This is a genomic window from Acidiphilium sp. 34-64-41, from assembly GCF_002282635.1.
Classification (GTDB): Bacteria; Pseudomonadota; Alphaproteobacteria; order Acetobacterales; family Acetobacteraceae; genus Acidiphilium; species Acidiphilium rubrum.
Map to the genome: position 1 here is coordinate 1 of NZ_NCJX01000032.1, position 55,683 is coordinate 55,683.

61 protein-coding genes are annotated in these 55,683 nt (G+C 61.2%); 21 read left to right on the forward strand and 40 right to left on the reverse strand.

Annotation, left to right across the window (positions count from 1 at the left end):
* Positions 1-320: 320 nt before the first annotated feature.
* Together B7X49_RS08590 and B7X49_RS08595 are read left to right on the forward strand one after the other, a co-directional pair.
* On the forward strand, positions 321-893 hold the full coding sequence (locus tag B7X49_RS08590; protein WP_286839001.1) for a hypothetical protein: 573 nt from the start codon (positions 321-323) through the stop codon (positions 891-893).
* Positions 894-1,012: 119 nt separating this feature from the next.
* On the forward strand, positions 1,013-1,672 hold the full coding sequence (locus B7X49_RS08595; RefSeq protein ID WP_286702285.1) for a hypothetical protein: 660 nt from the start codon (positions 1,013-1,015) through the stop codon (positions 1,670-1,672).
* Positions 1,673-1,713: 41 nt separating this feature from the next.
* On the opposite strand, the gene B7X49_RS08600 is transcribed toward B7X49_RS08595, so the two are convergent.
* The 4 genes from B7X49_RS08600 to B7X49_RS08615 all read right to left on the reverse strand — a co-directional run bounded on the left by B7X49_RS08600 (position 1,714) and on the right by B7X49_RS08615 (position 4,577).
* Entirely contained in the window at positions 1,714-2,196 is a 483-nt protein-coding gene (locus B7X49_RS08600; protein WP_286702284.1) for a 23S rRNA (pseudouridine(1915)-N(3))-methyltransferase RlmH, read from the reverse strand.
* Complete coding sequence (gene rsfS, locus B7X49_RS08605; RefSeq protein ID WP_286702283.1) at positions 2,183-2,623, reverse strand: ribosome silencing factor; 441 nt, start codon at positions 2,621-2,623, stop codon at positions 2,183-2,185. The genes B7X49_RS08600 and rsfS overlap by 14 nt, the downstream gene beginning before the upstream one ends.
* An 86-nt stretch (positions 2,624-2,709) precedes the next feature.
* Positions 2,710-3,327, reverse strand: coding sequence for a nicotinate-nucleotide adenylyltransferase (locus B7X49_RS08610; protein WP_286702423.1), 618 nt, complete (start codon positions 3,325-3,327; stop codon positions 2,710-2,712).
* Positions 3,327-4,577 carry a glutamate-5-semialdehyde dehydrogenase gene (locus B7X49_RS08615; protein WP_286839002.1) on the reverse strand — a complete coding sequence of 417 codons (1,251 nt, stop codon included), beginning with the start codon at positions 4,575-4,577 and terminating at the stop codon, positions 3,327-3,329. The genes B7X49_RS08610 and B7X49_RS08615 overlap by 1 nt, the downstream gene beginning before the upstream one ends.
* A gap of 125 nt (positions 4,578-4,702) precedes the next feature.
* Here B7X49_RS08615 and mutT point away from each other — a divergent pair, with 125 nt between their 5' ends.
* Positions 4,703-5,704: an 8-oxo-dGTP diphosphatase MutT gene (gene mutT / locus B7X49_RS08620; RefSeq protein WP_286702281.1), complete on the forward strand. Its 1,002-nt coding sequence runs from the start codon at positions 4,703-4,705 to the stop codon at positions 5,702-5,704.
* Positions 5,705-5,711: 7 nt separating this feature from the next.
* A complete protein-coding gene (locus B7X49_RS08625) occupies positions 5,712-6,470 on the forward strand; it encodes a molybdopterin-binding protein (RefSeq protein WP_286702280.1) in 759 nt (252 codons plus the stop codon).
* Positions 6,471-6,500: 30 nt separating this feature from the next.
* On the opposite strand, the gene B7X49_RS08630 is transcribed toward B7X49_RS08625, so the two are convergent.
* The 6 genes from B7X49_RS08630 to B7X49_RS08655 all read right to left on the reverse strand — a co-directional run bounded on the left by B7X49_RS08630 (position 6,501) and on the right by B7X49_RS08655 (position 11,990).
* A complete protein-coding gene (locus B7X49_RS08630) occupies positions 6,501-6,983 on the reverse strand; it encodes a DUF3429 domain-containing protein (RefSeq protein ID WP_286702279.1) in 483 nt (160 codons plus the stop codon).
* Positions 6,984-6,989: 6 nt separating this feature from the next.
* On the reverse strand, positions 6,990-7,835 hold the full coding sequence (gene nadC / locus B7X49_RS08635) for a carboxylating nicotinate-nucleotide diphosphorylase (protein WP_286702278.1): 846 nt from the start codon (positions 7,833-7,835) through the stop codon (positions 6,990-6,992).
* Positions 7,832-9,235, reverse strand: coding sequence for an FAD-binding protein (locus tag B7X49_RS08640; RefSeq protein ID WP_286839006.1), 1,404 nt, complete (start codon positions 9,233-9,235; stop codon positions 7,832-7,834). The genes nadC and B7X49_RS08640 overlap by 4 nt, the downstream gene beginning before the upstream one ends.
* The gene (gene nadA, locus B7X49_RS08645) at positions 9,232-10,215 is read right to left on the reverse strand and encodes a quinolinate synthase NadA (RefSeq protein WP_324502945.1); all 984 of its coding nucleotides are present in this window, start codon (positions 10,213-10,215) and stop codon (positions 9,232-9,234) included. Before nadA ends, B7X49_RS08640 begins: the two co-directional genes overlap by 4 nt.
* A gap of 108 nt (positions 10,216-10,323) precedes the next feature.
* Positions 10,324-11,220, reverse strand: a complete 897-nt coding sequence (locus B7X49_RS08650) for an NrtR DNA-binding winged helix domain-containing protein (RefSeq protein WP_286702276.1) — start codon at positions 11,218-11,220, stop codon at positions 10,324-10,326.
* Positions 11,217-11,990: an SDR family oxidoreductase gene (locus B7X49_RS08655; protein ID WP_286702275.1), complete on the reverse strand. Its 774-nt coding sequence runs from the start codon at positions 11,988-11,990 to the stop codon at positions 11,217-11,219. The genes B7X49_RS08650 and B7X49_RS08655 overlap by 4 nt, the downstream gene beginning before the upstream one ends.
* 120 nt (positions 11,991-12,110) lie before the next feature.
* On the opposite strand from B7X49_RS08655, the gene B7X49_RS08660 reads away from it, so the two are divergent.
* Positions 12,111-12,503 (forward strand): hypothetical protein, encoded by a 393-nt coding sequence (locus tag B7X49_RS08660; protein ID WP_286702274.1) that lies wholly within the window; start codon positions 12,111-12,113, stop codon positions 12,501-12,503.
* 20 nt (positions 12,504-12,523) lie between these two features.
* Here the strand turns inward: B7X49_RS08660 and B7X49_RS08665 are convergent, their stop codons facing one another.
* From B7X49_RS08665 to B7X49_RS08680, 4 genes are all read right to left on the reverse strand, one after another.
* Positions 12,524-13,081, reverse strand: coding sequence for a cob(I)yrinic acid a,c-diamide adenosyltransferase (locus B7X49_RS08665; protein ID WP_286702273.1), 558 nt, complete (start codon positions 13,079-13,081; stop codon positions 12,524-12,526).
* Positions 13,082-13,110: 29 nt separating this feature from the next.
* Positions 13,111-13,998 (reverse strand): cation diffusion facilitator family transporter, encoded by an 888-nt coding sequence (locus tag B7X49_RS08670; RefSeq protein WP_286702272.1) that lies wholly within the window; start codon positions 13,996-13,998, stop codon positions 13,111-13,113.
* Between the two features lie 79 nt (positions 13,999-14,077).
* Positions 14,078-15,478, reverse strand: coding sequence for a cell wall metabolism sensor histidine kinase WalK (locus B7X49_RS08675; protein WP_286702271.1), 1,401 nt, complete (start codon positions 15,476-15,478; stop codon positions 14,078-14,080).
* A 16-nt stretch (positions 15,479-15,494) separates the two neighbouring features.
* On the reverse strand, positions 15,495-16,802 hold the full coding sequence (locus tag B7X49_RS08680; RefSeq protein WP_286702270.1) for a penicillin-binding protein activator: 1,308 nt from the start codon (positions 16,800-16,802) through the stop codon (positions 15,495-15,497).
* 53 nt (positions 16,803-16,855) lie between these two features.
* On the opposite strand from B7X49_RS08680, the gene rsmI reads away from it, so the two are divergent.
* Positions 16,856-17,695: a 16S rRNA (cytidine(1402)-2'-O)-methyltransferase gene (rsmI, locus tag B7X49_RS08685; RefSeq protein WP_324502831.1), complete on the forward strand. Its 840-nt coding sequence runs from the start codon at positions 16,856-16,858 to the stop codon at positions 17,693-17,695.
* Here rsmI and B7X49_RS08690 read toward each other — a convergent pair.
* Genes B7X49_RS08690 through dapD form a run of 3 tightly spaced genes read right to left on the reverse strand, consistent with a single transcriptional unit; the run spans position 17,661 to position 20,220 of the window.
* The gene (locus tag B7X49_RS08690) at positions 17,661-18,269 is read right to left on the reverse strand and encodes a hypothetical protein (protein ID WP_029311858.1); all 609 of its coding nucleotides are present in this window, start codon (positions 18,267-18,269) and stop codon (positions 17,661-17,663) included. The genes rsmI and B7X49_RS08690 overlap by 35 nt on opposite strands.
* Positions 18,266-19,378 (reverse strand): succinyl-diaminopimelate desuccinylase, encoded by a 1,113-nt coding sequence (dapE, locus tag B7X49_RS08695; RefSeq protein WP_408735554.1) that lies wholly within the window; start codon positions 19,376-19,378, stop codon positions 18,266-18,268. Before dapE ends, B7X49_RS08690 begins: the two co-directional genes overlap by 4 nt.
* Before the next feature lie 2 nt (positions 19,379-19,380).
* On the reverse strand, positions 19,381-20,220 hold the full coding sequence (gene dapD / locus B7X49_RS08700) for a 2,3,4,5-tetrahydropyridine-2,6-dicarboxylate N-succinyltransferase (protein ID WP_286702267.1): 840 nt from the start codon (positions 20,218-20,220) through the stop codon (positions 19,381-19,383).
* A gap of 232 nt (positions 20,221-20,452) precedes the next feature.
* Here dapD and B7X49_RS08705 point away from each other — a divergent pair, with 232 nt between their 5' ends.
* Positions 20,453-21,325, forward strand: coding sequence for a hypothetical protein (locus B7X49_RS08705; RefSeq protein ID WP_286702266.1), 873 nt, complete (start codon positions 20,453-20,455; stop codon positions 21,323-21,325).
* Positions 21,326-21,454: 129 nt separating this feature from the next.
* Here B7X49_RS08705 and B7X49_RS08710 read toward each other — a convergent pair whose 3' ends face one another.
* The 10 genes from B7X49_RS08710 to B7X49_RS08755 all read right to left on the reverse strand — a co-directional run bounded on the left by B7X49_RS08710 (position 21,455) and on the right by B7X49_RS08755 (position 30,525).
* Positions 21,455-22,543: an ion channel gene (locus tag B7X49_RS08710; RefSeq protein ID WP_286839015.1), complete on the reverse strand. Its 1,089-nt coding sequence runs from the start codon at positions 22,541-22,543 to the stop codon at positions 21,455-21,457.
* Between the two features lie 68 nt (positions 22,544-22,611).
* Positions 22,612-22,851 (reverse strand): phosphoribosylformylglycinamidine synthase subunit PurS, encoded by a 240-nt coding sequence (gene purS / locus B7X49_RS08715; RefSeq protein WP_029311853.1) that lies wholly within the window; start codon positions 22,849-22,851, stop codon positions 22,612-22,614.
* Positions 22,848-23,612 carry a phosphoribosylaminoimidazolesuccinocarboxamide synthase gene (gene purC, locus B7X49_RS08720; protein ID WP_029311852.1) on the reverse strand — a complete coding sequence of 255 codons (765 nt, stop codon included), beginning with the start codon at positions 23,610-23,612 and terminating at the stop codon, positions 22,848-22,850. The genes purS and purC overlap by 4 nt, the downstream gene beginning before the upstream one ends.
* A gap of 106 nt (positions 23,613-23,718) precedes the next feature.
* On the reverse strand, positions 23,719-24,240 hold the full coding sequence (locus tag B7X49_RS08725; protein ID WP_286702265.1) for a F0F1 ATP synthase subunit B: 522 nt from the start codon (positions 24,238-24,240) through the stop codon (positions 23,719-23,721).
* 13 nt (positions 24,241-24,253) lie between these two features.
* Positions 24,254-24,817 (reverse strand): F0F1 ATP synthase subunit B, encoded by a 564-nt coding sequence (locus B7X49_RS08730; protein WP_286702264.1) that lies wholly within the window; start codon positions 24,815-24,817, stop codon positions 24,254-24,256.
* 26 nt (positions 24,818-24,843) lie between these two features.
* Positions 24,844-25,080, reverse strand: coding sequence for an ATP synthase subunit C family protein (locus B7X49_RS08735; protein WP_029311849.1), 237 nt, complete (start codon positions 25,078-25,080; stop codon positions 24,844-24,846).
* A 90-nt stretch (positions 25,081-25,170) separates the two neighbouring features.
* The gene (locus B7X49_RS08740; RefSeq protein WP_029311848.1) at positions 25,171-25,926 is read right to left on the reverse strand and encodes a F0F1 ATP synthase subunit A; all 756 of its coding nucleotides are present in this window, start codon (positions 25,924-25,926) and stop codon (positions 25,171-25,173) included.
* A 12-nt stretch (positions 25,927-25,938) separates the two neighbouring features.
* Complete coding sequence (locus B7X49_RS08745; RefSeq protein WP_029311847.1) at positions 25,939-26,256, reverse strand: AtpZ/AtpI family protein; 318 nt, start codon at positions 26,254-26,256, stop codon at positions 25,939-25,941.
* A 122-nt stretch (positions 26,257-26,378) separates the two neighbouring features.
* Positions 26,379-29,876 (reverse strand): chromosome segregation protein SMC, encoded by a 3,498-nt coding sequence (gene smc, locus B7X49_RS08750; RefSeq protein WP_286702263.1) that lies wholly within the window; start codon positions 29,874-29,876, stop codon positions 26,379-26,381.
* Between the two features lie 7 nt (positions 29,877-29,883).
* Complete coding sequence (locus tag B7X49_RS08755) at positions 29,884-30,525, reverse strand: DsbA family protein (protein WP_286702262.1); 642 nt, start codon at positions 30,523-30,525, stop codon at positions 29,884-29,886.
* Between the two features lie 237 nt (positions 30,526-30,762).
* Between B7X49_RS08755 and B7X49_RS08760 the strand changes: the two genes are divergently transcribed.
* The 6 genes from B7X49_RS08760 (at position 30,763) to msrA (ending at position 36,629) form a co-directional block, all read left to right on the forward strand.
* Complete coding sequence (locus B7X49_RS08760) at positions 30,763-31,278, forward strand: adenine phosphoribosyltransferase (RefSeq protein ID WP_029311844.1); 516 nt, start codon at positions 30,763-30,765, stop codon at positions 31,276-31,278.
* Between the two features lie 66 nt (positions 31,279-31,344).
* Positions 31,345-32,361, forward strand: a complete 1,017-nt coding sequence (locus B7X49_RS08765; protein WP_286702261.1) for a hypothetical protein — start codon at positions 31,345-31,347, stop codon at positions 32,359-32,361.
* Between the two features lie 49 nt (positions 32,362-32,410).
* Entirely contained in the window at positions 32,411-33,814 is a 1,404-nt protein-coding gene (gene radA, locus B7X49_RS08770; protein ID WP_286702260.1) for a DNA repair protein RadA, read from the forward strand.
* Positions 33,811-34,368 carry a CvpA family protein gene (locus B7X49_RS08775; protein ID WP_286702259.1) on the forward strand — a complete coding sequence of 186 codons (558 nt, stop codon included), beginning with the start codon at positions 33,811-33,813 and terminating at the stop codon, positions 34,366-34,368. The genes radA and B7X49_RS08775 overlap by 4 nt, the downstream gene beginning before the upstream one ends.
* A gap of 93 nt (positions 34,369-34,461) precedes the next feature.
* Positions 34,462-35,931: an amidophosphoribosyltransferase gene (gene purF / locus B7X49_RS08780; RefSeq protein WP_286702421.1), complete on the forward strand. Its 1,470-nt coding sequence runs from the start codon at positions 34,462-34,464 to the stop codon at positions 35,929-35,931.
* A 26-nt stretch (positions 35,932-35,957) separates the two neighbouring features.
* Positions 35,958-36,629, forward strand: coding sequence for a peptide-methionine (S)-S-oxide reductase MsrA (gene msrA / locus B7X49_RS08785; protein ID WP_286839024.1), 672 nt, complete (start codon positions 35,958-35,960; stop codon positions 36,627-36,629).
* A 19-nt stretch (positions 36,630-36,648) separates the two neighbouring features.
* On the opposite strand, the gene B7X49_RS08790 is transcribed toward msrA, so the two are convergent.
* Complete coding sequence (locus B7X49_RS08790) at positions 36,649-36,906, reverse strand: DUF1150 family protein (protein WP_265637527.1); 258 nt, start codon at positions 36,904-36,906, stop codon at positions 36,649-36,651.
* A gap of 5 nt (positions 36,907-36,911) precedes the next feature.
* On the reverse strand, positions 36,912-37,412 hold the full coding sequence (locus B7X49_RS08795; RefSeq protein ID WP_029311837.1) for an Hsp20 family protein: 501 nt from the start codon (positions 37,410-37,412) through the stop codon (positions 36,912-36,914).
* 126 nt (positions 37,413-37,538) lie between these two features.
* Here B7X49_RS08795 and def point away from each other — a divergent pair, with 126 nt between their 5' ends.
* From def to B7X49_RS08820, 5 genes are all read left to right on the forward strand, one after another.
* Complete coding sequence (def, locus tag B7X49_RS08800; protein WP_286702257.1) at positions 37,539-38,099, forward strand: peptide deformylase; 561 nt, start codon at positions 37,539-37,541, stop codon at positions 38,097-38,099.
* Positions 38,099-39,001, forward strand: a complete 903-nt coding sequence (fmt, locus tag B7X49_RS08805; protein WP_286702256.1) for a methionyl-tRNA formyltransferase — start codon at positions 38,099-38,101, stop codon at positions 38,999-39,001. Before def ends, fmt begins: the two co-directional genes overlap by 1 nt.
* Positions 38,998-39,768, forward strand: a complete 771-nt coding sequence (gene truA, locus B7X49_RS08810; RefSeq protein WP_286702255.1) for a tRNA pseudouridine(38-40) synthase TruA — start codon at positions 38,998-39,000, stop codon at positions 39,766-39,768. Before fmt ends, truA begins: the two co-directional genes overlap by 4 nt.
* 93 nt (positions 39,769-39,861) lie before the next feature.
* The gene (infC, locus tag B7X49_RS08815) at positions 39,862-40,401 is read left to right on the forward strand and encodes a translation initiation factor IF-3 (RefSeq protein ID WP_029311833.1); all 540 of its coding nucleotides are present in this window, start codon (positions 39,862-39,864) and stop codon (positions 40,399-40,401) included.
* A 19-nt stretch (positions 40,402-40,420) separates the two neighbouring features.
* Positions 40,421-41,074, forward strand: coding sequence for a hypothetical protein (locus B7X49_RS08820; RefSeq protein WP_286702254.1), 654 nt, complete (start codon positions 40,421-40,423; stop codon positions 41,072-41,074).
* Here B7X49_RS08820 and B7X49_RS08825 read toward each other — a convergent pair.
* The 6 genes from B7X49_RS08825 to B7X49_RS08850 form a co-directional block, all read right to left on the reverse strand.
* Entirely contained in the window at positions 41,036-41,842 is an 807-nt protein-coding gene (locus B7X49_RS08825; protein ID WP_286702253.1) for an exodeoxyribonuclease III, read from the reverse strand. The genes B7X49_RS08820 and B7X49_RS08825 overlap by 39 nt on opposite strands.
* On the reverse strand, positions 41,839-42,522 hold the full coding sequence (locus tag B7X49_RS08830) for a fumarylacetoacetate hydrolase family protein (RefSeq protein WP_286702252.1): 684 nt from the start codon (positions 42,520-42,522) through the stop codon (positions 41,839-41,841). Before B7X49_RS08830 ends, B7X49_RS08825 begins: the two co-directional genes overlap by 4 nt.
* A gap of 35 nt (positions 42,523-42,557) precedes the next feature.
* Entirely contained in the window at positions 42,558-43,310 is a 753-nt protein-coding gene (locus tag B7X49_RS08835) for a gamma-glutamyl-gamma-aminobutyrate hydrolase family protein (protein ID WP_286702251.1), read from the reverse strand.
* Positions 43,311-43,379: 69 nt separating this feature from the next.
* Positions 43,380-44,006 carry an outer membrane lipoprotein carrier protein LolA gene (locus tag B7X49_RS08840; RefSeq protein WP_286702250.1) on the reverse strand — a complete coding sequence of 209 codons (627 nt, stop codon included), beginning with the start codon at positions 44,004-44,006 and terminating at the stop codon, positions 43,380-43,382.
* A gap of 31 nt (positions 44,007-44,037) precedes the next feature.
* Positions 44,038-44,427, reverse strand: a complete 390-nt coding sequence (locus B7X49_RS08845; RefSeq protein ID WP_286702249.1) for a MarR family transcriptional regulator — start codon at positions 44,425-44,427, stop codon at positions 44,038-44,040.
* A gap of 235 nt (positions 44,428-44,662) precedes the next feature.
* Positions 44,663-46,051 (reverse strand): M17 family metallopeptidase, encoded by a 1,389-nt coding sequence (locus tag B7X49_RS08850; protein WP_286702248.1) that lies wholly within the window; start codon positions 46,049-46,051, stop codon positions 44,663-44,665.
* Between the two features lie 441 nt (positions 46,052-46,492).
* Between B7X49_RS08850 and uvrC the strand changes: the two genes are divergently transcribed.
* On the forward strand, positions 46,493-48,358 hold the full coding sequence (gene uvrC / locus B7X49_RS08855) for an excinuclease ABC subunit UvrC (RefSeq protein WP_286702247.1): 1,866 nt from the start codon (positions 46,493-46,495) through the stop codon (positions 48,356-48,358).
* A gap of 123 nt (positions 48,359-48,481) precedes the next feature.
* A complete protein-coding gene (locus tag B7X49_RS08860; RefSeq protein ID WP_286702246.1) occupies positions 48,482-50,827 on the forward strand; it encodes a Hint domain-containing protein in 2,346 nt (781 codons plus the stop codon).
* Here B7X49_RS08860 and B7X49_RS08865 read toward each other — a convergent pair.
* The 5 genes from B7X49_RS08865 to rfaD are packed head-to-tail and all read right to left on the reverse strand — an operon-like array spanning position 50,733 to position 55,192.
* On the reverse strand, positions 50,733-51,674 hold the full coding sequence (locus B7X49_RS08865) for a hypothetical protein (RefSeq protein ID WP_286702245.1): 942 nt from the start codon (positions 51,672-51,674) through the stop codon (positions 50,733-50,735). The two genes, B7X49_RS08860 and B7X49_RS08865, sit on opposite strands and share 95 nt — an antisense overlap.
* Positions 51,671-52,420 (reverse strand): peptidoglycan editing factor PgeF, encoded by a 750-nt coding sequence (gene pgeF / locus B7X49_RS08870; protein ID WP_286702244.1) that lies wholly within the window; start codon positions 52,418-52,420, stop codon positions 51,671-51,673. The genes B7X49_RS08865 and pgeF overlap by 4 nt, the downstream gene beginning before the upstream one ends.
* Positions 52,417-53,391, reverse strand: a complete 975-nt coding sequence (locus tag B7X49_RS08875; RefSeq protein ID WP_286839036.1) for a class I SAM-dependent methyltransferase — start codon at positions 53,389-53,391, stop codon at positions 52,417-52,419. The genes pgeF and B7X49_RS08875 overlap by 4 nt, the downstream gene beginning before the upstream one ends.
* The gene (gene lgt, locus B7X49_RS08880) at positions 53,388-54,215 is read right to left on the reverse strand and encodes a prolipoprotein diacylglyceryl transferase (protein WP_286702242.1); all 828 of its coding nucleotides are present in this window, start codon (positions 54,213-54,215) and stop codon (positions 53,388-53,390) included. The genes B7X49_RS08875 and lgt overlap by 4 nt, the downstream gene beginning before the upstream one ends.
* Positions 54,212-55,192, reverse strand: coding sequence for an ADP-glyceromanno-heptose 6-epimerase (gene rfaD, locus B7X49_RS08885; RefSeq protein WP_286702241.1), 981 nt, complete (start codon positions 55,190-55,192; stop codon positions 54,212-54,214). Before rfaD ends, lgt begins: the two co-directional genes overlap by 4 nt.
* A 61-nt stretch (positions 55,193-55,253) precedes the next feature.
* Here rfaD and B7X49_RS08890 point away from each other — a divergent pair, with 61 nt between their 5' ends.
* Positions 55,254-55,565 (forward strand): accessory factor UbiK family protein, encoded by a 312-nt coding sequence (locus B7X49_RS08890; RefSeq protein WP_286702240.1) that lies wholly within the window; start codon positions 55,254-55,256, stop codon positions 55,563-55,565.
* Positions 55,566-55,683: the final 118 nt, after the last annotated feature.

The following is a 55,683-nucleotide window of genomic DNA, read 5'->3' on the forward strand; positions in this document are numbered from 1 at the left end:
GGGCGGCGCCGAGGCGCCAACCTATGCCCAGCTTTATTCGGGAGCATGGGTCCACCCCACATGTAGTGGGTGTCTGACTTAACCGGATAGGCACGGATATTACATTCAAGAGAATTCGAAATAACCAGTTTTTCGAAAAATCTGTCGCAAAAGGGATTATAAACCATTATGTTTTTAAATCAAAACAAGATTTTATTTTACGTTCGCAGAGGAGTACAAGCGGTGTATTCGCTCAGCAGGCCGATTACGAGAAGGCATATTATGACGGTAGGATTGACAAGATATTAGAAGAGCGCAACAAAACGGAAGACACAGTTCTGTTGCAGTATTGGAAAAATGTTGTTACCGAGGGGTTTAAGTTTGACGTCTTAAAGAAAAAGTTCGATGGAAGTTTTATTGAGCTGATTAGTCGAAACAAAGACTGTATTCAAAGTTCACTCAGTTTGTGGTCCAGAGATACAGAAATGGCCTGCGAATCTCGCGGCGCAGTCAATGGCAAAATTGATGGGACATTCAAGTTTCACACCGATCTCGACGATCCCGCATGGTGGCGGGTGGATTTAAATGATATAAATGGTATTTCCGAAGTGCGACTGTTTAACAGGCTTGACGATTCATCAACAATTGGACGTTCAGCCCGCCTCGCGATCGATATTGGCTTCACGCCGGATCACCTAATTGAAGTCTACCGCCGCGAAACCGATGAACCCTTCGGCGGCATCGATGGCAACCCCCTCATCTTCAAACCCACCATCCCCATCCCCGGCCGGTTCGTCCGCATCCGCCTGCTCACCCGCAACTACCTCCACCTCGATCAGGTCGAAGTCTACGGCGAACCTTTGCCCAATTTCCCCCAACCCGCACCAACCCTCGCCACCGCCGAGCAGCCATAACCCTCGTCCGAGTCGGAGCGCGGCCCCACCGTGCCGCGCGCCCACCATCCATCGTGCAGACGAACAAACCATAAACAAACCGCTTGCCCACCCCCCGCCCGTCGTGGTCTTCTCACCCCGTGACCGAGGATCAACCCCTACCCGAGCCCACGCCCATCCAACGCCTCGCGGCGATTCTCGATCTGCTGCTCGAATCCACCGCCCACGAATCCGTCCGCGCCCGCGTCGCCATCCCCCTCATGATCATGATGTGGGCGCGCGTCGACAGCCTGGCCCGCCGCTTCGTCAGCCTGTTCACCCGCAAGCAACCCCGCATCCCAACCCAGTACCCCAGCCTGCAAACCCCCAGGCCGCAAACCCGCCCCCGGCCACCCAAACCAACCCCGGTCCCGAAATTTTCCCGCCCGCTCGAACATTGTCCCCCCGGCGGCTACGGCTGGCTGATCGAAAACCTCCCCGGCCGGCGCACCGGCATCGCCATGGCGCGCGCCGAACTCGAACATCTCCTCACCGACCCCGCCATGCACGAACTCATCGCCGCAACACCCGCACTCGGCCGCATCCTCCGCCCGCTATGCTACGCCCTCGGCATCGAACGCCCCGAACAACTCGCCCGCCCCAAACCCGAAATCCCCCACAAACGCACCAAACCCAGGCGCCGGCCAGAACCCTACCCGCGCGGCCCCTACGCCGAAGGCGCGCTCCCACGCCCCACCCCCTTCGGCCCCGAAAACCGCTTCTGGCCGCCCTGGCTCAAACCAACAAAAATTACCGCCTGACCCCAACCCCGAATCACGCCCAAAACGTTACGATATCGTAACTAATCCGATGGCCGACCGGCCCGATGATACGGATGCCCCGCCAGAATGCACTGCGCCCGGTAAAGCTGCTCCGCCAGCAAAACCCGCGCCAGCATATGCGGCAAGGTCAGCCGCCCCAGCGACAACCGCGCCTCCGCCCGCGCCAAAACCGCCCCATCCAACCCCTCAGCCCCGCCGATCACAAAAGCAACCGCCCGCCCGGAATCCCGCCACCCCGCAAACATCGTGGCCAACCCAACACTATCCGGCATCGCGCCACCCTGATCGAGGGCCACGACAAAATCCCCAGCCCCGATTTTCGCCAATATCAACGCCGATTCGCGCCGCTTGATCTCAGCAGCGCTCCCCACGCCATCCGCCAGCGCCACCAACCCGAGCACCGGGTTCATCCGCTTCGCATAGCGCGCAAATAATTCGGCTTCCGGCCCGGAACTCTCCCGCCCGACCGCAATCACCCGCAGCCGGGACTCAGCCGCCCTCATCGATCACGGGTTCATCCAGGTCAGGGCCCCACATTTTTTCAAGCGCATACAGCGCCCGCGCTTCCGCCTTGAACAGATGCACCACAATATCCCCGGCATCCACCAGCACCCAGTCCGAGCCCGAAGCCCCCTCGGTCTGCACCCGCTTCACCCCAAGCTCGGCAAGTTTTTCGATCAGATGCGTCGCCATCGCCGCAATCTGGCGGTCCGCCAAACCCGTCGCAATCACCATCCGGTCGGCAAAACTCGCCCGCCCCGCCAGGTCAAGCGCCACGATCTCCTCAGCCTTGTCGTCTTCCAGACTGGTCACGATCGCAACCTGCATCCGCTCCAGCAGATCGGGCGATTTCTCGGCCGATTTCCGCACGCGCGGCTTCGGCCCGGCAATCACCGCCTTCTTGCGCGGCGATCCAGGCGCCTTCGGCACAATTTCAACCGGTGTAGGCGGCTTGCGCTTCGCCGCCGGCTTGCGCGGGGCGGCGGGGGACGTGGTCGTACGGGTCGGCGGGCGGGTTATGATCGGTCTCCTGATGAACGATTGCGCCGTAACGCACGCAATGCAGTGGCTGATAGCGGATTCTCACGCACTGGCAACCATGTCCACGCCGGCGGCCGCCGCAGCGCGAGCAACCGCGCACTCCCCCGAGCATGCCGCAGCCCATGCGCGGCCTTCCCCGCCAGCGCCGCCCGCGTCTCCCCGGGTCGCGGCAACACCGCAATCGGCACCGCCCGCACGATCGATCGCCACCGATCCCACCGCGGCAATTGCGCCAGATTATCCGCCCCCATCAACCAGACAAACCGCGCACAAGGAAACCGCCGCTTCAGTTCCGCCAGCGTATCAGCAGTATAGCGCGTCCCCAGCATCCCCTCGATCGACGTCGCCAAAACCCGTCGCCCATCCGCAATCGCCCGCGCCGAGCCCAGCCGCACCGCCATCGGCGCCATCCCGGCCTGCGGCTTCAACGGATTCCCCGGCGATACCAGCAACCACACCTGATCCAGCCCCAGCGCCCGCATCGCCGCCCGCGCCACATGCAAATGTCCCGCATGCGCCGGGTTGAAACTCCCCCCCAGCAACCCGATCCGCAACCGCCGCCGATCGCCAAATCGTGGCAGAGGCTCAGCAATCAGGGCCGCACCTGGCCGGTCCCGATCACCTGATACCGAAAACTCGTCAATTGCGCCGGCCCCACCGGCCCGCGCGCATGAATCCGCCCGGTCGCAATGCCAATCTCCGCCCCGAACCCGAATTCCCCACCATCGCAAAACTGCGTCGAGGCATTCCACAGCCCCACCGCACTATCGATCCCCGCCAGAAACGCCTGCGCGACATCAGCATTGTCTGTAATGATCGCATCGGTATGCGACGATCCATGACGCGCGATATGCGCGAGCGCCGCCTCCAACCCATCCACCACCGCAACCGACAGCACCGCATCGAGCCACTCGGTATCGAAATCCGCCGCCGCCATCGCCACAATCGCCCGCGCCCGCGCATCCCCCCGGCATTCGCAGCCCAGCGCCGCCAGATCCGCCACGATCACCGGCAGCAGCGCATCCGCAACCGCCGTATCAATCAGCAGCGTCTCGGTCGCACCGCACACCCCGGTCCGCCGCATCTTGGCATTGGCCAGCACCGCCCGCGCCATCGCGAAATCGGCCTCGGCATGAACATACGTATGATTAAGCCCCTCGGCATGCGCCAGAACCGGCACCAGCGCCTCGCGCTGCACACGCTCGACCAGCGATTTTCCACCGCGCGGGATGATCAGATCAATCACCCCCGTCGCCCTCAGCATCGCCGCAACAAACGCGCGATCCACCGTCGGCGCAATCTGCACACACGCCCCCGGCAGCCCGGCCGCCTCCAACCCCGCGCTGATCGCCTGATTGATCGCCCGTGCCGAATGCTGGCTGTCCGATCCGCCGCGCAAAATCACCGCATTGCCCGATTTCAGACAGATCGCGGCGGCATCGGCGCCCACGTTGGGCCGGCTCTCGTAAATCATCCCGATCACCCCGATCGGCTGCGCCACCCGCCGGATCACCAGCCCGTTCGGCCGCGTCCATTCCGCCAGAACCCCGGCCAGCGGATCGGGCAGATCCGCCACAATCTCCAACCCCGCCGCCATCGCCTCGATTCGCTCCGGCGTCAGGAGCAACCGGTCACGGAACGCCGCTGTGCCGGTATGCGCCGCCACATCCCGCGCATTCGCCGCCAGAATAATCTCGCCAAGTTCCCGCAACGCCGCCGCGCCCGCCCGCAACGCCGCATCGCGCTGCGCCGCCGGCGCCATCGCCAGCACCCGCCCCGCCGCACGCGCGGCAACGCCCTCGGTCTGCAACCATTGGTCGATGGGATTGATCGGCATGTCCATCACCAAGATTTGCGCCGACCATCGCCGCAAATCAACCGCCACCACACTGTGTCCCGCCAGCACCTTCCGGCGCGGCGGCGGACCGGCTATCCCAGTTCCATCGTGAACCGAGCGTCAGGAGTCCCGTGTCCTCAACCACCATCTCTGCCAAGCCGGTGACCACCACGCTACGCCTGATCGAGGCGGGCGATGCCGCGCGGTTTCACCTTTTGATCAACGATTGGGAAATCTGCCGCCTTCTGCCCGAAGCACCGTTTCCCTACCCGGCGCCCCTCGCGCGCGACTGGATTGACGCCGCCATGGCCGACCGCGCCGCCGGCCGCGCCTACCAGTTCGCCATCACCGATGAGCCAGGCACCGATGGCACCCAGGCCATGATCGGCTGCGCCGGCCTGCGGCTCGACAAATCGGGCGAGAACGCCGCCCTCGGCTACTGGGTCGCCCGGCGCGCCTGGGGCAGGGGGCATGGCCGGCAGGCGGTGCTGCATCTGCTCCGCTGGGGCTTCGCCGAGCTTGGCATGCACCGCGTGATCGCGACCGTGGCCGATGACAACGCCGCCTCGCTCGCCGTGCTCCGCCGCGCCGGCTTCACCGAAACCGGCACCGGTCATGAAAAATTCATCAGCCGCCCCGGCATCCGCCAGGCGGTGCGCCATTTCGCGATCACCCGCGAAGATATCGCCTTCCGCGACGCCGCACCCAAGCCCGCCGCGCCGGCCAACGATACGAAGCCCCTCCTGCTGGTCGCCGCGTGTGCTCTGATCGACAAGAGCGGCAAAATCCTGCTCGCCCGCCGCCCCGCCGGCAAAAAACTCGCCGGCCTCTGGGAGTTTCCCGGCGGCAAACTCGCGCCGGGCGAAACGCCCGAAGCCGCCCTGGTCCGCGAACTCGATGAAGAACTCGGCATCACCGTCCGCACGGCGGATGTCGCCCCCTTCGCCTTCGCCTCGCACGGCTACGAAACGTTCCATCTGATGATGCCGCTCTATCTCTGCCGCCGCTGGCAGGGCACACCGCAATCGCGCGAGGGCCAGGCCCTCGCCTGGGTCGATCCGACCCAACTCGAAGAATACCCGATGCCGCCGGCCGACCGGCCGCTGATCCCGCTCCTGCGCGATTTTCTCTGAGGACATCATGACCGCCAATAAAACCGCCGCCATCCTGATTATCGGCAACGAAATCCTCTCCGGCCGGACCCAGGACATCAACGTCAAATTCATCGCCACCCGCCTCGCCGCGATCGGCCACAAGCTCGAGGAGGTGCGCGTCGTGCCGGATATCCCCGAACGCATCATCCGCGCCGTCAACGAACTGCGCGCCGCCTACGACAATCTGTTCACCACCGGCGGCATCGGGCCGACGCATGACGATATCACCTCCGAATGCATCGCCGCCGCCTTCGGCGTGCCCTGGGAAAAACACCAGCCGACCTGGGATGCGATGGAGAAGCACCTCGGCGCCGAGAACTTCAACGAGGCCCGTCAGCGCATGGCCACTCTGCCGCGCGGCGCCGTTCCCATCCCGACCGCGATGACCATCGCGCCCGGATTCTCGATCGGCAATGTCCATGTCATGGCCGGCGTGCCGCGCATCATGCAATCGATGTTCACCGGCCTCGAACCCAGCCTCGGCCAGGGTACGCCGATCGCGATGCGCGCGGTCCATGGCATCGGCGTCAAGGAAGGCAGCATCGCCGCCGGGCTCAGCGCCATCCAGAACCGCTACCCCATGCTCGATCTCGGCAGCTACCCGTTCTACCGCGAAACCGGCGGCGGCGTGGCAATCGTCGCGAAGGGCACCGATGAGACAGCGTTGGATGCCGCGATCACCGAAGCCGAAAGCCTGATCGCATCGCAGGATATCACGGCGATCAAAGGCGAGCCGCCGGTTTAGCCAAGCCGGCGTCCCGCCCGAACCGGCCGATCAGCCGTGCCGCATGCCGATCACTTCGATGAAGAACGTAATGATCAGCACCGCCAGCACCACGATCGAAACGGTCCAGCGCATCGCCAGATAATTCGAAGCCACAAGGTCGCGGCCGCGCCCGATCGTCTCGCCGATGATGGTGGCAAAAAATCCGGCGATCAGCATCGCGATCGCCGCGCGCGGGGCGGCCGCCAGTGTCAGGATCAGCAGCGCGGCCCAGGCGATCAGGGCAGGCGCGATGCCGAAGCTCAGGCGCTGGTGATTGAGCCGCGGGTCGATCACCACCCCGCCCGGCTCGAGCGCGAACCCCCAATGCACCGCGCCCAGAAAACTGAGGATGCAGGCGCCATAATCGATCATCACCACCGTCGCCGCTGGTGCGTTGGTCGGCTGGGTAATGATCACGGCAAGACAGGCCAGAAACGGTACGGCGCCGGCAGCGGTGAGCAGGACGGCGGTGGTAAAGGGCGATCGGTTCATGCCCGCTTATGTCATGAAATCGAGGCCAATATCCAGCACCCGCGCACTATGGGTCAGCCAGCCCGCGGAAATCAGATCGACACCGGTTTCGGCGATGGCCGGCGCAGTGTCGGGCGTGATGCGGCCCGAAGCCTCGGTGATCGCACGGGCTTTGGCGAGCCCGACGGCGATGCGCAGATCATCGAGGCTCATATTGTCGAGCAACACGGCGTCGGCCCCGGCATCGAGCGCCTCGCGCAGTTGCTCGAGCGTATCGACCTCACATTCGATCTTGACCAGATGCCCGGCGGCGCCCCGCGCGCGGCCGATGGCGATGCCGACGCCGCCGGCAATCGCGATGTGATTATCCTTGATCAGAATCGCATCATCGAGCCCGAACCGATGATTGGCGCCGCCGCCGCAGCGCACCGCGTATTTCTGCAGCGCCCGCATCGTCGGGATGGTCTTGCGCGTGCAGGTGATTTTCGCATGCGTATGCGCGATCGATCGGGCAATACCATGGGTCGCGGTGGCGACGCCCGACAATTGACCCAGAAAATTCAGCGCCACCCGCTCACCGGCCAGGATGGCCCGCGCCTTGCCTTCGAGCGTCGCAATCGTCTCGCCGGGTTGTACCTGACTGCCATCCGGCACCAAAATATCGAGCACCAGGGCAGGGTCGAGCAAGGCAAAGGCGATCGCCGCGCAATCAAGCCCCGCTATGGTGCCGGGTTCGCGTGCCACGAACGCGACGCTTGTGACGGCATCCGCGGGAATCACCGCATCGGCGGTGATATCCCCGGCACGGCCCAGATCTTCGAGCAGGGCAGCGCGGACCAGCGGTTCAATCAGCAGTCGCGGCAACGGGCTCATGCGGCGCGTCCGACATGGATGCCGGTATCGATCAGCGTGGCAGCCCGCGAAAGAGCCTGCCGCATGGTGATGCTGGAGTGAAGTGCCTGGGCGGATGGCGCGGCATGATCGGTCCGGCAATGCGCGCCGCGGCTCTCGGTACGATCGATCGCGCAAACCGCGGTCATCAGCGCGATCAGCGCGGCATCGCTGCCGCCGGCGAGCGGCAGGAGCCGTGCAATCATCGTGGCCAGCCCCGCATGATCACGCAGAACGCCGAGATGACGGCTGACCAGATCACTGATCAGCTCAGAATCATTCGAACGTGGTTCAGGGGCGCGGGGCCAGATATGATCGGGCGCGGCCGTCACCATCGTCATGGCACGCCCGGCATCCTGACCGGTGACGAAGGCTTCCAGCAGCGAATTGCTCGCCAGGCGGTTGGCACCATGTAGCCCGGTGCAGGCGGCCTCACCGGCGGCGAACAACCGGCCGATGCTGGTCCGCCCGGCCGCATCCACCGCGATGCCGCCCATATGATAATGCGCAACCGGGCAAACTGGAATCGGCTGCACCGCGGGATCGATGCCGGAGGCTTTGCAGGCTGCATCGATCGTCGGGAAGCGCGCGGCAAAATCCGAAATTCCGGTAGCATCGAGCAACACGCTATGATTCAGGCCGAGATGGCGGAACACCGCGCGCGAAACCGCATCGCGCGGTGCGAGTTCGTCGGTGAATCGCGCACCGGTCTCATCGATCAGCCGTGCGCCTTCACCCCGCACGGCCTCGGAGATCAGCGGCATCGGGGTCAATCCGGTATTCAGACCGGTAGGGTGAAATTGGATGAATTCCAGATCGCGCAACACGGCACCGGCGCGCGCTGCTACTGCAAGTCCGCTGCCGGTAGCGCCGGCCGGGTTGCTACTGTGGCGATAGAGCGCGCCGATGCCACCGGTGGCGATCAGAACGGCATCGCTCGGCAAATAGCTCGGCGTATCGTCGCGGTCGATCCACAGCCCGGCAACCACGCCGTTCGGAGCATGCAAATCGCGCACGATGGTGCGCTCGATAACCCTAACATGCGATGCCGCACGCACCGCAGTGGCCAACGCCTGCGTGATCGCCAGCCCGGTACGGTCGCGCACATGCACGATGCGGCGTCGCGTGTGTGCGGCCTCCAATCCGAGCCCCTCACGGCTTACGGCGACCGGATCGCACAGACCATCGCCGGCCGCGATCGTATCGGCACTGTGCAGGGCAGGGGAGTCGTCAGCCCCGATCGCGGCGGCGATGCCGCCCTGCGACCACAGGCTGGCGGCGCCGTGATCAAGCGTGCCGGATGTGATCAGCGTGACCGGTTCAGGCGCCATCGCAAGCGCGGCGGCCAGCCCGGCAATGCCTGCGCCAATGATGTGTTTCATGGGATGTCCAGCATCCGCTCGACCGAGACCCGCGCGCGGGCTGCCAATGCCGGGTCGATCACCACCTGCTCGGTCATGGTTTCAAGCGCATGGCGGATATTGCCGAGCGTGATCCGCTTCATATGCGGGCAGAGGTTACAGGGTTTGACGAATTGCGTGGCCGGATTGGCGGCGGCGATATTGTCGGCCATCGAGCATTCGGTAATCAGTACCACCCGCGCGGGCCGATACCGCGCGACGTAATCGGCCAGCGCCGCGGTCGAGCCGGCGAAATCCGAAGCGTTGACGACCTCTTCGGGACATTCCGGATGGGCCAGTACCGTCACGTCCGGAAACTGGGCGCGGACTTGGGCGATATCGTGCGCCGTGAATCGCTCATGCACTTCGCAGGCGCCATCCCATGCGATGATCTTCACCTTGGTTTCGCGCGCCGTGTTCCCTGCCAGAAAGCGGTCCGGCAGCATGATCACGGTATCGGTGCCCGCCCGCGCCGCAGCGTGCTCCACGACCTTCCGCGCGTTGGCCGAGGTACAGCAGTAATCGACCTCGGCTTTGACCGCGGCCGAGGTATTCACATAGGCGATCAGCGGTATCCCAGGATGCTGCTCGCGCAGCTTGCGGACATCTGCTGCTGTGATGCTCTCGGCCAGAGAACAACCGGCGCGGCTGTCCGGAATGAGCACGGTTTTGGTGGGGTTCAGGATTTTTGCGGTCTCGGCCATGAAATGCACGCCGGCCACGACGATCACCGAAGCACTGGTCATCATCGCTTCACGCGCGAGCGCCAGGCTGTCACCCACGATATCGGCGACGCCGTGGTAAATCTCGGGGGTCTGGTAGTTATGAGCAAGAATGATCGCGTCGCGCTCGCGCTTGAGCGCGCGGATCGCGGAGATGTCTTCATGCATCAACACCCATTCGCCAGGCGGCACATGCTGCGCCAGCTTGGCATAAACGGGGTCGGCGAGGGCGTCCATCATGATGGTCACTGGATGATCCTTATACTCGAATTGAGTATATTTATGGCCGAAATTGCACGATCTGGATCGTGCTATACCCCAATAATATTAAAGCTGAGTATATTCAGGTCAAGGCCGCGCGAGCGGCAGCCTGGTTCCGGCCTGGGCGCGCTCGGCGCGGATCGCAGCGCTGAACCGATATAATTTGGCGGGGCGGCCCGGGCCGGTTGCCAATGTTCCGGTCTCTTCCAGGAGAGTCTGGCCTTCGATCAGGCGGCGGAAATTGCCCTTATGCAGCGTATGCCCTGCCAAAGCCTCGATGCAGCGTTGCAGATCGAGCAGGGTGAACTGATCGGGCAGCAGTTCGAACACGACCGGCCGATATTTGATCGTAGCGCGCAACCGGCTGATCGCGGTCGCCAGAATCCGGCGATGATCGGCGGTCATCGCGATCCCTGGTGCGAAATCGCCATGCACCGGCCGGCCGTCCCGCGCCGCTTCACGCACCAGCCCGGCCTCGTAGAGCAATTCATAGCGCGATAGGGCCAGATCCTCGTTCCACGGTGCGCCGTCGAGCGCGAAGCAGCGCGCGGCGCGGGACTGCCGGTCGGCCGCATCGTCTACCCAGCGTGTCAGGCCGGGCTTGATGGTGGACTCAACCAAAATGGCCGGCGCGCGGCGATCCTCCCACGGGAAATACCGATACCAATCCTGCCAGGATACCTGCCCGCCGAGTTTCGTGCGGGTTTCGCGGGTCAGGCCCAGATACGAGATGGAAATACTCCGCCCGGCCCGGCTGCGATCGGGGTCGGCGAACGTGTAGAGTTGCTCGATATGGCCCAGCGTATGGCCGGTCTGGCGTTCGACCCAGTTGCGCAACCCCGCCTGGAGCGAGCGGTGGCCGGATTCCAGCGGGCCGGCGGGCAGGGCGGTGCCATCGCTCAGCGTCAGAACCCTTGGTGCGCCGTCGGAGACGGCAACGATAACGGCGATCAGTTCGGCATGGATCGGCTGCGCGCCACTCAAGGCTTCATGATCCGGTAGGCGAGTTGGGCGGTCAGGCTGCGGGGGGCGAAGCGCGTGCCGAATGCCATGGCGTTGTTCACAGCACCGCTGATCACCGTCGCGCGGCCTTTGGCCAGAGCATCGAGCCCGATGCGGGCGACATCTGCGCTGCCCATGGCGTTCCGCTCGATCAGGGGCGATTTGGTCTGGGCGGCGACCTCGAAAAACTCCGTCCTGGTGGTGCCGGGGCAGAGCACCGTGGTCGTCACGCCGCTGGGGGCGAGTTCCACATTGAGCGCGCCGCCGAACGACAGGACATACGCTTTGGTCGCGGCATAGACGGCATAGAGCGGCACCGGCTGGAACCCGGCGGTCGAGGCGACTAGCATGATCCGCCCCCAGCCACGCGCGGCCATGGCAGGTGCGAACAAGCGGGTCAGATGGGTCAGCGATGTGATGTTGACCGCGATCATCCGCTCGATCTTGTCGTACTCGGTTTCGGTGAAACGGCCGAACGCGCCGAGCCCGGCGTTGTTGATCAGGATATCGGTTTCAGGAAACCGTGCGGCAAGCGCGCTGCTCGCTTGCGGATCGGCCAGATCAGCCGGCGCGGTCTCCACATCGACGCCGAACAGCCGGCATTCTGTCGCAAGCGTCTCCAGCCGGTCGGCGCGGCGGGCGACCAGCACCAGATCGGCGCCGCGCTGGGCGAGTTGACGGGCGATATCGGCGCCGATCCCGCTGGAAGCGCCGGTCACCAGGGCACGGCGGCCGCGAAACTGCTCGGTCATTGATCGTTCTCCGTGAAGCCGTCATGATGGCAGGCCGGCACGATCCGTGCAATTTTACAGCACGATCCGCGCAATGCGACGACGCGGGCCGGGCCGATCGACGATGAAAAAGGAAATGCGATGAAAAAATTGATGTGTGCGGGTTTGACGATGGCGGCCCTCACGGTGGTCGGCCTGCCGGCCGCACGAGCCGCAACCTCGGAAACCGCACTGGCGACGACCGACATGAAACAAATGCTCGGCGCCATCGCCCATCCCGACTACAGCGCCTTCGTGGCACCGGCGTCCGATGGATTCAAAGCCAGCGTGGATTCCAAGAAGTTCGGAGCCCAGGCGCAGATCATCGACTCCAAGATCCCGCTGGCGCAACCCTACAGCGTCAAATTCATCACGACCCAGAAAGTCGGCCAGTTCATCAACTATATTTTCGAAGTGACCCTGCACAACGGCGATCAGGTGCTGACCAGCCTCAATCTCGACGCTGGCAAGGTCGCCGGTTTTCACCTGCTCTGACCGTTCGAAGCAGCGGCGGCTTATCGGCCGCCCGGCACCCACAGAATATCACCCTTGCCGCCGTCATTGAGCAGGCGGGCGAGGATGAACATAACGTCCGATACCCGGTTCATGTACGGGATCAGAACCGGCGAGATCGCCTCGGCGGCGGCGAGTGCGACGAGGTCGCGTTCGGCGCGCCGGGCAATCGTGCGGGCCAGATGCGCGCGGGCGGCCGCTTCGGTGCCGCCGGGTAGCACGAAGCTGCGCAGCGGCTCGATCGTCTCATTGAGGGTTTTCGCGGCATCCTCTAGCTTGATCAGATAATCTTCGCTGAGTGGCGGACCGCGGCGCGTGGGGCCGGGCGTCGCAAGATCGGCGCCGAGATCGAACAGATCGTTCTGGATTTGCGCCAGCAGATGATCGATGGCGGGATGATCGGCGCAGACCACGCGCAATGATCCGATGGCCGTGTTGGTTTCGTCCAGTGCGCCGAGCACCTGGATGCGTGGATGGTGTTTCGGCAGGCGTGAACCATCGGCGAGCGAGGTTTCGCCGCCATCGCCGCCACGGGTCACGATACGATCGAGTCGAAGCATGGTCCTTCAGTTCCTTCTGCGGCCCCTGGTCAAACGACCAGGATGCCCTGATGTTTTGCCTTGTGATCGGGTTCGACATGAATAGTGATGATGACGCCGGGCATCTCATCCTTCAGTGCCGCTTCGATCCGATCGCATATGGTGTGGGATTCCGCGACGGACATGTCTCCCGGCACGACAAGATGAAATTCAAGAAAGCTGGAGCGACCGGCCTGGCGCATCCGCATGTCGTGCGCCTCGATCGCGCCGACCGCATGGGTGCCGACCAGGCTGCGGATGCGCGCCACGATATCCGGCGGCGGCGCGCGGTCGAGCAGCAGGCTGAGCGAGCGCATGATGGTGCGCCCGCCAATCACCGCGATCTGGATGGCAATCGCAATCGCGATCAGCGGATCGAGAATCGGCAGGCGCGCCAGCACGGCGAGCGTCAGGCCGGCGATAATGCCGACCGTGGTGATCGCATCGGCCACCAGATGCGCCTGATCCGCAGCGAGGGCCGGGAAGCGTTTTGTCGCGCCAGAACGGCTGAGTACCAGCGCCCACAGCGCGTTGATCACCCCGCCGCTGGCATTCAGCGCGAGCCCAAGCCACGGGCTCGCCGGCAGATGCGGTGCCAGGATGGTCTTGACCGCGGTCTCGAGGATTAGCACCGCGGCAAACACGATCAGCCCACCCTCGGCCACGGCGCTGAGCAGCTCGGCCTTGGCGTGGCCATAAGGATGCTCGAAATCGGCCGGTTTGGCGGCGGTTTGCAGCGCAAAAATCACCATCAGCGCGGCGAACACGTTCACCAGGGATTCCAGCGCATCGGAATACAGCGCCGCCGATCCGCTGACCTGCCAGGCAGCGGCTTTGACGGCCAGGGCCAGGATGCCGATCATCAGGCTGCCGGCGGCGAAACGTAACGGTGCGGTCATCCTCTGTCGCGTGTCCTCGTGTTGCGCGCCACTGCATACCCCAGAGCGGCGGGTGAATGCACGCCAGATTGCAGGGGAATCAGCCCTCGCCCCCTTTAGGACGTGGCCGGTCCGGCGCGGCGCGGTTGGTCTCTCCGATCAGCGGCAGCCAGACATGGCAGGTGGTCCCTTCGCCCTCGACACTTTCGATGGTCAGGCGGCCGCGGTGGCGTGACACCACATGCTTGACGATCGCAAGGCCAAGCCCGGTTCCGCCGATCGCGCGCGAGCGCCCTTTGTCCGCCCGGTAGAAACGCTCGGTCAGGCGCGGCAGGTGCTCGCGCGCGATGCCTGGACCGTCATCGGCGACGCTGATCAGAATGCCGGGTGCCGCGTATTGCGGCGTCGGCGTCACAACCGTGGTCAAGGTCACCGCGCCGCCACCCTTGCCGTGCTTGAGGGCGCTGTATTTCACGGCATTGTCGATCAGGTTGCCGAACACCTGGGTCAACTGCCCGGCGTCGCCGCGAATGCTGGGCATTTCATCCATCAGATCGAGTTTTATGCTGGTGCGGCCATCCCGCAGGATCGGCTCCATGAACGCCGCGACCTGGCGCAGCAGCGGCACGATATCGACCATCTCGGCCGGGGGCTGATGTTCGGTCATCTCGATGCGCGACAGGCTGAGCAGATCCGCGATGATCCGCTGCATCCGTGCCGCCTGCTCGCCCATGATCGTGAGAAAGCGCGGCAGCGCCTCGGCATCGCCCAGCGCGGGTCCCTGCAATGTTTCGATAAATCCGATCAGGCTGGTCAGCGGCGTGCGCAACTCGTGGCTCGCGTTAGCTACGAAATCGGCCCGCATCCGCTCCAGGCCGCGCTCACGGGTACGGTCGGTCAAAAGCAAATACAGCGGTGCCGATCGATCGCTCGAATCGGTGCGGATCACGGTTGCATCGAGATCGCGCGGAATCGGTGCTGCAAGGCTGACCGTGGTGCGAATCGGCTCGTTGGTTCCCTCGGCGGCCTGTAATGCGGTGCGCAGGGCAGGGTGGCGCAGCAGCGCCGATTCCTCGGTGCCATAGGCATTGGCCGCTGCGGGATTGCGCCACACCACGCGGCGCATGCCGGGCGGCCCCTCGAACTGGAACAGCGCATCCGGCAGGCGTTCGAGCAGCGACTGGCTGGTGCTGGCGTCAGTTGCGATCGTTTGGCGCGAGCGGCGTTCGGCATCGATCGTCTGGCGTGCCCGCTCGGCGAGCTGGGCAAGTCCGGGCGTGACGAGGTGGAAATCGCCCCCCGATTCGCCGGCCAGGCTGGCACCGAATCGGCGCAGGTCGCGCGCCAAAATCGCGCCGGCACCGATCGACCAGACCATGCAGCCGAACAGGCAGAGCAACCCCTCCCAGGGTCGCAGCGTCCCGGTCGCGATCACGATGATCAAAGCGATAAACGGCGGAAAGCCGAGCCAGGCGGCAATCGTCGCGATCGGGCGGTTCACTGATATTGCCGGGGGATCAGCTGGTTGGTGGCGCGGCGGCGGCGGGCGGCGGCGGCAGGTCGGATGGTGCCGGTGAGACGATTTGCGGACCGCCCGGCTCCACCTTGAACACCGCGAGCCCACGCTGGACATGACCGTCCGCATCGAGGCGGAAGACGCCGTCGGTCCCTGAAAAGCCGGTCGGGTTGGTCAGAGTCTCGGCCGTGAAGCCGCCTTCGCGCGCGGCCAGAACCGCGATGGCGCCGGCATCGAATGCGACATTATCAACGCTCGACGGCGGCGGATTGCCATAAACCGACTGGAATTTCTGTTGGAATCCGACGCCCAGCGAAGGGTCGGGCGCCGCGTACAGCGCGCCGCGGAGCGAATCATGGCTGGCCATCGCCGTTGCATCGCGCGCCCAGAGTGCCGGGCCGAGCAATTGGATCTGCGGCGGGGCAGCCTCGTAATAGGGCAGCAGCGTGCCGATTTCCGCCAACTGCTCACCCGTCGCGCCGACCAGCAGCGCATCGAACGGCGGCGGCGGAATCGGCTGGCGCTCCAGCTTGGCGGCGGCGATGCGCCCGGCTTCGTTGTCCTGGGCGCGCGCGGCGCGGATACGCGCCTCGATTCCCGCGCCGCGGCTGTCGAAGTCGGAAACGCTGCGCACCGTCTGGGTCAGGCTGGAAAACGATGACCCGAAATAGCTGATCTGCGGCGATGGTTCCCCAAGCTGTTGCGCCTGCGCCTGCAAGGCGCTGCCCATCAGCCGACCATAAGCGTTTTCCGGCAGGATCGCGGCCGTGCGGGTACGTCCGTGATCGGCGGCGTAGGATACAACCCGGCGAACCTGCTGCCCCGGTGAAACACCGAGCGGCCAGACGCCGGGGGCCGCGACCGTTTCGTCATTGGTGAACGCCAGCACATTGACGTTGGCTGCATGGGCGATCGGTGCAACGGCCTGGGTATCGTTTTTGGTCAGCGGCCCGAGAATCAATCCATCGCCGGCCGCGATTGCAGCCTGTGCGGCGGCGGCGGCACCCTGCGGCGTGCCGCCGGTGTCGCGCACATCGAGCGCCGGCGCACCCGGTGCCGTGAAAGCAAGCTTGACCGATTGTTCGATCGACTGGCCGATGGCGGCCAGCGGCCCCGACAAAGGCACCAGCAACGCGACAGGGCCGGACGTCCGCCCGCTGTCAGGCGCGGCCGGCGGCGGCGCAATGCCCGTTGCAGGGGTGACGCCGGGCAGGGTGGGGGCGGGTTCGGTACAGGATGACAGAAGCAGAGATGTCGCGGCTACTGTTGCCAGGGTGAGCCTCAGAGGCGTTAATGCGCGGTGTGACATCTGAAGCTCCTATTCATTCGACCGAGTCCGTTGGGGATCATCGGCCTGCACTTGTGCTGGTTTCCACCCCGATCGGCAACCTGGGTGATCTCTCGCCGCGGGCGGTAGCGGCGCTACGTGAGTCCGATATCATATTGTGCGAGGATACGCGCGTTACAGCACCATTACTGGCGCTCAATGGCATCGGAACGCGGCTGCAAGCCCTGCACGACCATAACGAGGCCGGGCTCACCGAACCGCTGATTGCGGCAATGCGCGGCGGACGCCGGTTTGCCCTGGTCAGCGATGCTGGCGCACCGCTGATTGCCGATCCGGGATTTCGGTTGGTGCGCGCAGCGATCGCTGCGGGCCTCACGATCAGCGCGGTACCGGGGCCGAATGCGGCGATGATGGCGCTGGCGCTATCGGGGCTGCCGCCGCATCCGTTCCTGTTCATGGGGTTTCTGCCGCCGCGTTCCGCCGCGCGGCGTGCGGTGCTCGAACGGGTGGCCAACGCCGAGCGGGCGGGTTTGAACGCGACATTGATCTTTTATGAAGCACCGCACCGCCTGATCGCATCGCTCGATGATTGCGCGGCAGTGCTGGGCAACCGCGCGGCAGCGGTCGGTCGTGAGCTCACCAAGCGCTTTGAGGAAATCCGGCGCGATGGGCTGGAGGGGCTGGCCGTCCATTTTCGGACCACCGCCCCGCGCGGCGAGATCACGCTGGTGATCGGCCCCGCACCTGATTATGTCGCGACCGATGCCGAACTCGACGATGCCTTGCACGACGCCCTCGAAACCATGAGCATCAAGGACGCGGCCACTTCCGTTGCGCGGGCGCTCGATCTGCCGCGCAAGCAGGTTTACGCGCGCGCGCTTACTTTACGCCAGGATGAACAATCAGAGCCATAAGGCTCGGATGCACCAGGAACGGTTCAAGGCAGACCGCCAGGATCAGAATATTCATCCCGATCACGATCGGCACCGCAAACAGCCAGGTCAGCCGCAGGCCCGTACGCATGATCAGGCATTGGATCCAGAGCAGATAGACAAAACTGCCAACAAGTGAGCCGATGACGGCGTAGCGCCCATCGATCCCGAGGCTGACCAACCCGCTCGAGACCAGCCCGCCGATCAGCGTGAGCGGAATCAGCAGCCAGATCGACCAGTTGAGCGCTGTGCTGGTGATCAGCCAGGTCGCTCGGCTGGCAAGGTAGCGGGCAGCCAGTTCGGTAATGACCGGCTGCAACAACACGCCGCAGACTCGCGACAACAGCATCACAACGGCGAGGAGCCAGTGCCCGGTCAATCCGAACAGAACGGCACTGACCAGCGGAAACGCTAGCAGCGGCGCAATGGAGGCGGAAAACGCTTCCGTCGTGTTGCCGAATTCACGCATGCCCCCGACATCGCCGCGGGCGAGCCGGAACAGGCCACGCACGATGTTGCCCTCGGGCAATTTGACGCGTTTGCGATTGCCGCTCATGCGAAAATCGAATCGAGAACAGCGCCGTAAACGCTAGCAAGACCGCGAAGCTCCGTCACCGGTACCGCTTCGTCGATGCGGTGCATGCTGCGCCCCACCAGACCAAACTCCGCGACCGGACAGTAGTGGGTGATAAACCGCGCGTCCGAAGTGCCACCCCCGGTGTCGAGCCTGGGACTGATCCCTGTCGTCGCGCCGATCGCCGCGGCCAATTTTGCTGTAAAATCGCCCGGCTGTGTCAGGAACGCCTCACCGCTGAGCCTGATATCGCACTGCGCGTCGGGCGCGATGGCTTGCACCGTCGCGGTGATCCAGCGGCCCAGCGCCGCGCCGTCGTGCTCGGTGTTGAAGCGGATGTTCAGCGCGGCGTTCGCCTCCGGCGGGATGACGTTGCCAGTGGGATTGTCGACATCGACGCTGGTGACCTGCAGGCTTGATGGTTCGAACCAGTCGTTCCCGGTATCGAGCACGCGGGCGCGCAAGCTTTCGAGCGCCGTGAGAAGCCGGTGCACGGGGTTATCCGCCAGGTGCGGATACGCCACGTGCCCCTGGACGCCCCGCACCGTGATCCGCGCCGAGATCGACCCGCGACGCCCGATTTTTATGGTATCGCCGAGCGCCACACGGCAGGTCGGCTCTCCGACGAGGCAGAGATCGGGGAGGGCATCGGTCTGGCGCAGATGGTCGAGGATGCGCATCGTACCATCGACCGCCTCGCCCTCCTCATCGCCCGTGATCAGCATGGACACTGTGCCGGTCCTCGCCCCCGCGGCGCGGCCGGCGAAGCCCGCGATAAAGGCGGCAATCGCCCCCTTCATGTCGACCGCGCCGCGGCCGAACAGCACTCCGTCTTCGACGATGCCGGAAAACGGATCATGCCGCCAACCGCCGCCGGGAGGCACGACATCGGTATGGCCTGCGAAGGCGAAATGGGGTGAGCCCCGGCCAAATCGCGCGATCAGATTGGCAACCTTGCCAAAGCGCAGCGTCTCGACGGTAAAGCCGAGCCGCGTGAGCGCATCGGCCACGACCGTCTGCGCGCCGCCATCCTGCGGCGTCACGGACGGACAAGCGATCAAAGCCTGCGCCAGCGGCAGCGGATCGGTCAGGATCACGCGCGCAACAACTCGTTGATCGCGGTTTTCGAACGTGTCTGCGCATCGACTCGCTTGACGATGACCGCGCAGGCCAGCGAAGGCCCCTGCGAGCCGTCCGGCAGGGGCTTGCCGGACATGCTGCCGGGCACCACCACCGAATAGGCCGGCACCCGCCCGTAGCTGACGTCGCCGGTCGCCCGATCGACGATTCGGGTCGATGCGCCAAGAAACACACCCATCGAGAGGACCGCGCCACGTTCGACGATCACGCCTTCGGCTACTTCCGAGCGGGCGCCAATGAAACAATCGTCCTCGATGATCACGGGGTTGGCCTGCAACGGTTCCAGCACGCCGCCGATGCCGACACCGCCGCTGATATGGCAGTTGCGGCCGACCTGCGCGCAGGACCCGACGGTCGACCACGTATCGATCATCGTATCCTCACCGACCCGTGCACCCACATTGATGAAACAGGGCATCAGAACCGCCCCGCGCGAAATATGCGCGGAGTGGCGAACCACAGCCCCGGGCACCGCGCGGATGCCGGCGTCGGCGAAGCGGTTTGTATCCCAATCGGTGAATTTCATCGCGACCTTATCGAACACCGGCGCGCCACCCGCACCTGGCATCGGCGCGTTGGGCATGATGCGGAACGACAATAAAATCGCCTGCTTGACCCATTGATGAACGGTCCAGTTGCCGTTTTCAAATTCGGCGACCCGCAGAACGCCACGGTCGAGCAGGTCGAGCGTCTCCACGATGGCCGCCTGCTCGCCCCCCCGCTGGCCGCTGACCAGCTTGTCGCGGTTCTGCCAAAGCATCTCGATTGCAGACTGAAGGGAGGCCTGGTCCATGCGTGTGCGTTCCGTTTTTGATGACGGCGGACCATGAGCAGGAGCGATGGGGCTGTCAACGCTGTCCAGGCTCCTTTGGACGCCGGGAGCCGGCCGATCGATTAACCATCCGTTCATTTTGTCATCGCATAGTGCCGACATGACGGATCAGCACATCGTACATTATCCGAACGCAACGGCCGGCAGAGCGCTTTCCGATGCCGTTGTGGCCAGAGGGTCGGCACTTGCACGCTTGCTGGACAGTCTGCTCACTTTGCCTGACGCAGCAACCGCCATCTCCGCGGCCTGTGCCCTGATCGCGACCGAACTGGCCGATGCTGGCATCGTGCTTGCCTGCCGCCGCACCGTCGGGGCAGGGCAGGGCGATACAGTCCTTGCGGATTACCCCGCCGGCATTGGCCTTGCAGATGTTGCCGGTGCCGAGACGGTCTCGGTCGTCGTGCCGCGTTCAACACCGGGGCAGAGTAAGCCGGCTGAAGTCTACCTTGTGGCATGGCGGAGTTGCGGTGATCGGCGGTTGAATGCGGATGATGAGCGGCTTCTGCGCGAGATCGCGCCACTGCTGGCACCGTTCGCGGAGCGGTTGATGCTTGGGTCTGACGGCGTGGTTCCCCCCGCGCTGGACCCCGAGACCGGGCTTTGGTGCTTGCCAAGTTTCATCGAACAGATCGATCGACGATTCGATCGCCTTGATATCGAGGGTAGAATCGGCACGATGTTCGCGTTCGGCTGGGTCCGCAGCGATGGTTCGAGCGCGCCGGAGGCCTCATCAATCGTCGTCAAAGGCTCAGTGGCTTGCTTGCAGGAAATGCTAAGACCGGTCGATTTGCTCGGGCGTATCGGCCCGACCAGGCTTGCTGCGTGGTGCGACGGTGTCGATCATCTGATTGCGGCCGAGCGCGGCGATCGAATTGTCGCCCGGCTGGATTCGCTGTTGGCGGGCTCGGGCCGCCACGCCGCAATTGGCATCGCGTCACGTTGGCCGCAATCGGGCGATGATCCAGCGACACTGCTGATGCGGGCACGCCAGGGACTGGAGCAGGCCCGCCTCAAAGCCGCCGCACAGGCCCGTCCCGCCGTCAGAATTTGGCAACCGCCTGAGTGATGGTCAGCATTGCTTAATTGCTCGCCGGACGGACATCCAAAAATCGGCTCAAAAGCCAATCGCCGTCGATTTTTTCTTCGGTCAGTGCCATGGCGAGTACCTCGCTGCCGAATACCGGCGCCGCCAGGATCATGTCGGGATGAACTCGGCGTACGCGCTCAAGATTCTTGCGCGTGCTGACGGCAGCAACTTTCTCTCGGAATCGTCATCCGAGAGGGCCAAGATCGCGCGCGCATGCTCGCCACCAGCCTCGCGCAAAGTTTCCAACTCGGTCGGGTCGCCAATCACGGTTTCCGCATCGCCGAAGCTGGTATCGCCATCCTCGATAATGACCAGAACCGGTTCGTCCCGCTTGCGCAATTCTCGCGCCGTGTTGCGGGCGAGTGCGCCGTGTCCGGTGATGATGAAGTGACTGACGCGTTTCATTTTTTTTCTCCTGGGACCCATCGTCTGATTGATCCGGCTTTGCAGGACCGGACCGATCACCGCAGTCAGCGCCGTCGCGAACACAGTCAGTCCGAGAACGATCAACGATACGACGAACAGCCTCGCTTCATTGCTTTTTGGCAGGATGTCGCCGTAGCCTACCGTCGACATGGTCACGATCACAAAATAAAAGGCATTCGGCAGGTTGGTGATCGGCGGCGTAAAGCCGGCGCCGAGCAGAAACGAGCCTAGAGTACCATAGACGATCAAAACCAGGACCGATGCCAGGGCGAATAATGTGCCGGCGGCCAGCGATGATCGTGAAAATGCGTCGCGTGCCAGCACGAGGGCCAGAAGTAGCACGACGATATAGACCGTTTCGCTTGAGACGATCGTGCCGGCGGATTGATGGATCGTCAGTGCCAATTGCGCGATGGTGATGCCGAGTGCCGAAAGCCAGGCGATGCGTGACCGACCCAGCAGCCCGATCGCGATAAGGATCTGCAACGTCCCGACCACGACCGTCGGTACGCCCGACAGGATGAGTCGCGGCACATGGCCAGAAATCGGGTGGAGCGCATTGAACAGATGACTGAGATTGAGATGTAGATATTCGGCAGCGTAGCGCCGAACAGTCGGAAGGATCGCAAACGCACCGGCACCGCCCACGGCGATCGCGAGCGGCAGCTGCGGAAACCACAGATCCATCCGAAGGCGGCGGTACCAGCGATTGTAAAACAGCCTGATCGACCGCAACGCCGGGTGTAAGGTCTCAGCAGCGCCGGTGAGCACGCCGCATCCCGCTGATTGAACTCATCCAATGATTATGGGGACCCGCACGGGACCCGACAATCCGGCGTTCAGGCAAGTGTGACGTCGAAACTCTCGATCACCGTGTTGGCGAGCAACCGGCGTGCCATGGCGGCGGCGGCCTCGCGGGCAGCGGCGGGATCGGTCTCGTGCAGGTCGAGTTCAATCACCTTGCCAACGCGCACATCGGCAATGCCATCAAAACCAAGCCCTTCGAGCGCGTGCCCGATCGCCTTGCCTTGCGGGTCGAGCACCCCGGGCTTGAGCTTAACGGTAACAACAGCCTTCATTGCATCAACTCCGGGCCCTTCATATCGCGCATGCCGGCTTCCGGTAGAATGCCAAGGCGCTTGGCAACCTCCTGATAAGCCTCTTCAACGCGCCCCAGATCGCGCCGGAAGCGGTCCTTGTCCATTTTTTCGTTGGTCTTGGTATCCCATAAGCGGCAGTTGTCCGGACTGATTTCATCCGCCAGCACGATGCGCATGTCTTCGTTTTCCCAGAGCCGACCGAATTCGACTTTGAAATCCACCAGCGTAATGCCGACACCGAGAAACAGGCCGGTCAGGAAATCGTTTATCCGAAGAGTAAGGTGGACGATGTCGTCCATATCCTGCGGGCTCGCCCACCCAAAGGCGGTAATATGCTCTTCCGCTACCATCGGATCGTTCAGCGCGTCGTTCTTATAATAATATTCGATGATACTGCGCGGCAGCCTGGTTCCCTCGGCAATGCCGAGCCGGGTGCTCATGCTGCCGGCGGCGATATTGCGAACCACCACCTCGATCGGGACGATTTCAACTTCCCTGATCAGTTGCTCGCGCATGGTGAGGCGGCGGATGAAATGGGTTGGAATTCCCACCTCCGCCAACCGCAGCATCAGGAACTCGCTGATCCGGTTGTTCAGAACGCCTTTGCCGGGGATGGTTCCCTTTTTCTGTGCGTTGAACGCCGTGGCATCGTCCTTGAAGTATTGAACAAGAGTGCCGGGCTCCGGCCCCTCGTACAGGATTTTCGCTTTGCCTTCGTAGAGTTGTCGGCGACGAGCCATGGCGTAACCTCATGTAGCGGCGGCGGAGAGTGGATCGGAACGGCCGCCGGCGCCTCGCTATATCAACCGAAGCCGGTTTACGCCATGCCGGGTAGCTCGATCAGTTTCAGGCGGCTTGTTTGCGCAACGCCGCCGGCAGGTCGTTGATCGCCTGATCGACCAGGGATTGATCGTGCTCGCCATCGATTGTTTCGGCCAGAATGCGCTCAGTCACCTTCACGGCCAAATTTGCGGCGGCATTCCGCACTTCGGCAATCGCCGCGGTTTCGGCCGCCGCTATGCGCGCTTTGGCCATCTGTTCGCGCCGACGCGCCGATGCCTCGGCGTCGGCGAGCAATTCGGCGGCAAGGCGTTCAGCTTCGCGGCCGGCGAGCGCGACCATATCGGCCGCCTGGGCGATGGCAGCTGCCCGCCGCGCTTCAGCGTCCTTAAGCATTCTCTCAGCTTCCGCCCGAAGGCGGGCAGCTTCGTCAAGCTCCTGCTGGATCGCCTGGCTCCGGCGATCGAGCAACGAGACGATGGCGTTGATCAACTTGCGCCCGAAAAAACCGAGGAATATCAAAACTGCCACGGTCACCCAGAAGGTGCCTTTGGTCCAAAGCAAGCCGTGCATGGCTTCGTACTGCATGAGTGCGGTCCCCTTATGCCAGAACGGTTGCGAGAGTACGATCGATCCGTTCCGCCGCCACCGCCTCACCCGTCAGGCGCAACAGCAGGCTCGACGTAACATCGCGTGCAACCGGCGCCAGCGCCGCAACGGCCTGAGACTTTGCCGCCTTGATGTCAGATTCCGCTTGCCCGATCTGAGCATCGAGCTTGGCGTTCAACTCGGCCGACTGCGCCCTTGCGCGTTCCTTCGCGGCGTTGACCGCATCGGCGATTGCGCTCTGGCTGTTCTCGCGGGCATTCCTGATCGCGAGGTTCAGCTCAGTGACCGCGTGCTCGGCCTTCGCCTTGGCCTGCCGCGCGGTTTCCAGATCGTCGGCGATATGGCTGACCCGCTTTTCGATCACCCCACTGATCTGGGGCAGCGCCCAGCGGGACATCAAAAAGTAGAGAACGATCATGATGATCGCCATCCACACGACCTGAGCGCCGGTCAGCGGATCGGCGAAATCCATCTGAGGCAATTTGCTGCCGGCCATGGCGACTGCCGGCATCATGCCAAGGGCGATACTCAGGGAAAGGATCGGAGCGCGGCGCATCCTGATTGGGTCCTTGATCGAAGGGCTCAGGTGAACAGGATGATGAGCGCGATGACCAGAGCATAGAGGGCGACCGCTTCGGTCAACGCAAACCCAAGGAGCACGTCGCGAAACATCTTGTCGCGCGCAGCGGGGTTGCGGCCAACCGCGCTCACGAACGAGCCGAACAGATTGCCGATGCCGACACCGGCGCCGGCGACACCGATAGTGGCTAGGCCCGCGCCGATCTGGTGGCTGGCGAGGACAATGGAATCAATGGCCATAAAACAATTTCCTTTCAACGATAGATATAGAGATCGGTTTCCGGCCTATGTGACCGTTTGGGCGAGACAAGTCGATATGAGCTGCAGATTTTAGTGCAAATGAATGGCATCATGCAGGTAAAGGCAGGTGAGCACGGCAAACACGTAAGCCTGAAGAAACGCCACGAGAAACTCGAGCGCGGTCAGTGCCACATTGAGGCCGAGTGGAATGATCGCCGCGACCACGCCAACCGCGCCAAGCCCGGTCACCAGCATGATCATGAAGCCAGCAAACACCTCCCACATGACATGTCCGGCGGTGATGTTGGCGAACAGACGGACTGAGAGTGAGATAGGGCGCGACAGGAATGACACGATTTCGATCGGGATCAGTAAGGGCAGCAGCCAGCCGGGAACGCCGGGGGGTGAAAAGAATTTGAAGAAGCCCAATCCGTGATACCAGAAACCGACCGCGGTTGAGAGCAGGAACACAAAAACTGCCAAGGCGCCGGTCACTGCGATATGGCTGGTAAAGGCAAAGAAATAGGGGAAAAGCCCGAGAAGGTTACCAACCAGAATGAAGGCGAACAGTGTGAACACGAAAGGAAAGAAGCGGCGCCCTTCGTGGCCGATGGTGTCATCGACCATCTGATGCACGAATTCGTAGCTCATCTCCGCCAGCCCCTGCATCCGTCCCGGCACCATGGCGCGGTGGCGCAAAGCGATTGCGAATAGCACCGTGATGATTGCCGCGGCGAGCAGCATCATTTCATTGGAATTGGTGAACTCGACCAGCCGACCAACCGGGCCGAAACCGGTGGTCAACTGGAACTGCCCCAGTGCGTTGATCGCCGATTCTTGCGCCATAGTCTCCTCCGATTAGTCTTTTTGGCTCGTGCCCATCGCGCGAACGACGTTGCGAAAGCCTGCAATCGCGCCGATGGGAACAAACCCGATCATGAACCACGGTGTCGTGTGAAACAATCGGTCTAACCCGTAACCGATCGCGACAGCAACAACCAGGGCAGCCACCATTTCGGCACCCAGTCGCATCGCGAGGCTGAACGGATTGGGACCTTCTGCCTGCTGCTCATTGACCGGCACAGGCTTATCAAGCCCGGCGCGGTTTCGTGCTGCGGCAAGACGCTGATCGAAATCGGCCCGATCGCGTGGTCCCTGAGCCTGATCGTCACCCATCGAAACACCCCTACGCCCGCCCCTCAAGACGGCGATGGGTTGCTACCGGTGCGCGCGCCTCAAGTCAACATATCGCGATCGTGAAATACATGCCCCACCATCACGCTGATCGAGGCTTGACCTCATTCCGCGGCGATCGGGACCGACTGGTCGACCAGCGCGGTCGCTGTGCCCAGATCGACTGACAGAACCCGCGAAATGCCGCGCTCCTGCATGGTGACGCCGTAGAGGCGGTCCATCCGGGCCATGGTCAGATGGTGATGGGTAACAACCAGGAAACGCGTGCCGGTTTCGCGTGCCATGTCTTCGAGCAAGGTACAGAATCGATCGACGTTAGCGTCGTCGAGCGGGGCGTCCACTTCGTCGAGGACCGAAATGGGCGCCGGATTGCACCGAAACACCGCAAAGATCAGCGACAGGGCCGTCAGCGCCTGCTCCCCGCCCGACAGCAGTGACAAAGTCGCCAGTTTCTTGCCTGGAGGTTCGGCAAAAATCTCCAGCCCGGCTTCCAGGGGGTCGTCCGAACCGGTGAGCGCCAGATGCGCGCGTCCGCCGCCGAACATGCGGGTGAACAGCGCCTGAAAATGGCGGTCTATTTCGGTGAATACGGTCGAGAGGCGTTCGCGACCCTCGCGGTTGAGATGACCGATCGAACCGCGCAGTTTCGCGATCGCGGCGGATATTTCATCGCGTTCGCGCTCGATCGCGGCCAGGCGATCTTCGATTTCGGCGACCTCGATTTCGGCGCGAAGATTGACCGGGCCCATCTCGTCACGTTCGCGGGTGAGTCGTTCAAATCGTTTGCGGGCGCGTTCAGCCGATTCGGGCGTCGGGTCGGTCAGGGGTGGCAGCGTAGGGTCGACGCCGAAGCGCTCCAGGATCCGTTCGGCGATCGTGCCCCAAGCGAAATTAGCTTCACGCACGTTGGATTCCGCCAGGATCAGCGCCTCGCGCTCGCTCGATAGGCGCTGCTCGGCCTGGCGCAATGTTGCGGTTAGGCTCTCGTACTGCTGTTCACCGGCTTTCAGCGCGGCAGCGGCGGCGAGATGTTGATCTTTCGCATCAGCGAGCGCTGATCGCGCACAATCCCGCGCGTCGGCGGAATTACCGTCGGTCGGCAGCGAGTCGAGCGCAGCATGGGCTTCGCGCAGGCGTGCGGCAAGATCGGTGATCCGGGATGTGGCATCGGCAGCGCGCTCGGTCCAGTCGGCAATCTCACGATCGATCGAGCCGAGGCGGCGGTTGCGCTGTTCCATTTCGCCGGTCAGGCGCTGCACCGTATGACGCGCCTCTGTCTCCGCGCGGCGTGCTTCGATCACGCGGGCACGGGTATTCTCGACGTCAGCGCGGAGCGCTGTCACATCCGGTAGGGCGTCAAACTCCGATTCGACGGTCGCAAGCGTCGCGGCGGCCTCGACCTGGTCCGCTTGAAGGCGGGCGACCACGTCCGCCGCGGCAAGGGCGCGCGTCGTCTTTCGCTCTGCTTCGGCCGCGAGCCTACTGGCGGCTTCGGTCGTCGTTCGGGTTTCGCCGCGCGCTCGATCAAGGTGATGATCGGCTGCTTTGCGGGCCGTCCGGGCAAGTTCCTCGGCTTGGCGAGCGGCGTGCTCGGCCTGCTCGGCTTCGATGCGTTCGCGCTTATGCCGTGCCGCTTCGGTCGTCGCGGCGCTGAGGTCGTGTCGGAGTTGGTTCAGTCGGTTCCGTTGCGCGAGCCGGAGTCCCGCTTCGCTCGGCGCGCCGGCGCGGGTTACATAGCCGTCCCAGCGCCACACACCACCCTCGATCGATACCAGAGTTTCGCCGGGTTGCAGGGATTGTTGCAGCGTATCGCCGTCCGCCCCTTCGGGCAGAAGCAGGATATGATCGAGCGCGCGGCGCAGCGCCTCCGGTGCCTCGACATGGGCAGACAGGCTCGGAAGCGAGTGCGCGACGTCGACCGGCCGCAGAGCCCGCCAGTGCCGAGGGGCGGTTGGTTGCGTGCTCGCCGCAAGATCGTCGCGCAAGGCGGCGCCGAGTGCATTTTCAAACCCGATCGGCACAGAAATCTGATCGAGCAGAGGCTCGGCTTCGCGACCGAATTTTTGAGCGAGGACGGCGCCGAGTGCGTCGACTTCGACCTTGATGCGCGCCACAGCAGAATCGGCAGCCAGTGAATCCGTACGGAGCGCTGCCGCGACACCTGTGGCATCTCCGCGCGCCTGCTCGGCGGCTTGGACGGCTGCCTGTGCTTCGCGTTGCGCCGCCTCGGCCTGCTGGTAGGCGGCGACAGCCGCATCACGCGCTGCGTCGAGTGCGGCGGTTCGCTCCGACGGAATCAACTCCGCCACGGCACGTTGGTGATCCACCGCTGCTTGTTCTGCCCGATTGCGCGCCTGTGTGGCCCGTTCGCGCGCGAGTTTTAGCCGCACTGTGATAGCTTGATGTGCTGCTGCCAGATGGGCGGCGGCTTCCGTGGCGGATTGGGCACGACCTTCAGCCTCCTGAAGTGCCGCCGCCGCGTGATCGGCCGCCGTGTTTGCCGCCTCTAGACATTCAGGCGCTGCAAGACGCTCGACTTCCAGCCGGCTGCGCTCCTCGATCAGGCGCTGTTTCGCGTCATTCGAATCCGTGGCGGCCCGTTCGGCATGCTGATGATCCCGGATCAACGCGGCCAGCCTTGTCTCGGCTTCGGTGCGGGTCGTCCTGATCCGCTTGATCTCGGAATCGATATGCTCGAGGTGAATGCGCGCACGTTCGAGCGCGGTGCGCGCCTCGCTCTCCCGGGCGCGCAGCGCTGGAAGGACATCCGTTTGACCACGCTCGCTTTGCGTTGCGTCGTCACGCTCACGTTGCGCGACGACAACGGCGGTTTGGGCGGCGGCCAGGGCGGCTTGTGCACCACGCTGGCGGAATTCGGCGATATGGTGCTCGGTTGCCAGATACTCGGTCTCGGCATCGCGGATGGCACCCGACAGGTTTCGATAGCGGTTGGCCTGACGCGCTTGTTTTTGCAGATCAGCAAGCCTTGCTTCCTGCTGCGCCCGCAGATCTTCAGCCCTTGTCAGGTTCTGCTCAGCCGCCCGTAGTTTCAGTTCGGCCTCGTGACGCCGGGAGTGCAGACCCGTGATACCGGCCGCTTCCTCGAGGATCGCGCGCCGTTCATCAGGGCGCGCATTGACCAATGCGGAGACGCGGCCCTGGCTGATCATCGCCGAGTTGCGGGCACCGGAGGCAAGATCGGCAAACAGGGTTGCCACATCGCGCGCGCGGGTTTCGCGCCCGTTCACGCGGTAGGTACTGCCCGAACCGCGTTCGATCTTGCGGGTGATCTGGAGTTCCGCATCGGCCTGAAACGGCGCTGGTGCCAGCCCTGCCGTTTCCGTGAGCGAAATGGCGACTTCCGCCACACTCCGTGCGGCGCGGGACAGCGTTCCGGCGAAAATGACATCGTCCATTTCGCCGCCCCGCATCGATTTGGCGCTGGCTTCACCCATCGCCCAGCGCAGGGCGTCTACCACGTTGGATTTGCCGCATCCGTTGGGTCCGACGATGCCGGTCAGCCCGGGCAGGATTTCGATCGATGTCGCATCGGCAAAGCTTTTGAAGCCGGCAATCCGGATGCGGGCAAACCGTGCGGGCAACGCGGGCCTACGCTTCGTCGATCCAACGCGAGAACTGCTTGAAGTCGACAGCACCCTCGCGTTTACGGCCATTAATGATGAAGGTCGGGGTCGCGTTCACATGGTACTGCTTTTCGCCGACATTCAGCTCGTTCAGAATGAACGCCTCGAGTTTTTTATCGGCGAGAGCCGCATCGAAGGATTTGCGGTCCATACCGGCAAGAGCGGCGAACCGGAACAGGGCATTTGCGTAATCCTGCTTGGTCTTCAGATTGGGATCAAATGCCCATTGATCCTGGGTGCGGAATAATTCCGAGATGAAGGGGAAATATTCATGCGCAGGCAGTGTGCGAGCGACCTGCGCGGCCATCACCGCGTCTTCGTTCAGCGGGAAATCCTTGAAGATGTAGTAGATTTTTCCGGTCTTGATGAAGTTGGTGACAACGTCGGGCAGCACGCGGGTCCCGAAATAGGCACAATGTGGGCAGTTCATCGAAAAATACTCGTGAACGGTCACGGATGCGCCGGGTTTGCCGAGGCTTCGAACGCCGAACGGCGACGATGAGGCCGGCAGCGCCTCGGATGCTGCGGCACGCCCCGTGTCTAAAAGGCCGAGCCCTGCCGATATGCTGAGACCACCAACAAAATGTAGTAGGCTACGACGGTCCATGAGTATTATATCCCCAGATTTAGTGTATCGCAAAACGCGCTGTCAGGTCGAGAAAAAGTCTTTGGGCGATTCGGCCAGCCCCGCCAAGCGTGTCCTACATATCGAACGGATCGCAAACTGACGAGATCAACCGGGTCGATTTGATCACGGTTGCGGGAGGCGTCACGCCACTGGGCACACGTTGGTTGTCCAGCGCTTGCGATTTGCCAGCCGCGCAGCCTCCGCTATACGGGCGGCATGGACCTGAAAGACCACATTCGCGGTGTGCCGGATTTCCCGAAACCCGGCATTTTGTTCTACGATATTTCAACGCTGTTGCGGAATGCCGACGCCTGGCAGGTTGCGATGGGAAGGTTGGCCCGTATCGTCGGTGCCTACCGGCCTGATGTTCTGGCCGGCGTAGAAAGCCGTGGTTTTTTGCTCGCAGCCCCGTTGGCACTGAAGCTCGGCTGCGGGTTCGTCATGCTGCGTAAACGGGGCAAATTGCCCGGCGATACGGTTGGCCTGAACTATGATCTGGAATATGGCTCCGACCGGATCGAAATCCAATCCGATGCGGTCACGCCCGGCCAACGGGTTGTCGTGGTCGACGACCTTTTGGCGACCGGAGGCACCATGGCGGCTGGCATCGCTCTGCTCAAAAACGTGAAAGCAGAGGTCCCGGCGGCAATCGCCCTGATCGAACTCGGCTTTCTGCATGGACGGGATCGTCTCGATGTGCCGTTTGAAGCGCTTGTCCGCTACGACCAGTAAGCTTCGATCGTGCGCGCCATGATGCGGCGGCGCGTAGTCCTGGGTGGCCTCGGGATTGCAGGCCTCATGCTGAGGGACGGAATCGCCGCACCACCGATGGTGATCGCGGATCAGGTCGATCGGACAATGCCCGACTACGCGATACTGGTGTGCGGGCCGCACGGCGGAAAGATCGATCGTTGGTCGCGCGCATTCGCTCAGGGAATCCGCGGAGCTTTATCTCCACATCGCGCCATTCAACTCCAGCGGGTCGGGGGTGAGGATGGCGTCACCGGTGCGAACCGGCTGCAGACAATGGTTGTGCCAGATGGTCGGACGGCGGCGGTTTTGCCGAACGAGGCGATCATTGCCTTCCTGACCGGCGACCCCCGCGTGCATTTTCAGCCTGGCGACTGGATTCCGGTCATGGCAGGTGTCACTGCCGCCGTTTTGGTCGTCCGGGGAGGGTTGCCACGCCTTGCCGATGCTGCACCGATCCGGCTTGCTGCGGCGTCTCCGGAAAGCCCCGATCTGGCGGCGTTGCTGGCGTTCCAGCGCCTTGGCGTCTCGACTGCACCGATTTTCGGCCTGCGCGGGGCCACGGCGATCGCTCGCGCGTTTGCCGGTGGCGAAGCAGATGCTGTTCTGCTGACCGGGGAAGACGTCCCGGCGGATGCCGCCTCGTTGTCGGCTTATGGCGGTGTCGCGATCGGCACCTTGGGCGTAGTCGATGAGCGTGACCGCGTCATGGCTGATCCGTTGATGAGCGATCTGCCCACGATTCACGCGATCGCCGACAAGCGGGGAGTCGTTCCGCTACCGCAGTCATTGGAGCACGCCTATCGCGCGGTCGCTGCGGCAAGCCGGATCGACTTCATGGCAGTTCTACCGCATTTGACGACACCGACGACCGTGGCAGCGTGGCGCCAGGCGGCCGAAAGCGCTGGCGACATGCAGGCGATGCAGGCGGCCGCGGCGGCAAGCGCCATCAGCCTGACCGTGACGGGCGCAGCCGCTGCGGCGGCACCGTTCGATGTGGCGGCGGATGGTTTGCTCGCTTTGCGTCAGTTCTTGTTTCAGCACTTCGGATGGCATCCATCCTGACCCTGCACTGGACCGCCACATGAAATCGATCGATCGGGCTTGCTGCTGAATGGCGCGATTGGCAACACGCTTCGTCTGCACAGAGTGTGGGGCAGCAGCACCCAAATGGACCGGCCGCTGTGAAGCGTGTGGTGCCTGGAACACGCTGGAGGCCGAGGCGCCCAGCCCCGGTGCCGGCGCCCGCAAAGCCGGCCGGGGGGCGGGCCGTGGCGTGGAGTTTGTCGGTCTCGCCGGTGAGACACCGCTGCCCGAGCGGATTCCGGTCGGTATTTCCGAGTTCGATCGAGTGCTCGGCGGCGGCATGGTGCAGGCCTCCGCAATCCTGGTGGGCGGCGATCCAGGCATCGGCAAGTCGACGCTCCTGTTGCAGGCGGCGGCCCGTCTGGCGAATGCGGGCAAGCGCGTCCTATACATTTCGGGTGAGGAGTCGGTCGCGCAGATTAGGTTGCGGGCCGACCGGCTCGGGCTGCGGGATGCGCCGGTCAGTCTCGCCTCGGCCACCGTGCTGGCCGATATTCTCGGCGCCTTGGAGTCCGAAAAGCACGCGAGCCTGGTCGTGATCGATAGTATCCAGACGATCTGGGATGAGACGATCGAATCGGCGCCCGGTACTGTGGCGCAAGTGCGATCAAACGCGTTCGCGCTGATCAGGGCTGCGAAAACACAGGGGTTTACCTTGATGTTGGTCGGTCATGTGACAAAGGAAGGCGCTCTCGCGGGGCCGCGGGTGATGGAGCATATGGTCGATGTCGTCCTGCATTTCGAAGGCGACCGCGGGCATCAGTTCCGCATCCTGCGCGGCGCCAAGAACCGTTATGGCGCGACCGACGAGATCGGTGTGTTCGAAATGACCGGGCGGGGCTTGGCGGAGGTTGCCAATCCATCCGCCCTGTTTCTAGCAGAGCGGCATGGCCATGTAGCAGGAAGTGCCGTGTTTGCCGGGCTCGAGGGATCGCGACCGGTGCTGATGGAGGTGCAGGCGTTGCTCGCCTCGAATGCCGGTGGGTCGGCACGACGGTCGGTAATCGGATGGGATTCGGGACGATTGTCGATGCTGCTGGCCGTGCTCGATTCGCGGTGCGGCGTAAAGCTGGCAGGTCATGACGTTTATCTGAACGTGGCGGGTGGGCTTCGCGTTTCCGAGCCCGCCGCCGATCTTGCGGTGGCCGCGGCGTTGGTCTCCGCAGCAACCGGCGTGCCGACTGATCCCGAGACGGTATTTTTTGGCGAGATCGGCCTGTCGGGCGAGTTGCGTCAGGTCGCACAGGCGGATCTGCGCCTTAAGGAGGCCGCAAAGCTGGGCTTTAGCCGCGCAACGCTGCCGCGACGCGTTGCCGGCGGTAATCGCCGGCTTGCTACGCCGGATGGCATTGTATTGGCTGAATACGGCCATTTGAGCGATCTGGTGGCCGCCACTGCAGGACGGGCATCGCGTTCGGGAGACGAGATATGACATGGGTCGATGGAATTGCGCTCGTGATCATCGTGCTATCGGGGTTGCTGGCGCTGGCTCGCGGCCTGGTCCGCGAGATGCTCGGTGTCGGTGCGTGGATCGGCGCCGGCCTGGCCGCGTTCGAGTATTATCCCGATGTCGAGACCCTGTTGGCAGGCTATGTGCACCAGCCAAAGCTGATCCTCCCGCTGTCGATCGGGTTGATCTTCATTATCGTGCTTATCATTCTGTCCATTATCAGCACGTGGCTGGGGTCGATGGTGCGGGATTCAGTGCTTTCGGGGATCGATCGCACATTGGGGCTGGCGTTTGGGCTTGCGCGGGGCGTGGTCATTGTTTGCCTGCTCTATATCGGCCTCTCGATTTTTCTTCAGCCATCCGAATGGCCTGCCGGTATCAGCAATGCCCGGTTGTTGCCTTATGCCGAAAGCGGGTCGCAGGTTTTGGTGGGCTTGTTGCCGGCTGCCTATCAACCCCATATCGATCGTGTGCCGGGTGCGCCTGCACCTCCCGCGCAGCCTCCTACGCCTACGGCTAAAGAAACCGGCCAGTAGGTTCAGCCATGTGAAACGATGCTCGACATGCCAATGCGGGCGGATTAGATGACAGGCTCAAGTCGTAAAGGATGCACCGGCGTGACGCAGTCGATGAACACGACGACCGCGATCGATGATGACAAATTCCACGAGGAATGCGGGGTCATCGGGACCTGGAATGTCACTGATGCGGCAGCGATAACCGCGCTCGGCTTGCATGCCCTGCAGCATCGCGGCCAAGAGGCGACAGGCATTGTCACCCATGATGGCGTTCGGTTCCATGCGCATAAGGGTATCGGGCTGGTCGGCGATAATTATGGCGATACGAAGGTCATGGCTGGTTTGCCTGGCACCCGAGCCGTCGGCCATAACCGTTATGCGACCACCGGCGCGACACTTTTGCGTAACGTTCAACCGCTATTCGCTGAATTTGAATTCGGCGGATTTGCCGTCGGCCATAACGGTAATCTGACGAATGCCCACACCCTTAAGCGGGCGCTGGTCAAGCGCGGTTGCCTGTTCCAGTCGACGACGGATTCTGAGGTATTCGTTCATCTGATCGCGATCAGCCTGTACGCGACCGTTCTGGACCGGTTGATCGATGCACTCAAGCAAGTAACCGGTGCGTATTCGCTGGTTGCCCTGACCAATGACATGCTGATCGGCGTTCGCGATCCGCTCGGTGTACGCCCGCTGATTTTGGGCCAGACAAACGGTGCGGACGGGATCAGTCCCGGCTGGGTGCTGGCATCTGAGAGTTGCGCGCTTGAAATGGTGGGTGCCGAATTCGTGCGCGACATCGAGCCCGGTGAGATCGTCGCGATCGACCGCAGCGGCGTGCGCAGTCTCAAGCCGTTTTCGCCGCAGAAGCCGCGGTTCTGCGTGTTTGAGTATATTTATTTTGCTCGGCCGGATTCGATTCTCGAGGGCCATTCGGTCTACGCCGCACGGAAGCGGATCGGGCAGGAACTCGCCCGGGAATCGCCGATCGAGGCCGATCTGATCGTGCCGGTACCCGACTCCGGCGTTCCGGCCGCTATGGGGTTTGCCGAACAAAGTGGTGTTCCGTTCGAACTGGGGATTATTCGCAACCACTATGTCGGGCGTACCTTCATCGAGCCGACCGATCAGATCCGACACCTGGGCGTGCGGCTGAAGCACTCGGCGAATCGCGCAATTCTGGAAGGTCGGCGCGTCGTGCTGGTCGATGATTCGATCGTGCGCGGCACGACATCGCAGAAGATCGTCGAGATGGTGCGCGGGGCGGGGGCGCGTGAAGTGCATATGCGGATATCGTCGCCGCCGACCACTCATTCGTGTTTCTATGGCATCGACACGCCCGAGCGCGGTAAATTGCTGGCGGCGAGGAACAGCGTGGCCGAGATGGCCCAGCTGATTGGAGTCGATAGTCTCGCATTCATCTCGATGGACGGATTGTATCGCGCGCTGGGTCAGCCAGGGCGCGACGCGGCAGCCCCCGCGTTCTGTGATGCGTGCTTCAGCGGCGATTATCCGATCGCGCTGACCGATCATGCGGAGCCTCGCCAGGCCCAGCTGTCGTTGCTTGCGGAACTAGCATAGCGGTGCATAGGCCTCGAAACCTCTAAATGCTGCGCTATATCCAGATGATGTTCAGCAAATCAAAATCGACGATGCCGACCGCGTCCGAGGCATTGCCCGGCCGCGCGGCTATGACTCCGGTGCCTGAGTTTCATTACGTCAGTGGCGCGCGGATGCAGGAACCCTATCCACCGAATTCGGAAATGGCGCTCTTCGGGCTGGGATGTTTCTGGGGTGCTGAGCGCAAGTTTTGGCAGACGAATGGGGTTTTGGTGACTTCGGTGGGTTATGCCGGCGGCTTCACACCGAATCCGACTTATGAGGAGGTATGCTCGGGGCGCACCGGTCATGCCGAGGTAGTTTTGGCGGTGTTCGATCCTGCGATTATCAGCTATGAGAGTCTGTTAAAGATATTTTGGGAAAATCACGATCCCACACAGGGTATGCGCCAGGGCGCGGATGTTGGCACGCAATATAGGTCTGTGATTTATACGTTCAACGACAGCCAGCTTCATGCCGCGAAACAGTCTTCCGATGCGTATCAGAGCCGATTGATTGACGCCGGATTTGGCGCAATCACCACCGAAATTATTCCGGCGCCCCCGTATTTTTTTGCCGAGGCCTATCACCAGCAGTATCTGGCGAAGAATCCAAACTTCATGTCCGATCGGGCTCGCAACGGCCGATTGAATAATGCGCCGTCCGCAATGGTAGCATAGCGGACGGCGTTTTCGGTACTTAATGGACCGAAACTGGCGCCATTTCGTTTTGGACGATCGCTGCACGTGCCAGATTTCCGTCGGTCGCGATCGCCATCGGCGTACCGTTGGCGGAGAAAACGCCGAACGCCGGCCCGTTCGGCGTCATGATCGGTCGTACGTAGGCAATCTGCTCAAGGCCAAGTTCGGCGAGTTGGGCTTCGGTCATATGGTGCGGATCGAAAAAGGCGCGAAGCGGGAAAGCATCGGTCGAACCATCATGGGTTTTGACGTTCATGGTTGTTACTCCTGTTCACGGTCGCGTTCGTAAATTCGTGTCGTCACGGCATCGCTATCCAGAGACCGAGCCGGGTTGATCCCAGACGGGCTGGAAGCACCTTTTTTGATCGCGATCGTTTTGATCTTTGCCTCGGGCAACGGTCGGACGAGATCGATATGCAATAATCCGTTATCAAGCCACGCCCCCTTCACCTCGATGCCCTCGGCCAGAACGAAGGCCCTTTGAAACTGTCGCGCGGCTATGCCGCGATGCAGGAATATCCGGCCCTGTGTCTCGTCATTCTGGCGGCCACGTATGACCAATTGGTTATCTTCCTGCGTTATCTGCAGGTCGTCCATGATAAATCCAGCAACGGCGATCGTTATGCGCAAACTCGTCGTGCTGAGTTGCTCGATGTTGTAGGGCGGATATCCCTCGGATGACGTTTTGGCGGCGCGTTCAATAATCTGTTCCAGGTGATCGAAACCGAGAAACAAGGGCGAAGTAAACACTCTGGTCGTCATGGCCTCCTCCTTTCGAGCGAGACAATCGGAGCCCAACAGGCACTCCAGCTTCTCAGAATTGGGCATATTTGGCAGATTTTGCAAGCGGCGATTGATCGCAGCGCGGGGCAGGCGTAAATCGCGCGCATGAGTGATGCGATCGATCTGCCGCTAGAGGCACTGCCAGAGATATTGATCGTGCCGGATAAGCGGTTGCGGATGAAGGCGCGGCGTATCGGAGCCGAGGAGCGTGCCAGTGCGGCGCGCTTGGCGGACACCATGCTGTCGGTCATGTATAAAGCCCCTGGTATTGGGCTTGCTGCGCCGCAGATTGGGGTTTTGCTCAGACTCGTCGTGATCGATTTGGCCCCGGACGGCGCACCTGCGCCGATCGTTATGATCAATCCCGAGATCACGCGAGTCAGCCATCAATTGGTTTCGCGCGAAGAGGGATGTTTATCACTGCCAGGCCAGTATGCCGATGTGACGCGACCGGCCGAAATTGTCGTGGCGTTCGAGAGCGTGACCGGAAAGCGGGAGAGCGTCGAGGCGGATGGATTGCTTGCCGCCTGCATTCAGCACGAAATCGACCATCTGGATGGCATTCTGTTCGTTGATCATCTGTCGGCACTGAAGCGTAACATCCTGCTGCGCAAACTCGCGAAGGAGCAACGTGACAAGCTCAGCGCGGTAAAGCCGGTCCGCTGATGCGACTGGTCTTCATGGGGTCGCCGGCGTTCGCAGTGCCCGCCCTGCGGGCTTTGTGTTCTGCCGGGCACGAGGTCGCAGCCGTTTACTGCCAGCGCCCCAAGCCGGCAGGCCGCGGCCAACGGGTGACGCGATGCCCGGTTCATCAGGTCGCTGATGAGTTGGGACTTCCGGTTCGTACGCCGCAGCGACTGCGCGGCAACACCGAAGACGAAGATCATTTGCGATCGCTGGGCCTCGATTACGGCGTGGTCGTTGCGTACGGGCTGATTCTTCCGGCCGCACTTCTGGATGCGCCGCGACGTGGATGCCTGAACATTCACGCCAGCCTGTTGCCGCGATGGCGCGGCGCGGCGCCGATCCAGGCTGCGATTCTGGCAGGCGATAGCGAGACCGGCATCACGATCATGCAGATGGATGCCGGATTGGACACCGGTCCCGTCCTATTTGCCGAGCGTACCCCGATCGGCCCGGATGATACTTCGTCAACTCTGCATGATAGATTGTCGGTGATTGGCGGGCGAATGATCCTGCAGGCCCTGTCCGGAGAGTGGCCGCGCACCGCGCAACCTGAAGGCGGCACTTATGCGCCTAAGCTTTCGAAGGTCGATTCGGTGATCGACTGGAGGCGACCTGCCGGCGAAATTGAACGCCGGATCAGGGCGTTCACGCCTTGGCCAGGCACGGAAACGACCCTCGGTGGCGCGGTGTTGAAAATTGTCGCGGCGGAGGTTGTTGATGTTGTCGGCGAACCCGGAGTCGTTCTGGATGATAATTTCACCATCGCCTGTGGCGATCGGGCCCTGCGGTTGACGCGCATCAAACGGGCTGGCGGTGCCACAATGGACGGGGCGGCCTTTCTGCGCGGCCACGATGTTCCGATCGGGACGAGATTAGGGTGACACTGTTCGCCCTTAAACTCGAGTATGACGGCCGTGCGTTCGTTGGATGGCAGCGACAGGTAAACGGCGTCTCGGTACAACAAATCGTGGAGCAGGCGGCGGCTCGTTTGAGCGGTGGCCCTGTGGCACCGAGCGTCGCGGCGGGCCGAACCGATTCCGGCGTGCACGCGGCGGGTCAGGTTGTCCTGGTCGATCTGCCTGATCGGTTTAACGTCCATACGGTGCGCAATGGGCTGAATTTTCATATGCAACCCCACGCGGTCGTGGTCCTCGCCGCCAGCGTGGTCGGCGATCCGGCGTGGAGTCCACGTTTCTCGGCGATCGAGCGGTCCTACCGCTACGTAATTTTGAACCGGCCCGCGCGACCGGCGCTGGTCGCCGGGTTTGTCTGGCATGTACGAGATCCGCTTGATATCGTCGCGATGCAACAGGCTGCGGATGTCCTTGTCGGGCGGCATGATTTTACCAGTTTTCGTGCGTTGGCGTGCCAGGCGGCTTCTCCGGTACGAACCGTCGATCGCCTGAACATCAGCCGTTTTGAAGACAGGGTCGTTATAGATGTGGCCGCTCGCAGTTTCTTGCATCACCAGGTTCGGAATTTTGTGGGCACTTTGAAGTTAGTCGGAACCGGGCACTGGTCGGCAGCCCGGGTGAGCGACGTGCTGTTAGCGCGAAACCGCGCCGCAGCAGGCCCGACGGCGCCCGCGGGGGGGCTGACATTGATGCATGTCCGGTATCCGGAGGATCCATTTGCCGACCAGCAATGACGATGCGTGCCTTGTTCTGTTGCTTCAATCGACCGATATCGTCTAGAGGCATCATAAGACAAATTTATTTCGTCACCACGACAGGAGACCGACATAGCCAGACTACCTGCTCCGCCGACCCCGCCAAGCCGCGAAGGGCCGCGCGTCAATGAAGATATCCGTGTGCCCCAGGTTCGATTGATCGACCAGGACGGCGAAATGATGGGTGTTTTGACAACCCGGGAAGCCCAGCGTCGCGCCACGGAAGTAGGGCTCGATCTGGTTGAGATCAGCCCGAACGCCGATCCACCGGTTTGCAAATTGCTCGATTATGGCAAGTTCAAATACGAGCAGCAAAAAAAGAAGAACGAGGCGCGCAAGAAGCAGAAAGTCATCGAGATCAAGGAGATCAAGGTCCGCCCGAACATCGATGAAAATGACTATCAGGTAAAGCTGCGGGCGATGAAGAGCTTCATCGGCGAGGGCGACAAGGTCAAGGTGACATTGCGATTCCGTGGTCGCGAGATGGCCCATCAGGAGCTTGGCGTGAAGGTTCTGGAGCGGATCAAGATCGACATGGAAACCGAAACCAAGGTTGAGCAGATGCCGAAGATGGAGAATCGCCAGATGGTGATGGTTCTCAGTCCGAAGTGAAGCGACTGGGTTTCGTCGTTTGATCGGCTTTGTCACCGGGCTAAGCGCCGAGGCGCGGTTGCTTGCCAGGTTTAATGTGTTGGTCGAAGCCGGCGGCGGCACACCCGGGGGTGTTCAGCAGGCGGCCCTACGGGCTATCGCGCGCGGGGCGACGATTCTTGTCAGTTTCGGACTGGCAGGCGGGCTTGATCCTGGCTTGCGACCGGGCTCACTTCTGATTCCGAACTGGATCGTATCGGGACAGACACGCTATCGCTGCGACCCGGAACTCGTACGCCATATGGGCGGAGCGACGGTCGAGCGACTGACCGGCGCGGATGCCGTTGCCAAAACAAGCGCTGAGAAAGCCGCACTATACGAAACGACCGCCGCGGCTGCGGTTGACCTTGAGTCAGTCGGTGTGGCGCGAGTCGCCGCACTTCGCGAGATACCTTTTGCTGCGATGCGTGCAATCGCCGATCCTGCTGATCGGGCGTTGCCGCCGGCCAGCCTTGTGGCATTGGACGATCGAGGGCGGATTGTGATCTCCCGCGTGATCGCCAGCGTTATGCGTCGTCCAGGACAAATCGTGGACCTGATCCGATTGGCCCGCGATGCGTCGGCAGCCAGGCGTACCTTGTCACGGCAAGCTGCTCTATATTGCCAGCGTGAGGACGACGGGGACGTGATCTGAGCCGCGCGGCCAGTCGCGTGCGTCACTCAGAATGCGGTGGCGGGACAAGCATGTCTCGAGATCGCGCGACACCCAGATGTGATCAAGTCTCCGACCTCGGTTCGAAGCGCGCCAGTCGCGGTTGCGGTACGACCACCATGTGTAAAGTTTCTGGTCGTGTGGCACGAAGTAGCGGATTGCGTCGATGAAACCCTGCTCACGCCATTGGTCGAGGCCGGAGGTTTCCGCGGGTGTGTGGCTGACGACGCCAAGAAGTTGTCTGTGGTTCCACACGTCATTCTCAAGCGGTGCGATATTGAGATCGCCCACAAGAACGGTCCGCATAGGTGGGTTGGACGCGAAATGTGCTTTCGCCTCTGCGATGAAATCGAGTTTGTGCCCGTATTTTGGATTTGCCTCCCGGTCGGGGATGTCACCGCCGGCGGGTATGTAGAAATTGTGGACCGTTATCGGATGATCGCCGGTGAGTGCATTGGCGGCTATGTGGCGGCAATCGGATTTGCCACACCAATCTGGCATTGCCTCGATGAGTTGCAGTTCGAGCCGCGATAGAATGGCGACGCCGTTATACCCTTTCATCCCGCGCGTCAGGACGTGGGGTAGTCCCAGTCGGCTACCCAGATCGGAAGGGAACAGGGGATCCGGTGCCTTGGTTTCCTGGAGACACAAAATATCCGGTGCGCCATCGGCCATCAGCGTCGTAAGCAGGTCCTGCCGCAAACGGACCGAGTTAATGTTCCAGGTTGCAACGGTCAGCGTCTTGGTCATACCAGTTTGAACGATACCGCGCCGACACCTTCGACGGATCCATGAATACGACTGCCGCGCTCAACAGCGCCGACACCGTCCGGCGTGCCGGTAAAAATCAGATCGCCGGGCATCAGCGCAACCAGATTGGATAAAAAGACGATAATGTCTGGCACTGGCCAGATCATGTCGGCGAGATCGCCGGTTTGTTTGGTGACGCCATCAACCGACAGCGTGATCTGACCACGCGACGGGTGTCCGGCCGTCGCAGCGGGCGAGATCAGGCCGATTGGAGCCGATGCATCAAAGCCCTTGCTCATATCCCAAGGGCGTCTTAGCGATTTAGCCTCGTCCTGCAGGTCGCGCCGGGTCAGATCGACCCCTGCGGCGTAGCCGTAGACGTGGTCGAGCGCGTGGCTGGCCGGGACCAACTTGCCTGCTCGTCCGATTGCGACCACTAGTTCCATTTCGAAATGCAGCGAGCGTGTTGCAGACGGAAATGGCACCTGATGCGACGAAATAACCGCATCGGCTGGCTTGGTAAAAAAGAACGGAGGCTCGCGATCGGGGTCTGCGCCCATCTCACGCGCGTGTGCAGCATAGTTGCGGCCAACACAAAAAATCCGCCGCACCGGAAACTTCCCTCCGCCGGTGACAGGGACGCTCGGCGATGCGATTGGATCGATAACCCAGTCCGACATAAGAAATCCTCCGAAATATTGTTCTGGCGCGTGCCTTAGACGCCCCGCACCGCTGCACCAAAGCTCTTAAAAACACGTTGAGAGGCAATGTCGTGATCAAAGTCGTACTCCGGGTGCCATTGTACGCCGAGCAGGTATCCCCGGCCGGTTCCCGAAATCGCCTCGATCGTGCCATCGATCGCGCGTGCTTCGACGAGCAATCCGCGCGCCATGCGTTTAATGCCCTGATTATGGAGCGAGTTGACGGCCAGACGGGTGGTTTGGACGATTGAATCGAGCATGCCTTCCGGTCTGATTGCGATAAAATGTGCTTTTCCGACGCGGACAGGCCCGTGCGCCTGCATAGGCGTCGAATGATCGATTTTACCCGGTATATCTTGCAGGCGCTGATGCAGGGTGCCTCCCAAAGCGACGTTTAACTCCTGCAAACCGCGGCAAATTGCCAAAACCGGGAGACCTCGCTCGATCGCGCCGCGAACCAGCGGCAACGTGACCTGATCGCGGGCCGGATCCTCCGGAGCGTCTTCGGCAAGTTGCGGTGGCCCGCCGTAGAATTCCGCCGCCACATTGCTGCGGCTACCAGTCAGGATAAGACCATCCAGCCGATCGAGTAGGGTCGACACGTCGGCCCTCTTGCCATTGGCGGGGATCAAAATCGGTACGGCACCAACCACCTGATCAACAGCGCGGATATAAGTATCGGACGCTGCATGATTAACCATCGCGAAAACCCCAAAGGCCTTCTGACAACACGAAATACCAACCAATTTTGGAGATCGGACCACCATGGTGACTAATCCCAAATTCCGTACGTCATGTCACCACCCAGACTGCGGGAGTCAGGGATGCAGCACGTGCTAGTTTGGCGTGATGCCTTGAATATACTCAAAGTCCTTATTCGGGAATGGCTTTGCCGCATGTAGATCGTAGAGACTGACCTGCGTCAGCTGGCCCTGATTATCGGTCACCCGCCATTGACGAAGCTCCATCGGATTGGTGGAGAATACGAGGGTTATATGACCCTGCTGCGCTTTACCGGTCCTGATGAGACTTACCTGCAACTCGCCTGGTGGTTGGGATATTTTTGTCACCGTTACCTTACCAGACAAGTGAATTGTTTTGTCGAGCAGGATCCCAAGCGGGGTCGACGCAAGAGGGAGATTCGTCGTCTGATCGAGTTGAGGATCGTGGTAAACGAGAAGCCCGAATCCCGCGACAAGCAGCTGGGGGTTCGGTTTGTCATACTGAAAGCGCATCTTCCCAGGCCGCTGCACAATTGCTTCGCCGGTGCGAACTGAACCATCGGGGCCGACCTGCATGAATTTGGCGGTTATCGTCTTCAATCCATTCAGGTAGTCAGCGACCTGGGCCAAGACTGCGCTATTGCTGGTAGGAGGCGCCAACGTCGCAGCCACAGCCGCAGACCCAGGACCGGCACTCAGAACAAAACCCAAGGTCGCAAAAGCAACTCGCCACATGGTCATTAAACCCGCATCGTAATGTTAGCCTTCAAAGTCATCCGGCCACTGCAGACCGGCGTGGTGCCACATCGACCGGCGCACGGCCCGCCGCGATCAACTCGCCCATGACCGAGCGAATTTCGCGGAGAAATGCAGACCCTTTTGTTGTGCGTTGCACCAATACGCTTCGCCGATCTGCGGGATCCACTTTGCGGCGCGCCAAGTCGAGGTCGGATAGACGGTCGAGAGCGCGTGTGATTGCTGGCTTCGACACGTTGAGTTGCTGCGCCAAACCTCGAACGGTATGGGCACCTTCGTTGAGATAACACGTGAGAAAAACGCCAAGCTGGCGCGCGGATAGGTCGACACCATCGCGCCTGACCAGCGCGACTACAGTATCGCGCAGTATCCCAACAAGGTCATCTGATGTCATCTGCGTTGCCATGATTTACACTCCTCTTCGTTTGCGAACGGCGGAAATTTCCGAAGACCGCTCACCGGCCTCATACCGTATGGTATTTTAAGATCATTTCCTGACCGCCACGCACTAAGCTGTCATGCCGGTCCAACAACGATCGAACCTGCAACAGTTATGAGACTTCACGGGGTAGAACAAGACGCCGAAACATGAAAACATTGCAACACCGTTGCAAGACCCCGTGCCGTGATTTTGTCGCAATTCAATGGCGCCCCATATTTCCAAAGCGTTCAATAGCTGAAACCGTTGCTAAAAGTGATTGAGTTTCGCCGCCTTCCGGCCGCCCGGGCCGGCTCTGGTCGTTCCATGCATATGTGTCGATATGTGCCCACGACACATTGCTTGGTACAAAGCGGTTGAGAAATAGCGCCGCGACAACCGCGCCGGCCATCGGTTTGGACCCTACGGTGTTGCAGTCAGCGATTTTGCTGTCGAGCCATGAATCGTAGCCAGACCACATGGGGAGGCGCCACAGCGGATCCTGCGCTGCGTTACCGCCTGCGAGTAGGGCATTGGCGAGATGGTCGTTGTTCGAGAACAACGCGGGAATATCCGGGCCGAGTGCAACCCGAGCGGCGCCGGTAAGGGTCGCGAAATCGATCAGCCAGTCGGGTTTGGCCGTGGCGGCATCCGTTAACAGATCTGCGAGCACCAGGCGACCCTCCGCATCCGTGTTACCAACCTCGACCATCAGCCCGGCGCGTGTTTTGAGGACGTCGAGCGGCCGCATGGCCTGCCCGGATATGCTGTTTTCGACACAGCCGATCCGGACATCGAGGCGGACCGGCAAGTTCAACGCCATCACGGCCTGAGCGACGCCGAGTGCGATGGCCGCGCCTCCCATATCCTTTTTCATGCGGAGCATCGCGGTACTTGGCTTGATGTCGTACCCGCCGCTATCGAAACACACGCCTTTGCCGCAAAGCGAGATCAAGGGCAGGTTCTTGTTGTCGCCCCACTGAAATCGTAACATTTGCGGGCGCCGCGATGATCCGGCACCCACCGCAGCCAGCGCCGGGTAACCATAGTTTAGGGCGTCGCCAGCAATTCGTTCAATTTTGGCGCTAAAGCGCGATGCAAGGTCAGCGCCGGCGTCTGCCAATTCTGCGGGGCCGAGCAGGTTGGCAGGCGCGTTGATTAAATCACGTGCGTCAAAGATGGCTTTTGCCAGAACATCTGGCCTAGAACTCACGCGTGGGACGGTGATACGAGCCGGCGTGTGTGTGTGCGGTTTGAACCGATCATACCGATATGCGCCACGTTCGATCGCAAGGACGGCTTGCTCGGCATCGTAGCTGCCGGCTGCTAAGACCCAGCGCATGTTGGACGGTAAGGCGTCGCTTAATATTCCGAAAACAAAATATGTCTGATCGTCGCCAAGTCCAAGTAGCGCACCGGCGATGCCGTTTTGGCCGGGTATCAGAACAATCCTCCCCTCCTGGCCAGCGAAGTCTTGAGCCGTGATAAAAGCCGCGATGGGCTCGTCGCAGGTTTTAAGGAAATCTTGCAGTTCCGATGGACGCAGCGGATATACCGGCAGGGCTGCTGGCTCGGAACTGATGGTTTCAACGGAGATGGCTGAAGCGTTCATGGATTGCCTCTTTTGTATTCGGCGACACATAGCGTTTGGCGCTCCAAGCGCAAGTGTAGCGACCGGCGCCGGTTATGGCTCTCGGCTGTTCGCCGCAGTGGTGGGTCAAATGAGTTGGACGAATGCCGGGGGGATTGAGAAATGAATTATGCATTCGGGCAAGAGAGCGGCCGATTTCATCCATAGCCGTAAGCGTTAGGGAAAAAGTTGTCCACAAGATAAAATATCGCACGAAATCAGGGGGCTAGCTCACAGACGCGTAACACTAATGTCATATACAAGGGATGATAGCTTATATGAATCAGTATTTTATCTCGGTTTTGGTAGAATATCGTATGATCGGAGGCGGGTGTTGAAACGCGTGCCCGTACAAGGCTGGTTTTCAGTTACGCACAGAGTTATCCACAACAAACAGGGATTGGTAGTTTGGTGGACTGCACAGTGACGGAAAGCATCGCGAAGGCGGGCGCCGAGGTCATTTTGTTAGCCTTGTCGACCCTGCCCACTGGGCCCGGCGTTTATCGGATGGTCGATGCAACCGGTAACGTACTTTACGTGGGAAAGGCGCGGAGCCTGAGAAAGCGCGTCGTCGTCTATACACAAGTGAATCGACTGCCGGAGCGCCTGCGGCGAATGGTTTCAGAGACCGTCGGGCTCGAGGTTGTCACAACCCATACCGAGGCGGAAGCCTTGCTGCTTGAGGCCAATCTGATCAAGCGGTTGAAGCCGCGCTACAACATTTTATTGCGTGATGATAAATCATATCCTTGGCTTATGATCACAACGGACGGTACGTTTCCTCAACTGACCAAACATCGTGGCGCTCAGACCCGCAAAGGTGCCTACTGGGGGCCGTTTGCGTCAGCCTGGTCGGTCAATCAGACTATCCAGGCGTTGCAGAGAGTCTTTTTACTGAGGACGTGTGCCGACACGGTGTTTGCCAACCGATCGCGCCCTTGCCTGCTGCATCAGATCAAGCGCTGCTCGGCGCCTTGTGTTGGCCGAATATCGCCCAGCGAATACGGTGTGACGGTCAATCAGGCCAGAGCATTTCTCTCGGGTAAGGCGGGTACCGTGCAACGAGATCTGGCCGCGGAAATGGAGGCTGCTTCCGCGGCGCTGGCGTTCGAGCGCGCAGCAGCGATTCGCGACCGCATCCGCGGCCTTACTCACATCCAGGGTTCTGATGTTATCAATCCTGAAAGCATCGCGGATGCTGATGTGATTGCAATATACCAAGCGGCCGGGCAGTTCTGCGTTCAGGTATTTTTTATTCGCGGGGGACGAAACAACGGCAATCGCAGCTTCTTTCCGTCGCAAGCCAGGGGTGAGGGCGCGGCCGACGTGCTCGCGGCATTCATCGCCCAGTTCTATGACGATAAAACACCGCCGCCACTGATTTTGCTTAACGAATCGGTGTTTGAAATCGACTTGCTCGCCGAGGCTTTGACGTTGCGGGCTGATCGCAAAGTCGAGATAGCTGTGCCGCAGCGTGGCGAGAAGCGCGACGTTGTTCTTCACGCGGAGACGAATGCGCGTGAAGCGATGGAACGCAAACTTGCGGAGTCTGCTGGTCAGGAAAAGCTCCTGGCTGCTACCGCGGCATTGTTTGGCCTAGATCAACAGCTTACCCGTATCGAGGTCTATGACAACTCGCACATCATGGGCACCAACGCCTATGGCGTAATGGTCGTCTCAGGGGCAGATGGATTTGTGAAATCTGCCTATCGAAAATTCGCGATAAAGGGACCGATTACGCCCGGCGATGATTTTGCCATGATGCGTGAAGTTCTGACACGACGCTTCTCGCGGATTATGGCGGAAGATCCAGATCGTACCGATGGGACTTGGCCGGACCTTGTGTTGATCGACGGTGGCGTCGGGCAGTTGTCGGCCGCGCAGGCGGTGTTCGATGATTTAGGCATTCGCGATGTGCGATTGGTCGCCATTGCCAAAGGACCCGACCGGGATGCCGGCCGCGAATGGTTTTATCAGAAAGACCGGCCGCCTTTCCAACTGCCGGCGCGAGATCCGGTTTTATATTTCTTGCAGCGGTTGCGGGATGAAGCACATCGCTTTGCCATCACGACCCACCGCGCCGGCCGGAGTAAGAAAATCACAACGAGTGAGCTTGATGAAATTGAAGGTGTGGGGGCGGCGCGAAAGCGGGCATTACTCAATCACTTTGGATCTGCTCGTGGTGTCAAGCAGGCTGGCCTTCGCGATCTAGAGGCTGTTTCAGGTATTAATAAGGCAATAGCCAAGCTGATCTATGCGCACTTTAACATAGGGGCAGGCGTTGAATAATATAGATTTATCTATTAATAAATACTCAGTATTGACAAAGATTTTGCGTGACACAACTTAAGATTTAATGTCAAATACATCCTCAGGTTGCGTATTGTCCGTTCGCAACGATTGGGGGATTAGATGTCCGGAACGCTCAACGCAACTGTCGATCACGGTATCACTCTAGTTTCGCCGACTTACGGAAATCCGCTTACTGTCTCAGGCGACGTTTTAGCTAGCGTTGGTGATGGGATTTTTGCAGCGACAAATTGGACCATCGATAATGGTGGTACCATATCCGCAACGAGCGGAGAAGGAATATTTCTTAAGGGCGGCGGTGTCATCGATAACTCGGGGATCGTTATCGGCGTAAACGCCTACGGCATCACTTCGACTTCGGCGCCACTGACCCTCTTGAACAGCGGCTATATTCATGGCGGTAAGGCAGGTATTGCTGTTAATGATATTGCGGTTAATCAAGGGCAATTAATCGTTGATAATCTGATGGGAGCCACGATCAGCGGAGGCTTGGCTGCGCTGGAGGGTGTAAAGTTTTCAGGTGACGGACCAGCAACGTCAACTATGGTCAATGACGGGGTGATGAGCAGCGGGAATACGTCCGCGGGCGGGGGCGTCGGCGTTTGGGTAGCTCTGGGGTCGTTCACCAACACATCGACCGGCGTCGTCTCCGGGGGCAGCATTGGGATTAATGTTGGCGACTATTCAAACTTTTCAAATTTTGGTGTTGATACTGGACAGGTAGGCCTCGTTGTAGGAGCGAGTCAGAATGATGTAACTATTATCGATGGAGGCACGATTACAGGCGCTGGCGGAGAGGCTGTTTCGTTTGCAAAAGGGGTTATCGCCGATTCTTTGACCTTACTGCCTGGTGCGGTCCTTAATGGATTTGCGAACGGTGGAGGTTCTGCGAATCTGATTTTCGGGGGAACATCGGTTGGGACAATGGCGAATCTCGGCCACGAGGTTTCATTGTTTCCGACAATTTCGCTGAGCAACGGTGCCGCGTGGGAGTTCGCGGGCACTTCGGCCATGACCGGCCAGGCTTTATTTGATAACAACGGAGCATTGATCGAGAGGAACGGGGACTCGCTGTCAATCACTTCCTCCATGTCCGGAACGGGCACCATCGATCTATCTGGCGGCACGGTGGCGCTTGGTAACGTGGTCGGAGCTGGTCAAGTGGTTGATTTCCAGGGTGGACAATCTGCTTTGCTGCTCACAGATGGTCACAGTTTTTCCGGTGAGATCGCGAGCTTTACCTCCGGCGATACGATTGAGATCATGGGCTTCGGCGTGAACGAGACCGTGACCTCACACCAATCGGGCAACCTTTTCACGTGGACTGCTGGCGGTCTATCCTCATCAACAATCACGTTTGCGACAGATCCTGGCACGCTTGCTCTGGTGTCGATGGGGCCAGTTTCGTCGGTGACGGCGGCGTATGAAATCGTCGCTCCCCCTTGCTTCCGCGCAGGAACACAGATTCTAACGCCAGACGGCCCCCGTGCAGTCGAAGATCTTCGAACGGGCGATACGGTCGTTACCCACGATGGTCGAGCTAGACCGTTGATATGGGTTGGTCAGCGATGGGTCGATTGCGATCGCCACCCAAACCCAGAAATGGTAATGCCGATCGTTATCGAGCAAAGCGCGTTCGGACCAGGGGTGCCGTCGCGGGAATTATACGTGTCGCCGGATCACGCAATTTATTGCGGAGGGGTGTTCATTGCAGCGAAGCAATTGATCAATGGCATTTCCATCAAGCAGATCGATGTGCCGGAGGTGATGTACCATCACATCGAGCTCAAAGAGCATAGCGTGGTCTGGGCAGAAACGCTGCCCGTCGAAACTTATTTGGACTGCGGCAACCGACATAATTTTGTCATGCCGAGAGGGTTGGTGTCTCTCCATGCGGATTTCGCCGCACCGCAATGGGATCGCGACCGAGCTTTCGCCCCGCTGGTCTCGGAAGGGGATGATTTGACCGCAGCGCGGTTGCATTTGCATGAGCGTCTATGTGAGCGGGGTGTTCGTCCTGTTGCGGGGCGATTTGACGTGTTCGCCGATGGTCGCCTCTTGACCGCAAAAGGTGCGGATGACGGGCAACGAATTTTTAGCCTTCCAATTGAGACATCTCGCCTCGCGATCAATTCAACATCTTCACGGCCAGCAGACCTCGACCCCGCGTCGCTGGATTGTCGTCGTCTCGGGGTCGCCATTACGGATATCACGGTGGATGGTAGGCTGATTGATGCGGACGACCAAAGTTTCATGTCGGGCTTTCATTTACCCGAGCGCCGCGGTCGACGTTGGTTTCGCTGGACCGACGGTGCGGCGGTTTTTGATGCCTCTGGTGCGAGGGAGGTCGCCTTTACGGTGCAGGCGGTCTCACCGATTTGGCAGGCTCCGGTGACGTTGAAGCAGCCAAAAACGCGTCTACGCGCTTTGGAATTGCATTCACAATGACCTGGTTAATTCCGAGAGCGGCTTGGTGAGCTGCCGCGACGGCGACGTCGCCCCAGTACGGTGCCATCTGGTCGGGAGTCAGATCGTGTAGCTGACTGACCTTGCCAATAAAGGCACCGCTCTGGCTATGGATGAGCCAGTCTAGTTCAACGATATCAGACGCCGAAACCCCGGATTGATGAGGACTTGGCAATACCTTAACGACGCCGGAAATGATGAAATCGGCATCCTGTTTGTGCTCAACGAGGACGACGCCTAGTTGTGCAAGCTCTCGCCGGACATCAAGTGCTAGGGCGTGATCGCCGTCGCCTGGCGCGCCTGACACTTGAGCGAGCAGCGCGCGGGCCGGACGATTTTCGAGCGATCGGGGGTTGCTTTGCTGCACACTCGCATTGATGGTTCCCAGTTGCTGTGCCAGATCAGGCGCGGCCGATGTGGCTGCGGCGTTGAGTGTTGCAGCATTTCCGTCCGACCATGCTTGACCGGACACGGCCGCGCCAGTTGATTGGCCATAGACCTTGCCAGTTGGCCCAATGATGGTGAATGTAGGGACAACCTGATTGCCGGAAAGTTTGGCGCGCGCCATCAAGCGCCAGTCAAATTTGCCAGCTGGGCGCGCTATGCTGGGAACGTCTTCGGCGACCAGAGCTTTGGCTAAATCGTTGGCGTAGAGATGGGATGCCGAGTCTCCGAGCAACGCGTCATGCGGCGGCGGAATGATGAGGACCGGTGGCGGCGGTACCGATAAAACGGCACCCTGGGGACCTGGGCGCCCTAGAAAAGGCTGCGGCAGCGTGCCACAGCCGGCAAGGAATGCCGGCATAAGGAGAACTACGTAGCGGTTCATGCAGCATTCCGAACGATGGAAATTTGGTGTCCGCCGCCACCTTCCGCGCGCCTGGTACGACGGCGATGGGAGAAAAACAAATCCTCTTCGGCGTAAGTATCATGAGGTATGGTCATTGCGTCGATACCGCCCGATGCCAGACGTTTGGCTGCGTAGCCCGAGAGGTCGAACTGCCAGTGATCCTCGTTGGTCTGGCTGAAAAAGCAGATATGCGCGGGTTCGCGTGAGACGATGGCGTTGTGAAGATCGGCGCCGACCTCATAGCTTCCGCGTTGGATGCAGGGACCGACAACAGCGAAGATCGTTTCGGCGCCCAAGGCTCGCATGGCTGATACCGTAGCTTCAAGCACGCCTGCGGCGGCGCCGCGCCAACCCGCATGAGCCGCACCAACAATGCGATTTGTTGAGTCAGAAAAGAGCACCGGCGCACAGTCGGCCGTGATTACGCCGAGCGCAATGCCAGGGCGGTCGGTGACCATAGCGTCCGCTAGCGGAGCATCGCCAGTCGTCCAACCCGTGGTGACGGTGACCACGTGCGTACCGTGCACTTGCTTGAGTCCAAACAGGGACGCTGGATCGGCACCAATTGCCCGAGCGGCGCGGGCGCGGTTCTCGATGACGTGGACTGGGTCATCCTGTCCCGACATGCCGCAATTTAGACTTTGGTAGGCTCCCGTCGAAACGCCGCCTTGACGGGTAAAGAATCCATGCGGAACCATCAGATCGCCTGTCAACATTTTGATCATGATGAAAATCCAGCAAGTTCTTGAATCGAAGGATGGCTGATCGCGATCGCCTTGAACAGGTTGCCCATCGCTTCCGGTGCGGTGAGACGCCGCGACGCCGCAATGAGTTTAAAGGCTTGTTCCGGTGATGCGCGCTTGCCCAATTGATTTGTTCTTTCGTGGATACCCAGAGCGGTCAGGAAATGGCCCTGGGTGATCGGACCCCAGGCTTTCGCCCCGGCACGCCGGATGGCGCTCGTCAGTCGTTCGAAATCGACGTGAGCTGTGAGGTCCGCGGAGCCGGGATTGCTCGTGGGACTGACCGGTTGACGGTTGCTGATTGCCTGGAGTGTCTCGCCGGGCCCGCTTCGCATCGGTCCGTAGTCGATCATTAAGGCCACACCGGTCGTCTCAACGAGACGATATGCCAGTGTGGCAACGAGGGCTTCGGCGATCGGATTTCGTTCGTATATCGCACCACAAGTCTCGTCCTGCATGATGAAATCTGTCGGTAATTCAATAAAACCGTTGTCGCGGACGTGGCGTTCCATCCAGCCATCAGGTCGGCGGATGAATTGGCGGATGGGCAAGGCATCGAGGAATTCATTCGCAAGAAAAATCATCGGGCCTTGGGGAAGCGTGGTCAGATCGGCATGAAACGTCGCGTTCGGCTGTTTTTGTTCGAGGCTCGACATCAAGCGGGGTGATGTTTCGATGAAATGCAACGATAGCGCAGATGCGAATGCAGGGACTGAGCGCCCGATCGCGCGAAGGGCATCGTTCATCAGTGTGCCGTTTCCGGGACCTGCCTCGACCAGTAGTATATTCCGCGGTGCTCCCATAGTCTGCCAGGCCAGTGCCGCCCAGAGGCCGATAAGTTCACCGAATACCTGCGATATTTCGGGCGATGTCGTAAAATCGAGAAAGGGATCGTGCGTTGCATAATAGGCCGCGTTGGCCCGAGCCATGAAGTGATCAAGTCGTTCGGTCACGCGGCAATTGCCGCATGATGGCTTGATATGCGCTTGGCACGCCAGATCATTGCGGCACCAATTACCATCATCGGCAGTGATAGCAGCTGGCCCATGGTCAATCCGAACATAAGGTAGCCCAGGAACCAGTCAGGTTGGCGAAAGCACTCTGCCGTGGCCCGGGCGATGCCATAGCCCATCACAAACACGCCGGCCAAATAGCCTGGTTGGCGGCGAATTCCTTCGATACGAGAAAGCGTGAACAGGACAATAAACAGCACCAACCCTTCAAGCGTGGCTTCGATCAACTCGGATGGGTATCGAGGGACGTTGGACCCTGACTGCGGATAGATCATGCGAAACGGAAACCAGCCGGGTGCCGGGCGGCCCCAAAGTTCACCGTTGATGAAATTCGCGATGCGGCCGAGGAACAAGCCTATGGGAACCGGCACGGCAACACGATCCGCAAAATACCAGGGGTCCAGCCTATGGCGGTGGCAGTAAATCAGGATGGCCACCGCAACACCGATCATACCGCCGTGAAAGCTCATGCCGCCATCCCACACCGCATACGTACGACTGAGGTGATCCAGAAAATAGACGGGCTGATAAAACAGGATGTAGCCGATCCTGCCACCGAGAACGACCCCAAGGGTCGCCCAGGAGAGAAAATCGTCAACCTGTTCGTGGGTCGCGACGACTGGCGTTTCGCGAACCAAACGCCTGATCAGGCGCCATCCCACGACCAGTGCGGTGATATATGCGAGGGCATAATAATGGATTGCGAAGGGACCGAATTTGACCAAGATCGGATCAAAATGCGGCCAGACGTATACGTTGGTCATCGGTAGGGGTCCGGTTGGTTCAGGAAATCGGTCACGTAGCGGGTAATGCCGTCTTCGAGTGATGTGAAGTTCGGGTTAAAGCCGGCGGCGCGGAAACGCTGCATCGACGCCCGAGTGAAGGATTGATATTGTCCTATCAGCCGGTCAGGCATCGGGATATAGGTTATGTCGGCCTCGGTACCATGGGCAGCACAAACAGCCCGAGCCAAATCGGCATAGCAGCGGGCGATGCCGGTCCCCAGGTTGAACAGCCCATTGACCGCGGGATGGTCGAGTAGAAATGTCAATCCGGCGATCACATCGTCGATCCAAATGAAATCGCGCGCTTGCTCGCCGTCTGCAACGTCAACTTGGTCGGAACGGAACAGCGTTATGGGATCGCCAGCCCGAAGCTGATCGTGCTTGACTTTCACGACCGACACCATCGATCCCTTGTGATATTCGTTAGGTCCGTAGACGTTGAAGAACTTGAGCCCGGCCCATTGCGGTGGCCGGTTTCGGCCTGCCGCGCACTCGCGGATAACCCAAAGATCGAACGCGTGTTTCGACCAACCATAGAGATTGAGTGGGCGCAGCCGCTCCAGCGCTTCAATTTCTTGCGCATCATCGAAGCCGGCTGAGCCGTCACCGTATGTGGAGGCGGAGGATGCATAAATAAATCGGACGCCTCGGGCCGCGCACCAGTGCCAGAGTTCCTGGCTTAGTGTAACGTTGGTGCGCCAAACCAGATCACCGTTGGTTGAGGTTGTCTCGCTGATCGCGCCCAGGTGAACGATAGCCTCAATCGGAGGGTGGGTGGCGAGGTAGTCGGTCAGTTCGTCAGGGTGAATGACCTCTGATGGCGGGTGTTTCTGGAGATTCCGCCATTTTCCGGATTGTCCGAGTTCGTCGACGATGACGATCTCCGTCATGCGCTGATTTAAGGCAGCATGAAGATTAGACCCGATGAAACCTGCGCCGCCCGTGACCAATATCATGCAGGGGCTTATAGTCAGTCGCCGGTGATCAGTCATCACCGGAAAAACAGGAGATCGATTTATGACCGAGCGACCGAAATTTTTCGATGATTTGGCTGGTGTTGCTGGCGGTGCGCTGTCCGCGTTCAGCGGTTTGCGCGATGAGTTGACCGCGCTGATCAAAGCTCGAGTCGACGAGACAATCCGAATGCTCGACTTGGTCCGCCGGGAAGAGTTCGACGCGATTGCAGATGTTGCTGCCATGGCGCGCTCGGAGGTTGCCGTCTTAACGGACCGAATTGCTGCGCTGGAGGCGCAGGTCGTACCGGCGCCGCCGCGCGCGATCGAGTTGCCAGAGGCGGATTCCAGTCAGGATGGAAGTGCATCCACCTGACGGAGAAAGGCGAGCAAATGCAGCAGCGGTAGTCCGAGAATTGAGTGGAAGCTGCCTTCAACTCTATCGAACAGCTACGCACCGTGTGACTCCAGCATGTAGGCCCCGACTGCAGCGA

Excerpts from the sequence above, each read along its gene's own strand:
- B7X49_RS08600 (WP_286702284.1), bottom strand. The coding sequence starts at position 2,196 with ATGAGGGCGGCTGAGTCCCGGCTGCGGGTGATTGCGGTCGGGCGGGAG.
- B7X49_RS08615 (WP_286839002.1), bottom strand. The coding sequence starts at position 4,577 with ATGGACATGCCGATCAATCCCATCGACCAATGGTTGCAGACCGAGGGC.
- B7X49_RS08625 (WP_286702280.1), top strand. The coding sequence starts at position 5,712 with ATGACCGCCAATAAAACCGCCGCCATCCTGATTATCGGCAACGAAATC.
- B7X49_RS08630 (WP_286702279.1), bottom strand. The coding sequence starts at position 6,983 with ATGAACCGATCGCCCTTTACCACCGCCGTCCTGCTCACCGCTGCCGGC.
- nadC (WP_286702278.1), bottom strand. The coding sequence starts at position 7,835 with ATGAGCCCGTTGCCGCGACTGCTGATTGAACCGCTGGTCCGCGCTGCC.
- B7X49_RS08640 (WP_286839006.1), bottom strand. The coding sequence starts at position 9,235 with ATGAAACACATCATTGGCGCAGGCATTGCCGGGCTGGCCGCCGCGCTT.
- nadA (WP_324502945.1), bottom strand. The coding sequence starts at position 10,215 with ATGATGGACGCCCTCGCCGACCCCGTTTATGCCAAGCTGGCGCAGCAT.
- B7X49_RS08655 (WP_286702275.1), bottom strand. The coding sequence starts at position 11,990 with ATGACCGAGCAGTTTCGCGGCCGCCGTGCCCTGGTGACCGGCGCTTCC.
- B7X49_RS08660 (WP_286702274.1), top strand. The coding sequence starts at position 12,111 with ATGAAAAAATTGATGTGTGCGGGTTTGACGATGGCGGCCCTCACGGTG.
- B7X49_RS08665 (WP_286702273.1), bottom strand. The coding sequence starts at position 13,081 with ATGCTTCGACTCGATCGTATCGTGACCCGTGGCGGCGATGGCGGCGAA.
- B7X49_RS08670 (WP_286702272.1), bottom strand. The coding sequence starts at position 13,998 with ATGACCGCACCGTTACGTTTCGCCGCCGGCAGCCTGATGATCGGCATC.
- B7X49_RS08680 (WP_286702270.1), bottom strand. The coding sequence starts at position 16,802 with ATGTCACACCGCGCATTAACGCCTCTGAGGCTCACCCTGGCAACAGTA.
- B7X49_RS08690 (WP_029311858.1), bottom strand. The coding sequence starts at position 18,269 with ATGAGCGGCAATCGCAAACGCGTCAAATTGCCCGAGGGCAACATCGTG.
- dapD (WP_286702267.1), bottom strand. The coding sequence starts at position 20,220 with ATGGACCAGGCCTCCCTTCAGTCTGCAATCGAGATGCTTTGGCAGAAC.
- purS (WP_029311853.1), bottom strand. The coding sequence starts at position 22,851 with ATGAAGGCTGTTGTTACCGTTAAGCTCAAGCCCGGGGTGCTCGACCCG.
- purC (WP_029311852.1), bottom strand. The coding sequence starts at position 23,612 with ATGGCTCGTCGCCGACAACTCTACGAAGGCAAAGCGAAAATCCTGTAC.
- B7X49_RS08725 (WP_286702265.1), bottom strand. The coding sequence starts at position 24,240 with ATGCAGTACGAAGCCATGCACGGCTTGCTTTGGACCAAAGGCACCTTC.
- B7X49_RS08730 (WP_286702264.1), bottom strand. The coding sequence starts at position 24,817 with ATGCGCCGCGCTCCGATCCTTTCCCTGAGTATCGCCCTTGGCATGATG.
- B7X49_RS08735 (WP_029311849.1), bottom strand. The coding sequence starts at position 25,080 with ATGGCCATTGATTCCATTGTCCTCGCCAGCCACCAGATCGGCGCGGGC.
- B7X49_RS08740 (WP_029311848.1), bottom strand. The coding sequence starts at position 25,926 with ATGGCGCAAGAATCGGCGATCAACGCACTGGGGCAGTTCCAGTTGACC.
- B7X49_RS08745 (WP_029311847.1), bottom strand. The coding sequence starts at position 26,256 with ATGGGTGACGATCAGGCTCAGGGACCACGCGATCGGGCCGATTTCGAT.
- B7X49_RS08755 (WP_286702262.1), bottom strand. The coding sequence starts at position 30,525 with ATGGACCGTCGTAGCCTACTACATTTTGTTGGTGGTCTCAGCATATCG.
- B7X49_RS08760 (WP_029311844.1), top strand. The coding sequence starts at position 30,763 with ATGGACCTGAAAGACCACATTCGCGGTGTGCCGGATTTCCCGAAACCC.
- B7X49_RS08765 (WP_286702261.1), top strand. The coding sequence starts at position 31,345 with ATGCTGAGGGACGGAATCGCCGCACCACCGATGGTGATCGCGGATCAG.
- radA (WP_286702260.1), top strand. The coding sequence starts at position 32,411 with ATGGCGCGATTGGCAACACGCTTCGTCTGCACAGAGTGTGGGGCAGCA.
- B7X49_RS08775 (WP_286702259.1), top strand. The coding sequence starts at position 33,811 with ATGACATGGGTCGATGGAATTGCGCTCGTGATCATCGTGCTATCGGGG.
- purF (WP_286702421.1), top strand. The coding sequence starts at position 34,462 with ATGAACACGACGACCGCGATCGATGATGACAAATTCCACGAGGAATGC.
- msrA (WP_286839024.1), top strand. The coding sequence starts at position 35,958 with ATGCTGCGCTATATCCAGATGATGTTCAGCAAATCAAAATCGACGATG.
- B7X49_RS08790 (WP_265637527.1), bottom strand. The coding sequence starts at position 36,906 with ATGAACGTCAAAACCCATGATGGTTCGACCGATGCTTTCCCGCTTCGC.
- B7X49_RS08795 (WP_029311837.1), bottom strand. The coding sequence starts at position 37,412 with ATGACGACCAGAGTGTTTACTTCGCCCTTGTTTCTCGGTTTCGATCAC.
- def (WP_286702257.1), top strand. The coding sequence starts at position 37,539 with ATGAGTGATGCGATCGATCTGCCGCTAGAGGCACTGCCAGAGATATTG.
- fmt (WP_286702256.1), top strand. The coding sequence starts at position 38,099 with ATGCGACTGGTCTTCATGGGGTCGCCGGCGTTCGCAGTGCCCGCCCTG.
- B7X49_RS08825 (WP_286702253.1), bottom strand. The coding sequence starts at position 41,842 with ATGACCAAGACGCTGACCGTTGCAACCTGGAACATTAACTCGGTCCGT.
- B7X49_RS08830 (WP_286702252.1), bottom strand. The coding sequence starts at position 42,522 with ATGTCGGACTGGGTTATCGATCCAATCGCATCGCCGAGCGTCCCTGTC.
- B7X49_RS08835 (WP_286702251.1), bottom strand. The coding sequence starts at position 43,310 with ATGGTGGTCCGATCTCCAAAATTGGTTGGTATTTCGTGTTGTCAGAAG.
- B7X49_RS08840 (WP_286702250.1), bottom strand. The coding sequence starts at position 44,006 with ATGACCATGTGGCGAGTTGCTTTTGCGACCTTGGGTTTTGTTCTGAGT.
- B7X49_RS08845 (WP_286702249.1), bottom strand. The coding sequence starts at position 44,427 with ATGGCAACGCAGATGACATCAGATGACCTTGTTGGGATACTGCGCGAT.
- B7X49_RS08850 (WP_286702248.1), bottom strand. The coding sequence starts at position 46,051 with ATGAACGCTTCAGCCATCTCCGTTGAAACCATCAGTTCCGAGCCAGCA.
- B7X49_RS08860 (WP_286702246.1), top strand. The coding sequence starts at position 48,482 with ATGTCCGGAACGCTCAACGCAACTGTCGATCACGGTATCACTCTAGTT.
- B7X49_RS08865 (WP_286702245.1), bottom strand. The coding sequence starts at position 51,674 with ATGAACCGCTACGTAGTTCTCCTTATGCCGGCATTCCTTGCCGGCTGT.
- pgeF (WP_286702244.1), bottom strand. The coding sequence starts at position 52,420 with ATGATCAAAATGTTGACAGGCGATCTGATGGTTCCGCATGGATTCTTT.
- lgt (WP_286702242.1), bottom strand. The coding sequence starts at position 54,215 with ATGACCAACGTATACGTCTGGCCGCATTTTGATCCGATCTTGGTCAAA.
- rfaD (WP_286702241.1), bottom strand. The coding sequence starts at position 55,192 with ATGATATTGGTCACGGGCGGCGCAGGTTTCATCGGGTCTAATCTTCAT.
- B7X49_RS08890 (WP_286702240.1), top strand. The coding sequence starts at position 55,254 with ATGACCGAGCGACCGAAATTTTTCGATGATTTGGCTGGTGTTGCTGGC.